The organism is Pseudoxanthomonas sp. 134C1, assembly GCF_057773065.1.
On sequence record NZ_JBYMTH010000001.1, the window covers coordinates 12,501 to 70,171 of the forward strand.

Sequence of the window (57,671 nt, forward strand, 5' to 3'; positions counted from 1 at the left end):
CGGGTGGGGCCGACGTGAACAGGCGCCGACAAAGTTGAACATCTGGTTAAAGCGAAGTTAAGCGTGATGCTATTCAAAAAAGCCAATCGGCTCAATGGTTTGACGCGAACTGTTAGTGTGACTATGTTACGCCGATTGGGGTCCCGTCTTGGGCCCGAGGTTCGGCTAGATGCAGACTCATGGGGACGGCAGCCGCCGTAAGCAACAATTCCAGCAACGCCTGGAACTCCTTCGCGATTCGGCCCTGCATCAGCGGGTGAAGCAGCATCTGCCGACTGGCCGATGGACCCGCCGCCACTGGATCCACGCCAGCCTGTTCACCACGATCGGCATCATGCTCGCCACGATCGTGCCGGGCTTCTCCAATGCGATCCAGCCACCGTCCGCCACCGACGCGCGCGCCACGCTCACCCTCAAGCTTCCCCAGTTGTCGCGCGAGCGCCTGGAAGGTGTTGCCGGCGACAGCTGGCAACTGGTGCGGGTCAAGCCGGGACAGACGTTGGGTTCGATCTTCGAGGAGCTGGACATTCCGGCGGCGACCATGCATTCGCTGCTGGAAAACGCCAACGCCAAGCAGGCGCTCACCCGTCTCAAGCCCGGCACCGAGCTCGCGTTCGACCTGCCGGTCACCGGCGAGCTGCGCACGCTGCGTTACGACCGGGATCCGCAGCACCGCGTGGAGTTGAGCGTCGATGGCGAAAAGGTCACCGAAAGGGTGGTGGCCCGCGAGACGACCACGCGTACCGTGGTGCTCAGCGGCAAGGTTGGCCGTTCACTCAATCGTTCGGCACGCAAGGCCGGCCTGACCGCCGCCAATGTCAACTCGCTGACCGACGACATCTTCAAGTACGACATCGACTTCAACTCCGATCTCGGCCCGGACGATCGCTTCAGCGTGGTGGTCGAGCAGACCTGGCGCGAGGGCGAACTGATCAGCACCGGACCGGTGCAGGCCGCGACGTTCACCGTCGACGGCAAGCTGCACTCGGGCTTCCGCTTCTCCCGTCCGGGTGGCAAGCCGGAGTACTTCACCGCCATCGGCCGACCGCTGAAGAAGAACTTCATCCGCATGCCGATTCCTTATGCGCGCCTGAGCTCGAAGTTCGGTGCGCGCCGTCATCCGGTGCTGGGCACCATGCGCATGCACAAGGGCGTGGACTACGCCGCGGTGACCGGCACGCCGATCATGGCCGCCGGTGACGCGCGCGTGCAGTTCGCCGGCTGGCAGAACGGTTACGGTCGCGTGGTGATCCTGGATCACGGTCGCGGCCACACCACGCTGTACGGGCACATGTCGCGACTGGGCAAGGTCAAGGTCGGCCAGCGTGTCGCCCAGGGCACCGTGATCGGCTACGTCGGGTCCACCGGCCTGGCCACCGGTCCGCACCTGCATTACGAATTCCGCATCAACGGCGTGCACCGCAATCCGCTGTCGGTGACGATGCCGCCGCCGGAACCGCTGGCCGGCGCGCAGCTGGCCTCGTTCCGCACCTACACCGCCAATGCGCTGGCGCGCATCCGCACGGTGGAGAACATCATCTACGCCGACGTTTCCCCGGCCGAACCGGCCAAGGAAACCCAGGTCGCCGAAGCCAAGAAGCCGGCCGGCAAATCCAAGAAGAGCTGAGGCCCGAACCCGGCTCCCGCCTCCTCGCGGGAGCCGATGGCGTACGCTTTGGTACGCCCGGCGCATCGTGCGCATTCTCTACGGAACCCCGCATGTCCCCTGTCGAACCGGCATCTCCGGCGCTTTTCCTGGGTCTGATTTCCGGCACCAGCGCCGACGGCATCGATGCCGCGCTCGTGCGTTTCGAGGGAAGCGGAGCCGCGTTGCAGTGCGAACTGGTGCTGGGACGCACCTATCGTTGGAACGAGGCGACACGCGCCGCGCTGATCGCCCTGGGACAGGGTGGCGAAGCCCCCTCCCTGGATGAAGTGGGTCGTCTGGACGCGCTGACCGGGCACCATTTTGCCGAAGCCGCGCTTCGCCTGCTCGATGAGGCCGGTGTCGGCGCGGCGGAGATCCGCGCGATCGGCTCGCACGGGCAGACCATCCGCCATCGGCCGCATGCCGATCCGCCCTTCACCTGGCAGATCGGCGACGGCAACGCGATCGCCGAACGCAGCGGGATCGACACAGTGGCCGATTTTCGCCGCCGCGACGTCGCCGCTGGCGGCCACGGCGCACCGCTGATGCCGGCCTTCCATGCCGCGCTGCTGGGTTCGCCGGACGAGGACCGGGCGGTGCTGAACCTGGGCGGCATCGGCAACTTCACCCTGCTCCCCCGCGCCGGGGGACCGCCGGTGCGCGGTTTCGACACCGGCCCCGCCAATGCGCTGATGGATGCCTGGTGCGAACGCCATACCGGCGCCGCTTTCGACGCCGGCGGAGCGTTCGCCGCCAACGGACGTCCCGACGAAATCTTGCTGGCGCGGTTGCGGGAGGAACCCTGGTTCGCGCTGCCGCCGCCCAAGAGCACGGGACGCGAACAATTCCATCTGGCCTGGCTGGAAGCACGGTTGGGCGACAGCGCGGCGTCGCCGGCGGACGTCCAGGCGACCCTGCTGGAACTGACCGCCGCGACGGTGGCCGACGCCCTGCGTGCCAGCCAGCCAGATACCCGGCGGGTGCTGGTATGCGGCGGTGGCGTGCACAACGCACAGCTGATGGCCCGGCTGGCGACCTGGATGCCGCAGGTGCAGGTCGAATCCACCGCCCTTCATGGGCTGGATCCGGATTTCGTGGAGGCGATGGGGTTTGCCTGGCTGGCGCGGGAAACCCTGGCGGGTCGCCCCGGCAACCTGCCCGCCGTCACCGGCGCGAGAGGGCCGCGGGTGCTGGGAACTATCTTTCCGGCGTGATGTTCGCGGTCCGGATTCCGCTCAGAATCCCTTGCCGGCGGGGACGTCCCTCAGCGCGTTGATGGCCGCGGTCAGCGCGTCCACTTCACCATCGTCGAAGCCGCTGCGGACTTCCACCTCGCAGTGGAACAGGCCCTGTTCGATCAGGTTGAACAGGGTGTCATGCATGTTCCAGCCACGGGCGACGGCAATCCGCCGGATCCGTTCGGCCAGCAGCGGATCGATGTCCTTCAGCACGATGTCGGTCATCTCGTTCCCCCAGTCCCCTGCCCAGCACCGTTCCCGATCAGCCTTGCGGATGCTCAGGATGAAGTGCTGCCACCTTCATTCTCACGGATATGCTTCCACAACCAGGCCAGCAGCAGCAGTGTCGGGATGACCGTGAGCGCGCTCATCAGGAAAAAGGCGCTGTAGGACGTGGCCTCGACGACGTAGCCGGAAACACCGCCGATGAACTTGCCCGGCAGATTCGCCAGCGAGACCAGCAACGCGTACTGGGTGGCGGTGAAGTTGCGGTTGGTCAGCGATGACATGAACGCCACCAGCACGGTGCCGGCGAATCCCTGCGACAGGTTGTCGGCCGTGATGGCGGCGTAGAACGCCCAGATTTCGGAAGGATGCTGTGCCATCAGCAGGAAGGCGATGTTGGAACAGGCCACCGCGATGGCCGCGATACCCAGCATCCAGCGGAAACCGAACGCGGCGACGCAGACGCCCCCCAGGAAGGCGCCGGCGATGCCGGTCCACACCCCGTACAACTTGGAAACGGTGGCGATGTCGGCCTTGCTGTAGCCGGAGTCCAGATAGAACGGCCCGGCCATCACCCCGATCACCTGATCCGGAAACTTGAACAGGCCCACGAACAGCAGCAGTACCACGCCCAGCTTCAGGCCATTGGTCTGGAAGAAGCTGACGAAGGGTTGCCAGAACGCGCCGATGAAGTCGATGCGCCGGGTTACGGCGGCTTCGGGCGCGGCCGGCTCACGACTGAACAGCGTGGCGAGGATCGGCAGCAGCATCAATGCGGTCATCGCCAGGTAGGCGTCCTTCCAGCCACTGAATTCGGCGATGTAGAGCGCGCCGGCGCCGGCCAGAATCAGGCCGATGCGATAGCCCAGCGTATAGGTCGCGGCGAGCGCGGCCTGTGCCTCGGCCGGAGCGATCTCGATGCGGTAGGCATCGACGACCGAATCCTGGGTCGCGCCGGCGAACGACGCGAACAGCACCCACCCCACCAACGCGCCCACGCCGAGTTCGGGACGGGTAAAGGCCAAAGCGAACAGACCCGCCGCCACGGCCACCTGCGCCACCAGCAGCCAGGAACGCCGACGCCCCAGGAAGGCGGTCAAGGGAAACGCATAGCGATCCACCAGCGGCGCCCACAGAAACTTGAGCAGGTAGAAGAAGCTGGCGAGGCTGATCAGGCCGATGCTTCCCAGATCCAGCCCCACGTCGCGCAGCCGGGTGCTGAGGGTCGCCGAAGCGATCAGCAGGAACGGCAGGCCGCTGCCGAAACCGAGCAACAACATGGTGAAGGCGGCCGGCGTGGCGAACGCTCGCCGGATGCCGCTCCAGCCCTTGTAGGACACGGGTGCCTTGGCCGCCGTAGGCGCGCTCATCAAGCGTAGTCCACCGTGAACGGTGCATGGTCGGAGAACCAGCTGTCGCGATAGATCGCACAGCGTCGCAGGCGATCACGCAGCGACGGGGTGACGAACTGGTAGTCGATGCGCCATCCGACGTTGTTGGCGCGCGCGCCGCCGCGATTGCTCCACCAGGTGTAGTCCTGGCCTTCCGGATGCAGGCTGCGGTAGGCGTCGACCCAGCCGCTGTCGTCCACGCACATGCCATTGAGCCAGTCACGCTCGGCGGGCAGGCAGCCCGAATTCTTCTGGTTGCTGGTCCAGTTCTTGATGTCCAGGCGTGTGCGCACGATGTTCCAGTCGCCGCACAGCACGTAGTCGCGTCCGCTGCGGCGCCATTCGTCCAGGATCGGCGCCAGCCAGTCCATCACCCTGAACTTGAAACCCTGACGCAATTCACCTGAAGAACCTGAGGGAATGTAGAACGACACCACGCTGAGATTGCCGTAGCGCGCCTCCAGGTAGCGGCCCTCTTCGTCGAACTCGTCCCAGCCCAGCGCGGTGCGCACTTCATCCGGCTCGCGCCGGCTGTAGATCGCCACGCCGCTGTAGCCCTTCTTGGTGGTGGCGTCGCGGAACCAGGCCTTGTAACCCTCGGGCAGGAAGGCCGGACCGCCGAGCTGGTGTTCCTGCGCCTTGGTCTCCTGCACGCACAGCACGTCGGCATCCTGCTGGCCGAACCATTCGAAAAAACCCTTGTTGGCCGCCGAACGCAGGCCGTTGGCGTTGAAACTGATGATGCGCATGTGAAAACCGGTTCGCGGAACGGGAAGGGAGTCGCAAGAGCGTACCGCATGCGTGGAGGCCGGTGGCATGGAACGGCTATGCTTTCCCCCTCGCCCGCCGAATGCACCGCCCATGTCCGATCACCGCGCCCGCTTCCTCCAGCTCGCCCTGCACGCGCAGGCCCTGCGCTTCGGCGAGTTCACCCTCAAATCCGGTCGGCTGAGTCCCTACTTCTTCAACGCCGGGCGGTTCGACAGCGGCGCCCGGTTGGCCGAACTGGCGGCCTGCTACGCCGACGCCGTGGAGGCGGCCGGCCTGCGGTTCGATCTGCTGTTCGGCCCGGCCTACAAGGGCATTCCGCTCGCCACCGCGGTGGGCTGCGAATACGCGCGCCGCGGCCGCGACGTGCCGCTGGCCTTCAACCGCAAGGAGGCCAAGGATCATGGCGAGGGTGGCCTGCTGATCGGTGCGCCGCTGGACGGTCGCGATGTCCTCATCGTCGACGACGTCATCACCGCCGGGACCGCCATCCGCGAGGCACTCGGCCTGATCCGGGCCGGTGGCGGCCGGCCGGCCGGCATCGTGGTGGCGCTGGATCGGCAGGAAGTGCTGACCGAACCGGACGCCGGCGAAGGCGGTCCACGCCTGTCGGCCGCCCAGGCGGTGGCCGCCGAGACCGGGGTGCCGGTGGTGGCCGTGGCCAACCTGCATGATCTGCTTGATTTCGCCGGAGAAAGCGCGGAACTTGTCCACCACCGCGAAGACCTGCTCGCCTACCGGGCGCGCTATGGCAGCGGTTCGTCGGATTGACGGCAGCAGGGGGCTGCACATGCGGAGTTCCATCTTCTGGCTGGCATTGCCGGTGGGCCTGATCTCGATGGCGATCGCCAGCGCGCAGGACAAACCGGCCACCAAGAAACTCTACTGCTGGAACGAGAACGGCCAGCGCGTGTGCAGCGATGCACTGCCCGCCGAGGCCGTGACGCGCGCGCGCGAGGAAATCAGCGCCGCCAGCGGCCTGCGCACCGCCGAAGTGGATCGGGCGCTGACCGAGGAGGAACGCGCGCAGGCCGAAGCCGCGAAGATCCAGGCGCAACTGGACGAAGCGGCGCTGGAAACCCGCCGTCGCACCGAACAGGCCATGCTGCTGTCCTACCGCAGCGAGGAAGAACTGCGTCGGGTGTTCAACGAGCGTATCGCCATCGTCGACAACAACATCCGGACCGCGCGCTACAACGTGGTCAGCCTGCGTGATGGCCTGGTGAGTCTGCTGCAGACCGCCGGCGACCGGGAACTGGCCGGGCAGGCGGTGGCGGCCGAAGCCACCGCCAGCATCCGCAGCCGGCATGCGGATCTGATGCGCCAGCGCCAGCTGCAGGCCAGCTTCGAGCGCCAGCGCGCGGAACTGGATGTGGAAATCGCCGACATCCTGCAGCACTACCGCCAGATGAAGGGACCGGCGCCGTCCGAAGGCGCGCCCGCGCCCGGAACCGAACCCGCAGCAACCGCCACGCCGCCCGGCTCCGCCTGAGCATCGGCGAACCCGCGCGCGGCAGACGACTGCCGCGCGCCAGGTGGCAGCCCTTTCCGATCAGAAGGTCGCCGTGAGATCCGGCGCGACCAGCGCCAGATGGGCGCGGAACACATCCTTGATGCGGGCCAGCGCCGCATCGTTGTCGGCCTCGAACCGCAGCACCAGGATCGGCGTGGTATTGGAGGCGCGCAGCAGACCCCAGCCATCGTCCCAATCCGCACGCAGGCCGTCGATGGTCGCCACGCGGGCACCCTCGAAGCGTGCCGTCTCGACAAAGCGCTGGACGATCGCATGCGGCGTTTCCGCCTCCACCGGCACCTTGATCTCCGGCGTGGCGATGCCATCCGGGAGCCCGGACAACACTTCCGAGGGCGTCTCCCCGTGCAGCGCCAGGATTTCCAGCAGGCGCGCCGCCGAGTACAGGCCGTCATCGAAGCCGTACCAGCGCTCCTGGAAGAAGAAATGGCCACTCATCTCGCCCGCGAGTTCGGCGCCGGTTTCGCGCATCTTCGCCTTGATCAGCGAGTGCCCGGTCTTCCACATCAGCGGCGTGCCGCCATTGCGCAGCACCCAGCCCTGCAGCTTTCCGGTGCATTTCACGTCGTAGATGATCATCGCGCCGGGATTGCGCTCCAGCACGTCGGCGGCAAACAGCATCAACAGGCGATCCGGGAAGATGACCTCGCCCTCCCTGGTCACCACGCCGAGGCGATCGCCATCGCCATCGAAGGCCAGGCCAAGATCGGCGTCGAAGCGCTTGACCATCTGGATCAGATCTTCCAGGTTGTGCGGCTCGCTGGGATCGGGATGGTGGTTGGGAAAAGTGCCATCCACTTCGCAGTACAGCGGAATGACATCCGCTCCGATCGCTTCCAGCAGGCGCGGCGCGATGTCGCCGGCCACACCGTTGCCGGCATCCACGACCACCTTCAACGGGCGCTCCAGTTGCACGTCATCGGCGATCCGCTGGATGTAATCGACGGTGACGTCGCGCTCCTGCAGGTCGCCCGGGATTGCCGCTTCATGCAGCCTGCCATCGCGGATGCGCTCATACAGATCGGTGATGGTGTCGCCGGACAGCGTTTCGCCACCCACCACGATCTTGAAACCGTTGTAGTCCGGCGGGTTGTGGCTGCCGGTGACCGCGACGCAACTGCCGGCGCGCAACTGGTAGGCGCCGAAATAGGCCACCGGGGTCGGCACCATGCCGATGTCGATGACGTTGCGGCCGGCGCGGCGCAGGCCGGCGATCAGGCCTGCCACCAGTTCCGGGCCGGAGAGGCGACCATCGCGCCCGATCACGATGTCGGTCAGATCCTGTTCCTGCATCACGCTGCCGATGGCCTGGCCGATGCATTCGGCGACATCCGCGTTGAGGGTCTTGCCGACGATGCCTCGGATGTCGTACGCGCGGAAGATGCCGGGATCGACCTCCACGGGAATTCTTTCTCTGCTCATGCTGCCTGTCTGTGGGGAGGAAGGGGGTGATCTTGCCGCCACCGGCAACGGATCCCGCTCCAGGGCCTGGCCCAGAGTGGGTTCATCGTCTCCGGTGGTGGCCGCCTCGCCTCCCCGCAAGGCCGGAATCTTCAGGCCGCCCCGCGCGGTCAGCCAGGCCAGCACCGCCAGCGCGACCGCCAGCACGGCGCCTATCGAACTGCCCAGCGCCCCCAGCCCGAACGGACCGGGCGCGCTGTCGGGTTCGGCGGCGGCCACGCGCAGGCCGGTCTTGCCCACGGCATGCGCCATGACCTCGGCCCCGTCGGCCAATTGCGTGCTGCCGCGCTGAACCACATTGAAGCTGCCCTGCCGCAACGCCAGATAGGTGCCGGGCGGCAACGGCACGCCCTCGAAGCCCGACGTCAATCGGGCCAACGGCAGGCGCGCATAGACCACGCCCTGCGGCACATCGACCGCCAGGCCAAGCACGGCCTTGCCGCCATCCCGGACCACCCGCGCGACCACCGCCTGTCCCTGTTGCGCGGCTTCCAGCAACGCCAGCCGGCTGTAGCCGAACGCGGCGGGATCGGCATAGGCCTGGCCCAGATCACGCGACATCACTTCCACGTGCTCGACTTCGGCCCATCCATGCCGGATCGCCTCGGCGGCCACCGCTGGATCACCGCTGCCCAGGGCGGTTTTCACCGCGTCGGTGGACATGCGCCGGGTCAGCTGCGCGATCTGATCGCGGTACGCCGATTCCAGCGCGGCCACGCCGGCGTCCCTGGCCTGCTGCAGGGCCTCGGAGCGATCGGCGTCACGCCATTGACGTACGCCGCTCCAGCCCAGCCAGATGGCCAGGAGGAGACACAGCACCACCAACCCGGGCAGGGCCCGCGAAAGATCGCCCAGCGGCAACCGACGTCCACCTTCGCTTGATTTGCTCATCCGTGCCCGTCCCCTGTCAGCGCAAACCGGTATGGCCGAAACCACCGCCCCCCCGGGCGCTGTCGGCGAATGCGTCCACGACCTGGAAGCTTACGCGCACGACGGGCAGCACCACCAACTGGGCGATGCGGTCGCCGGGCTGGATGGTGAAGGCTTCGTGTCCCCGGTTCCAGACGCTGATCAGCAGCGGCCCCTGGTAATCGGCGTCGATGAGGCCGGTACCGTTGCCCAGCACGATGCCGTGCCGGTGCCCCAGTCCCGAACGCGGCAAGACCACCGCGCACAGCCGCGGGTCCGACAGGTGCACGGCGATGCCGCTGGGCACCAGCGCGGTGTCGCCGGGTTGCAGGGTGAGGGTGGCATCCAGCGCGGCGCGCAGGTCCACGCCGGCGCTGGCCGCGGTGGCGTAGGCGGGCAATGGCCACTCGTCGCCGAACCGGGGGTCCAGCAGCTTCAGTTCAACGGATTGCGTGCCAGCCGGGCTCATGCGTTCAGTCGCTCCACGATCAGATCCATCAGGGCATCGGCCAGCCGGGTCTTGGGCGCCGAGGCGAACTCGCGCTGACCGTCTTTCCAGTAGGCGGTCAGCGCGTTCTGGTCACTCTCGAAACCGCCCTCGGCGATGCCGACCCGATTGGCGATGATCATGTCCAGGCGCTTGGCCTGCAGCTTGCCGCGCGCATAGTGTTCAACGTTTTCGGTTTCGGCGGCGAAGCCGACCACCAGCTTCAGCGCCTGGGTCTGCGCCGCCACTTCCGCCAGGATGTCCGGCGTGCGCACCAGATCCACCTCCAGCGTCTCGCCGGTCTTCTTGATCTTGTTGGTGGCCGCCACCCGCGGGGTGTAGTCGGCCACCGCGGCCGCGCCGATGTAAATGTCGGCCGGCAACGCGCCGAGCACGGCTTCGCGCATCTGCGCGGCCGAACGCACGTCCACCCGGGTCACGCCCGCCGGCGTCGGCAGGTGCACCGGTCCGGCCACCAGCACCACCTCGGCGCCGCGACGGGCCGCGCTGGCGGCCACCGCGAACCCCATCTTGCCGCTGCTGCGATTGCCCAGATAGCGCACCGGGTCCAGATCCTCGTAGGTTGGACCGGCGCTGACGACGACCCGCACGCCCTCCAGATCCCGTCCCGTGGCCGGCAACGGCGCCCGGCCGGCGGCCAGCGCGGCCACGATGTCTTCCGGCTCGCTCAGGCGGCCCGGCCCGGATTCACCCTCGGCCAGCGGCCCGTCTTCCGGCCCGATGATCTGCACGCCGCGTTCGCGCAGGATGCGCAGGTTGGCGACGGTCGCGGGGTGCTGCCACATGCGATGGTTCATCGCCGGCGCCGCCGTGATCGGCGCGGTGGTCGCCAGGCACAACGTGGTGACCAGATCGTTGGCGAAGCCATGGGTCAGGCGGGCCAGCAGGTCGGCCGTGGCCGGGGCGATCAGAATGCGATCAGCCCAGCGCGCGAGTTCGATATGGCCCATGGCGGCTTCCGCCGCGCTGTCCCAGAGACTGGTCCGGACCGGATGCCCGGACAGCGCCTGGAAACTGAGCGAAGTGACGAACTGCTGGGCGCCCTCGGTCATGGCGACCTGGACGTCGGCGCCGGCGTCGCGCAGCCGCCGCACCAGTTCCAGCGACTTGTACGCGGCAATGCCGCCGCCCACACACACCAGCAGGCGCTGGCCCTGCAGCGGCCGTGGCTCGAGACTTCCGGTCACGTCGGGTTTCCTACAGTCGAACAGGGGATTAGCTTACCCGATGGCCCCGTCAAGCCTGATGGCCGCACACGGGTGCCCGCGGCATCGTGGTCATATGCACATCCGAGACTGGCCCGTCCACGAGCGTCCCCGTGAAAAGCTGTTCACCCGGGGACCCGCCGCCCTCTCCGACGCCGAACTGCTGGCGTTGTTCCTGGGATCGGGGGTGCGTGGCCAGGATGCGGTCGCGACCGCGCGCGAGCTGCTTTCCGCCCATGGCCCGCTGCGGCGTCTGCTTGATCGTCCGGCGGCGGAACTGGTCGCCTTGCCCGGGCTGGGGCCGGCCCGCGCCAGTCGGATGGCCGGCGCGCTCGAAATCGGCCGCCGCCATCTGGCCGCGGATCTGGAACGTGGCGAGCAGTTGACCGATCCGACGATGGCCGGCCGCTACTTCAGCCAGCGCCTGCGCGGCCATGATCACGAGGTGTTCGCGGCCCTGTTCCTGGATGTCCGTCATCGCGCGCTGGCGTTCGAGGAGCTGTTCCGGGGCACCCTCGACAGCGCCGAGGTGCACCCGCGGGAGGTGGTCCGGCGGGCGCTGGCCCACAATGCCGCCGCGGTGATCATCGGCCACAACCACCCGTCCGGGCACAGCGCGCCCTCCGAGGCCGACCGCCTGATCACCCTGCGGCTTCGGGACGCCTTGTCGCTGATGGACATCCGACTGCTGGATCACTTCGTGGTCGGCGATGGTCCACCGACGTCGCTGGCCGAACGCGGCTGGCTCTGACCGGCTTGCCATCCAGGTCAGCCGGACGTCACGGAACGCGTCATTCAGCCCGCGCCGGACGACCTCGCCGGTTCCGCGTAAAATGCCCGGTCCCGCAACATCCGCAGACCCTCCGTGAAAGCCTCCCTACGCGCCTTGATCGCCCAGGGCATCGATGCCCTGCGCCAGGCCGGCACCCTGCCGGCCAACACCGCCACGCCGGATTTCGTGGTCGAGCGACCCAAGACCCGCGAGCACGGGGATTTCGCCACCAACGCCGCCATGCTGCTGGCCAAGGCCGCGCGCAGCAATCCGCGCGCGATCGCCACCGCCCTGGTGGCCGCATTGCCGACCAGCGACGACGTGGCCAAAGTGGAGATCGCCGGCCCCGGCTTCATCAATTTCCACCTGGCCACCGCCGCCTACCAGCGCGAAGTCGCCACCGCCCTGGCGCAGGGCGCTGCCTATGGCCGCAATCAGAGCGGCGCAGGCCGCGTGGTGGGAGTGGAATACGTCTCGGCCAATCCGACCGGTCCGCTGCATGTCGGCCACGGTCGCGCCGGCGCCATCGGCGACTGCATCGCCCGCGTGCTGGCGGCCAACGGCTGGAATACCCGCCGCGAGTTCTACTACAACGACGCCGGCGTGCAGATCGACAACCTGGCCAAGTCCACCCAGGCACGCGCGAAGGGCCTGACTCCGGACAGCGCCGGTTGGCCGGAGGACGGCTACCGGGGCGACTACATCGGTGACGTCGCGCAGGCCTATCTGGCCGGTGACAGCGTCGAATTCGAAGATCACGTCGTGGACGGCGGCAAGGACCCCGACAACCTGGACGCCATCCGCCAGTTCGCCGTGGCCTACCTGCGCCGCGAGCAGAACCTGGATCTGGCCGCGTTCGGCGTCTCCTTCGACGTGTATTTCCTGGAAAGCTCGCTGTACGCCGACCGCAAGGTCGAGGAGACGGTGGGCAAGCTGATCGCTTCCGGCCACACCTACGAGGAAGGCGGCGCGTTGTGGCTGAAGTCCACCGACTTCGGCGACGACAAGGATCGGGTGATGCGCAAGTCCGACGGCACCTACACCTATTTCGTGCCGGACGTGGCCTACCACCTGAGCAAGTGGCAGCGTGGCTACGGGCGCGCGATCACCGAACTGGGTGCCGACCATCACGGTTCACTGGCGCGCGTGCGCGCGGGCCTGCAGGCGTTGAGCGAAGGCATCCCGGCCGGCTATCCGGAATACGTGCTGCACCAGATGGTCACCGTGATGCGCGGCGGCGAGGAAGTGAAGCTGTCCAAGCGCGCCGGCAGCTACTTCACCCTGCGGGATCTGATCGATGAGGCCGGGCGCGACGCCACGCGCTGGTTCCTGATCGCCCGCAAACCGGATTCGCAGCTGACCTTCGACATCGATCTGGCCCGCCAGCAGAGCAACGACAACCCGGTGTTCTACGTGCAGTATGCGCATGCCCGTGTGTGCAGCCTGCATCGCCAGGCGACGGAAAAAGGTTACGCCTACGACCAGACCAACGGCCTGGCCCACCTGGCGCGACTGGACGACGAACTGTCGCTGGCGCTGATGGTGGAACTGGCGCGTTATCCGGAAGTGGTGGAGAACGCCGGCGAATCGCTGGAACCGCACGTCATTGCGCAATACCTGCGCGAGTTGGCCTATGCTTTCCACACGTGGTACGCCGGCACGCCGGTGCTGATCGAGGATGCCGACGCGCGCGACGCGCGCCTGGCGCTGGCCTCGGCCGTGCGGCTGGCGCTGGCCAACGGCATGGACCTGTTGGGCGTGAAAGCGCCCGAGAAAATGTAACTGGAGATTTGTTGAATGGCGGCACGTCGCGGCAAGAGTCAGGCCACCCGTAATTCCAGCCACGCCACACCGGCCTGGGTGTGGCTGCTGCTGGGCCTGCTGATCGGCCTGACGATTTACTTCATCGCTCCCGGATTGATGAAGAAGGACGGCGACGGTTTCTTCCGGCCGCAGCCGAATCCGGACGCGCAGCCGGCGCCGGTGGCCTCGGCCGATGTCGAGGCGGTGGTGCCCGAGTCGGCGGCCAGCGCGTCCAGCCCGACGCCCGCGACCGGCACGGACGCGCAGGCGCCGGCCAAGGAACCCCAGTACGACTTCTACACGCTGCTGCCCGGCAAGGAAGTGCAGATGTCCGATGCCGAACTGGCCGCCAGCGCGCGCGAGGAAGCCGCCCGCAAGGCGCGCGAAGAAAAGGCGGCCGCGGCCACCGGCGCGGCGACAACGCCTGCCGGCGCCACGACGCCCGCAACCGCCGCCACGCCGTCAACCTTGCCGCGCCCGATCGACGAAGCACCGGCCACGGCCGCTGCGGGCGCCTCCAGTCCGGCCGCGGCTGTGCCCTCGGGCAAGCCGACGCCGCCGCGCACGGTGGCCGACGCGGACACCAGCGCGCGCTACATCCTGCAGGCCGGCGCGTTCGGTGCCTCCGGCGACGCCGAGGCCACCAAGGCCAAGATCGCCCTGCTGGGCCTGAGCGCGAGGGTCGAATCCGCGCAGATTGGCGGCAAGACCGTCTACCGCGTGCGGATGGGGCCCTACGGCACCGCCAGCGAACTGGCCGAGGCCAAACAGAAGCTCGCCAGTGGCGGCCTGCCCGCGATGGCCATCAAGGCCCAGTGATCGCGCCGGACTCCCGCAAGCGCCGAGGAGTCCGCATGCCGTATCCCGTTTCGATACCCGCCCGCCACGCGCAGCCCGCGTGGCGGGCTTTCGTTTGCATCCCCATCCGCGCGCCGCAATCTCCGCCGCGCTGAATTCAGAAGGAGCCTCCATGACCCGAACCGCCCTCATCACCGGAGCGACTTCCGGTTTCGGCGCCGCCGCCGTACGTCGTTTCGCCACCGACGGCTGGCGCGTGATCGCCACCGGCAGGCGCGCGGATCGCCTGCAGGCGCTGGTGGACGAACTGGGCAGCGATCGCGTGCACGCGGCGACCTTCGACATCCGCGACGAGGCGGCGATGGATGCCGCGCTGGCCGCGCTGCCGGAAGCCTTCCGCGATATCGACCTGCTGATCAACAACGCCGGGCTCGCGCTGGGCACGGCGCCCGCGCAGTCCGCCGATCTGAACGACTGGCGCACGATGATCGTCACCAACATCGACAGCCTGGTCACATTGACGCGGCGGCTGCTGCCGGCGCTGATCGCGCGCAAGGGCGCCATCATCAACATCAGTTCCATCGCCGGCAGCTATCCCTATCCCGGCGGCAACGTCTATGGCGGGACCAAGGCGTTCGTCACCCAGTTCTCGCTGGGCCTGCGTTCGGACCTGCACGGGACGGGCGTGCGGGTGACCTCGATCGAGCCGGGCATGGCCGAAACCGAATTCACCCTGGTGCGCACGCATGGCGATCAGGGCGCATCCGACAAACTGTACGCGGGCGCGTCGCCGATGACGGCCGGTGATATCGCCGAGACCCTGTTCTGGGTCGCAACGCTGCCTCCGCATCTGAACATCAATCGTCTGGAGTTGATGCCGGTGACGCAGTCGTTCGCCGGGTTCCAGGTGCATCGGGGCTGAAGTTTGCGGGGGCATCGTTTTCCGGACGGCCCCCGTCCGGCGCTGCGCGCCCCCTTCCCCCGCAGGCGGGGGAAGGGCAGATTCGTGGCTTACGCCAGCGGCTCGTCCGACAGGTAGGTGTAGCCGGTCAGACCCGCTTCCAGCGCCGCCGCCATCGCGGCGGCTTCATCGGTCGGCAACTTCGCGTCGGCGACGCGGTTGCGGTAAGCGGTGCGCAGGTCGTCCAGGCGATAGCCGACATAGTCCAGCATCACGTCGGTGGTGTCGCCGCGGCGCTGCTGGGTGAGCAGGTAGCCGGTGCCGGCATCGGCGCTGACTTCCACCGCGTCGGTGTCGCCGAACAGGTTGTGGATGTCACCGAGGATTTCCTGGTACGCGCCGACCAGGAAGATGCCCAGCCGGTAGCTTTCGCCGGACCTGAGCGAATGCAGCGGCAGCGAGGTATCCAGCCCCTCGTTCTCGACATAGGTTTCGACCATGCCATCCGAATCGCAGGTCATGTCGGCAATCACGCCGCGGCGATCCGGCGCCTCGTCCAGGCGCTCGATCGGCAGGATCGGGAAGACCTGGTCGATCGCCCACACGTCCGGAATCGACTCGAACACGCTGAAGTTGACGAAGTACTTGTCCACCAGCCGCTCATTGAGTTCATCCAGCAGGTCGCGGTGGCTGCGCTCGTCGCTGCTCAGGCGTCCGCGCACGGCGTGCGCGATGGCGTAGAACAGATCGTCGATGCGCGCGCGATGGACCAGATCCAGCTGGCCCAGTGCATAAAGGGACAGGCCCTCGCTGTGGTGGTGCTGTGCTTCATGGAACAGCTCCACCGCCGGCCGTTCGTCCAGCTCGGTGTGGATCTCGCGCAGATGGCGGATCACCGCCGGCTCGTCGTCATGCGCGGGCGGCACGCGGCCTTCCGGCGCCTGTTCCACCTCGGCCACGTTGACCACCAGTACCGCGTGGTGCGCGGTCATCGCGCGGCCGCACTCGGTGACGATGCGCGGCGGCGTCAGCCCATGCTGCTCGCAGGCATCGGCCAACGGCTGCACGATGTTGCTGGCGTACTGGTTCAGGCCGTAGTTGATCGAGCAGTAGCTGCGCGAACGGGTACCTTCGTAGTCGATGCCCAGGCCGCCGCCGACGTCGACGTGGGTGATGCTCGCGCCGAGCTTGGACAGTTCGACGAAGTAGCGGGTCGCCTCGCGCATGCCGTTGGCGATGTCGCGGACGTTGGAGATCTGCGATCCCATGTGGAAATGCAACAGACCCAGGCAGTCCTGCAGCCCCGCGTCGCGCAGGTACTTCCACAGATCCAGCACCTGGCGCGGCGACAGGCCGAACTTGGCCTTGTCGCCGCCGCTGTTCTGCCACTTGCCCGCACCCAGGGTGGCTAGGCGCATGCGCACGCCCAGACCCGGCTTGACGCCCAGCTTGCGCGCTTCCTCGATGACCAGCGGCAGCTCGGAGGGCTTCTCCACCACGATGAAGGTCTGCAGGCCCAGCTTGCGCCCGATCAGGGCCAGGCGGATGTATTCGCGGTCCTTGTAGCCATTGCAGACGATGAGTCCGCCGGGGCGCGACAGCGCCAGCACCGCCATCAGCTCCGGCTTGCTGCCGGCTTCCAGGCCGAAGCCTTCGCCGGCGTGCGAGGCCAGCGTGCCGGCCACGCCACGATGCTGGTTGACCTTGATCGGGTACACCGCCGTGTAGCCGCCGCGGTAGTCCCAATCGGCCTGCGCCTGGGCGAAGGCGGCCTGCAGCTTGCCCAGGCGGTCGCCCAGGATGTCCGGGAAGCGCACCAGCAGCGGCAGCTTGGCGCCGTTGGCGCGGGCGGCGTCGACCACGTCCGGCAGCGGAATGACCGGTCCACCGTCACCCTTGGGCGAGACCACCACGCGTCCGGCGGTATCCACGTCGAAATACCCTTCCGCCCAGTGCGGGATGGAATAGGTCTTGCGGGCCTGGTCGGCGGACCACTCGCTCATCGCGGCAACTCGGGCAATTCAAAAGGGCGTGCATTCTAACGCCCCCGCCGCGTCGGTCCGGTTACCGCCGCCGGTAGATCGGTTCTCCCGCGCGTTGGCGGAGCTGGCGCCCCGGGCTGTCGCGCCCGGTGGTGGAAAGCACGGTGAACGGACCGGGCAACGTCAATTGCGCGGCCAGACGCGGGATCCCGGCGGTTTCGCTGACGACCGAGCCCGCCCAGTCCACCACGACCAGGTAGTGGGTGGCGGTCGACAGCCCCGTCTCGGGGCGGGACGCCAGCCAGGCCATGGTGACCTTGTCATGACCTGCCAACATCCGCCGCAGCGTCTGCACCTGGGTGTCGTCCAGTCCATGCGGGAGTACCGCTTCGGCCATCGCCGTGCTTCCGGCGGCGTCTCCCTGCCGGCCCCACTGCACCCGGAGCCGCGCGGCCACGTCATGCAATGGGGCATCGTCGGGAAGCCGCCGGACGCGTTCGTGAAGCGCACGCAGTGCAGGCTCGCCCAGGTCCGGGCTCAGCGACACGGCCCGCTGCAGGTGTTGCAGACCTTCTTCATCCTCACCCTGCCGCAGCAGCCATGCCCCCAGCCGGTACCGCGCCATGGCGTGCGAAGGCAGGCTTTGCAGGCCTTCGCGGTAGTGCGCGGCGACGTCGTATCCCGGGCGGTGGTCCTCCACCAGCGCTGCGTATTCCAGTCCTTCGGCGGGCGAGCGCCGTGGCATGTCCTCCAGCGCCCGCAGGCGCTGCAGATCGTCCTGGGCCTGACGGTACCGCTGTTCCCAGGCCGGTTTGGCATCGGCCCGCCACTCACGGCTGAATCGCTGCTCGAGCCGATCCAGCAGGAGCGGATCCATCAGTGTCCGGGCCGCGGATTGGTCGCCATCCAGGCGCACGTCGGCGGGCTCCATGCCCAGTGCCGAAAGGCGCTGCGCCAGGCCGGGATGGGTATCGTCCACGGCGGGCTCGTGAACCAGCAGCCAGCGCGGAATCCTTCGCCACTCGCGTGCATGCGCCTCGATCTCCTGCACCAGCCGCGCATGCACCTGCACCGGTGGATAGGCCTGCGCCTGGGCACTGCGCTGGATGTCCGGCCAGAACTCGCTTTCCAGCCAATCGTGGGCCAATCCGATCTTCGCCAGCGAGCGCGCCATGGCCGCCGCGCCCACCGCCGCCATCGCCGCTTCGTCGGCCGCGTGTTCCTGCCGGCGCGCCAGCACGAAGCTGCGGACATCGAAGTAGACCGCATACCAGCGAAAGAACCACCGGAACAGCAGGGTGGAAGCGAATCCGTGGTCGCCCAACCCGGCGAGAACCCGGTACCAGCGCATCCGCAAACCGTAGATCCAGGCAGCGAAACGCCCATGCCGATCCTGGAAATGACCGAATTCATGGGCGATGATCGCGGCCAGTTCCTGCCGGTCCAGCAGGTGCAGCAATGGCAGGCCCAGCACCAGGTAGTGGTGCTGCCGCAGGGACCCGGGGCCGTGGGGCACCTGCGCCGCGGCGGCGTTGAGTTGCGCATCGATGATGATGCCCTTCAATGGCGCGGCGCCCAGCGCGCGGCACACGCGTTCCACTTCCTCGCGCAGCGCCGGCGCCTCGTCGGGCGCCAGCAGATGGCCGGCCGGTGCGTCGAACCGGATCCAGACGGCTTTCAGCAATACTGCGCCCGTCATCGCCAGCACCAGGATCGGAATGACGATGTTCCAGTTCCCGGGGGGTCGGACAAGGCAGTAGGCAATCAACGCGATCGCCAGCAGCAGCGTGAAGACGAGCGCGAAGCCGAGCACCGCATAGCCCAGTCCGGCCAGCAGCCCCAGTCTCCAGCGATAGCGCCCCGGCGCCTTTTCGTAGTCGCGTTCCAGCCGCTCGGCCAACTGGCGACGTGCCTCTTCCTTTCGCATCCACATCCCTCCCCGGAGTCCGGATGCTAAAGGATTCCCGCCAGCCCATCACGCCCGTTCCGGTACAATTCGCCTCCCCTCCGTTCACCCGAACCGCCGCAATGACGAACGACAACTGGTACATCGAACACTTCCAGCCCACCGGCTCGGCCATCGGCTATCGCATCACCGGCAAGCTGGACGAGGTGCAGTCGCCGTTCCAGAAGATCGAGATCTACGACACCACCGACTGGGGCAAGTTGATGATCATCGACGGCGCGGTGATGCTGACCACGCGCGACAATTTCTTCTACCACGAGATGATCAGCCACCCGGCGCTGTTCACCCACGCCGCGCCCAGGCGCGTGGTGATCATCGGCGGCGGCGATTGCGGCACCCTGCGCGAGGTGCTCAAGCACCCGGGTGTTGAAAGCGCCACCCAGTGCGACATCGACGAGCAGGTCACCCGCATGTCGGAGAAGTATTTCCCCGAACTGTGCGAATCCAACGGCGACGCGCGCGCCGAACTGCTGTTCGACGACGGCGTGGCCTACATGGCCAACTGCCCGGCCGGCAGCGTGGACATCGTGATCGTCGACTCCACCGATCCGGTCGGTCCGGCCGAAGGCCTGTTCAACAAGGCCTTCTACGAAAGCTGCTTCCGCGCGCTCAAGGACGACGGCATCCTGGTGCAGCAGTCCGAATCCCCGCTGGCGCTGCTGGACCTGATCAAGGAAATGCGCGGCGAGATGGGCAAGGCCGGCTTCACCACCTTCAGGACCCTGCCGTTCCCGCAGCCGTGCTATCCGACCGGCTGGTGGAGCGTGACCATGGCGCGCAAGTCCGGCGGTTTCGACTTCCGCCAGCAGGAGGCCGCCAACAAGGGCTTCGACACGCTGTACTACAGCGCGCACCTGCATGCCGGCGTGCTGGTCGCGCCACCGTTCGTGGCCAAGGCGCTGGGAGAGTGATTCCCGCATCCCGGTGAAAGAAAAAGCCCCGCTCATGCGGGGCTTTTTCTTTGGTGTCCGACCTGAACGTCGCTGTTCGCCCCTGGACGGGCTGAAGGTGCTTACGCCGCCGCCCGAAGTTCGCGGCGAGCGGTTCGACGACGGATTTGAAACCGGACAGCTTGGTCGTGGACAGGCGCATCCGGCGCAGGTCCTGCGGGCGGCCCGGGCGGGCCGCCATGTTCAGTTGTCCGGAAGTGGATCCCATCGCCAAGCCCTTGATTGGATTGGCGAAGCTGTCTCGTAGGCAAGACGCCGACGCCTGAGCATACGGGGGCCTGCGCGGCGCTTCCGCCCGGACTTGACGCTGTCCGTCCTGCTGGCGGATTCGGCGGCGGAATCCGGGTTTCGGCACCGCGGGCGCCTTTCGTCGGGATGGGGCTTGACGGATGCGGGTTGTTCGTACTGTACTAGTAAACATAGTACAGATAGGACACCCGCATGGCCCGACCCCAAGCCCTGATGATCCAGATCGCCACCGGCGATCCGCGCCCGATCGGCAAGCAGATCGTCGATGCCGTGCGGATGAAGATCGCCACCAGCGAGCTGAAGCCCGGCGACCAGTTGCCCAGCGTGCGCGGCCTGGCCCAGCAACTGACCATCAACCCGAACACGGTCGCCAAGGCCTACGCCGAACTGACCACCGAGGGCTGGCTGGAATCGCGCCAGGGCATGGGCCTGTACGTGGCCGAACCACGCCAGCGCCTGAGCGACGCCGAACGCGAGCGCCGCCTGGACGACGCCGTCGGCCGCTTCATCAACGACGTGATCCCGCTGGGTTTCCCGCCTGACGAGGTGCAGGCGCGGGTCGCCCGCGAGTTTCAGCTGCTTGTTCCGCGCAAACGCGCCTGACCCCGACGACTGAACCCTACTTTCCACGAGACCCAGATGGACGCTTCCTCCGACTACGTCATCGAAACCCGCGCGCTGAGCAAACGCTACGGCCGCAAGCTCGCGCTCGACCAGCTGGACCTGGCCGTGCCGCGCGGGCGCATCCACGCCATCGTCGGCGCCAACGGCGCGGGCAAGTCCACCCTGTTCCGCATCCTGCTCGGCTTCATGCCGCCGACCGCGGGCGAAGCGCGCATCCTCGGCCGCGACAGCCAGCGACTGACCCCGGACGACCGCAGTCGCATCGGTTTCGTCAACGAGGAACACACCCTGGCCGGCTGGATGCGCGTGGCCCAGGTCAGCACGATGCAGCGCAACCTGTATCCGCGCTGGAACCAGTCCGCCTTCGATGGCGTGATCGGTCACTACAACGTGCTGCCCGAGCAGAAGATCAGCCAGTTGTCGCGCGGCGAACGCGCCGGCTTCAACCTGGCGCTGGCGCTGGCCCAGGGGCCGGAACTGCTGGTGCTGGACGAACCCACGCTGGGCCTGGACGTCGTCGCCAAGCGTGCGTTCCTCGAATCGCTGATGTACAGCAACGCCACCGACGAATGCACGGTGATCTACTGCTCGCACCAGATGGAGGAGATCGAGCGCGTCGCCGACAACCTGATCATCCTCGAACGCGGCCAGCTGAAGAACATGTCGGCGCCGGAGGATTTCTGCGCGCGGGTCACCCACTGGGTCGCCGACGTGCCGTTCAAGGGTCCCGAGCCGCGCAGCGTGCCGGGCCTGCTGGAAGTGCAACGACTCGACGGCCTGCATCACTACCTGGTGCTCGACCAGGACGATGGCTTCGAACAATTCCTGCGCGACAGCGGTGCGCGCAATGTGCAGTCGATGCCTGTCAGCCTGGACCGTGCCGTCAACGCCTTCCTTGCCAAGAACCACGCCGCGCCGGCCGCGGCCTGAGCGCGCGAACGAGGACACCAACATGATCGACCTGTTCAAGTGCGAGTTGCTGCGCTTCCGCTGGTGGGCGCTGGCTGCCGGCATCATCAACCTCGCCGTACTGGGTTTCCTGAGCCGCATGGTCGACCTGGCGCAGCAACCGCTGGTGGTCTACCAGGTCTTCGCCGCGGTGTACGCCGTGGCCGGCGCTGCGCTGGGCCTGTACCAGATGGGTGCGTATCGCAAACCAAACCAATGGTTGAACCTGCTGCATCGCCCGTTGCACCCCCTGCGCATCGCCGGCGCATTGACCGGCGCGGGCGCGCTGCTGTTGCTGGTCGCGGTCGCCCTGCCGATCGCGCTGGTCGCGACGTACCAGGAAACGATGACCGCGCGCGTGGTCGACCTGCGCCACTGGATGCTGCCGATCGCCGCATGGCTGATCGCGGTGACGGGCTACCTGGCCGGCGCCTACGCGATGGTCGGCAACCGCCGCTATTCGTTTGCCGCTTTCCTGCTGCCGAACCTGTTCATGTATGCGCAGGCCTCCGGCGTCGCCATGCTCGCCGTGCAATGCGCCGCCATCGCCTTCCTCGCCGTACTGCTGGCAATCGCGTTCAAGCCGGACCCGGCCGTGCAGTCGCGCAATCCCCTGGCGGTGCTGGCGGTCGCATTGCCGGTGCAGGTGGGCGCGTATTTCCTGATGTGGATGCTGGGTTTCGGCATCGAATTGTTCTGGACGGTGAGCGGCACCCATCCGCTCAGTTCGCTGGAGCCGCCGAAGGGCGGACACGTCGAGGCCGACCGCGCCGAAGGCAAGGACATGCTGCTGCTGGGCATCGAGAACAGCCGCGATCCCGAGGCCGCGCTGTGGCGCGAGCAGATCGCCCTGTCCGACGTGTACACGCAGTATCCGATGCGCCACCTGCCGGTCCGCAACAGCCTGACCAACCTGTCGCCGCTGGAACTGGGCGATGGCGAGAACAACTTGTGGATGGTGTTCAGCCATGACCGCGCGCGTTTCGTCACCCGTGGCCTGCGCGACCAGCGTGCGCGCGGCGAACTCGGTGTGGGCGCGGCGCAGGCCGAGTTTCCGGCGCCGACCATGCCGATCGGTGCGGTCTACCTGTTCAACGCGCATGCGGCCTACCAATACGACAGCGAACAGAAGCTGATGTTCGAACGCATCCGCCTGCCGCAGGGCGAGGTGATGACCGTCCCGCCGGAACCGGCAGGCGACAACATCGTGGTGCTGAGCAACCGCGCCGCCTATTTCTATCCCGGCCGCGAGGCGATGAGTGGACTCGACCTGCTGCAGCCGCTGATGCGCGTGCCGATGCCGGGCCCGGTCGGCAACCTCAGCCGGATGGATATGATCGAACTGCTGGATGGCTACCTGGTGTCGTTCACCTACACCTGGGGCGTGTGGAGCGGCGACCTGCAGCACCCGTACCAGATGATGTTGCAGGTGGACGGCAAGGGCCATGCGCGTGAAGTCGCGCGCCGGGCGATCCGCAACGACCTGCCGGTGGCCTACACCGACCGCAATACCTGGCTGTCGCCGGTGCTGCGCGCGATCTGCCTGGGCGCACAGGGCCTGTTCGCGGCGGACGATCCGCTGACGGCGAAGCCGCAGCCGGTGTCGCAACGCATTCTGGTGCTGGCCGCGGTGTGCTGCCTGCTGGCGCTTCTGGGCGCGATCTGGCTGAGCGCGCGCCAGCAGCATTCGCCGCGCGGTCGCTGGGCATGGGTGCTGCTGTGCGGCGTGGTCGGCCTGCCAGCGCTGGCCAGCCTGTGGCTGATGTACCGGCGCCGCGAAACCTTGCCGATGGCTGCGCCGAGTGCGCTGCCGGTCCCGGCCTGAGCGGAACGGAGATCATCGAAATGACCTTCCCGAAACTCCTGGCGGCGCTGGCCTGCACCCTGTCGTTGTGGGCGGCGATGCCCAGCCGCGCCGACGATGCCGGCGGCTTGCGCGCGGCGATTGGCGTCGAGCGCGCACGCGCACCGGCGCCGCACTATCCGCGTGCTGCGTTCGAGCCATCGCGTGTGCTGCAATCGGTGCGGCTGTCGCCCGATGGTCGCCATGTCGCCTACCTGCGCCAGCGGGGCGAACAGCGCAGCGTGTGGCTCCTGCCAACTGCCGGCGGAGTCGCGCGCCAACTGCTGGCGCGCACCGAAGCGGATGAGCTGCTGTGGTCGCGCGATGGTCGCTGGCTGTTCATCAAGGCGCGGCGCTCGTTGCTGAGCCTGTCGATCGAAGGCGGCAGCGGTGTGCGTATCGCGCTCGACAATCCGCGCGCCGTGATCCGGGTCGATCCCTCGCAACCGGCGGCTGTGGTGCTGCGCGAACGCGTGCGCACGCCCACCGGCGAGCGCTGGCCGGTGGTGCGCCGGGACGCGCACGGGCGGCGCACGCTGCTGCGCGACGACGATCGCTTCGTCCACGACGTCGCACTCGATGCGCGCGGGCAGCTGGTCGCGTTGCTGCGCTTCGACGGTGACCACGATGCGCTCTACCGCGTCAACGCCGCCGGGGACCTGCGCGAGCTGGCGCGCTGGAACGTCATCCGTGAGCAGGCCGCTCTGCTGGCCGCGACGCCGCAGGGCGATCTGTTCCTCGACGGCGATACCGGCGGCAACTTCCGGCGCGTGCTGCGGGTGGATCGTGATGGGGTGCTGCATACCGTGCATGCGGATCCGCGTGGCGAGGCCGACCTCGACCAGGTGGTGCTCGACCCGGCCACGCAACTTCCGGCGGTCGTGAGTTACCGCAGCACGGTGGCGGCGACCTACGGACTGGGCGCAGCGCAGGCGCAGGTCGCGGCAATCGGCAAGCGTTTCCCCGGCCGCGATATCGGAATCGGCATCGGCGATGGCCCCGATGCGTATTGGCTGGTGTCCGAGCGCGCCAGCACGCTGCGCGACGCCAGGTGGCATCTGTACGATCCACGCAGCGGACGCATCCGCCGCATCCTCGAACAGGACGCGGAGGCCGCGCTGCCGCTGCCGGAGGCCGCGTTGGCGCGCAAGCTGCCGTTCGCCTATCGCGCTTCCGACGGCATGTTGGTGCGCGGGTTCCTGTTGCTTCCGCCGGGCAAAGATCCTGCGCGCGTGCCGCTGGTTGCCTTCGTACACGGCGGCCCGATCAATCATTTCCATGCCGACGATTACGAAGGCATCGCCCAACTGCTGGCCAATCGCGGCTACGCGGTGTTCGAGTCCAACTTCCGCGGTTCCACCGGACACGGACGCGACTATGCGCTGGCGCCGCATGGCGACTACGGCAATGGGCGCGTGCAGCAGGACATCGTCGAAGGCACGCGCTGGCTGCTGGCGCATGGCGTCGGCGATCCGCAACGGGTCGGCATCACCGGCCATTCGTTCGGCGGTTATTCGACCCTGCTCGGTGTGACCTTCCAGCCCGACCTGTTCAAGGTCGGCGTTGCCGGAGCGCCGCCGGCGGACTTCGGCTGGTCGATGCGCTGGCTGCACGAGTCCGGCAACCAGGGCGCGCGCCCGGACCGTTCGCTGGCGGCATCGATGCGCCTGCTCGGGATCGATGTCGACGACCCGGCGAGTTATGCCCACCTGCGCGAGCAGTCGCCCCTGGCCAACGCCGGCAAGTTGCGCCGCCCCTTGCTGCTGCTGGCCGGTGGCGAAGACCGCACCGTGCCGATCCGCGAAGTGATCAGCTATGCCGCCGTGCTGCGCCGGCTGGACAAGGACGTGAGCCTGTACGTCGAGGCCGATGGCGGGCATTCGCCGAGCGAACCGTTGCCGCGCGAAGCCTACGTCTACCTGATGGAAACCATGTTGCACCGTTATCTCGGCGGCGCCAAGCCGGACGCACCGAGCCCGAAGTTGCGCGACTACCTGAAGCCGTCGCTGCGCGTGGCGGGCAAGGACGTCGAATTCCTGCCGAAGCGCTAGCGCGACGCAGGCGCGGTCCCCCGCAAACAGCAAGGGCGCCGGATCGACCGGCGCCCTTTTCGTTTCCAACACTGGATCGGCAATCTAAAACTGCCGCCGGCAACAACTTCTCCGGTTCCGGCTGCGCGTCGACGACCCGTTCGCCCTCGCGTACGTCGATGCCGCCCTTCGTGTCGAAGGTCCCTGAACGATCAGATCGTCGACGCGAGCCGTCGGGTTTTCCGGCTCAATCCCGCTCGCAGCCCGCGCCGGTACAGGTCAGCGTATTGAAGTCGTAGAGCGTTGAATGACCCAGCGTGCCCTGCGGGCGTGGCACTCCCTTGGGCACGAAGAAGGTCCCGGAATGCGCCCCGTACAGGCCTTCCGGCAGGGTGAATGCCTTCAGGACCACGTAGCCGTTGTGCAGACTGATATGCCCCGCGGGCCGCCCGCCGGCGATCGGCGGGACATCCGCCTTCGGTTGCGCGCTGCGCGCGGCCAACCACGCATTGGCGTCGGCCTGGCTGGCCTTGCGCACCCAGCCCCGCGACTCGGCATAGGCCAATCCCGCCTCGCCGGCCAACTGCGCGTCGGCGATGCGGAAACTTTCATCGGGCCGCGCCCCGGCGTCGGTGATGAGCCCGCCGGCATCCCCCAGCGCGTCACCGACCAGCACGCGCCCCTGTTGCGCCAGATACACCATGTCCACCGGGCGCCCGAAGGCACGGCGCGCGATCGGATTGAGCGTCTGCGCCCGTTCGGCGCTGACATAGAAGTAGCCGCAGGGTCCCTTGTTGTCGTACGTGCTGATCAGCACCGGCACATCCTTGGGCAAGCCGGTCACCACCTGGCGGTGATAGCCGCCGATCAGCACGGCGGCGATGCGGGTGCCGCGTGACCAACCCACGTGCCAGATGGTCGGATCGTAGCTGCCGAGCATCAGGATCACCGGGGCGCCGGGATGGTTCACGGCCACATCGATGCGACCGGCTTCGTTGCCGCTCTGATCGATCTGGAAGCCGAGATCGCGGCCGCCGTAAGCGCCTGCGGCGAACACTTTCGCCGGCTTGCCGGTGGCGAGCATCGGCAGGACGCATTCCGAGGGTGGAGTTTCCGGGGGCTGCGCCGGCGCCTCGAAGGAAAACGGAATCGTGCCGGAGGCATCCGCGACGGGCGCCGGGGTAGCGATGGACCCGGAAGCGGCCGAAGTGCCCGGCGGCGACGCCATCGTCTCCGTCATGTCCACCCCTCGGGTCGTCGGGGCCGTGGCTTCGGGCGCTGCCGCCCGATCCGAAGGAACTGGTGTTTCCTCCGCCTGGGCCAATCCGGCTGAAGACAGGTCGCAGCCGCCCGACAGCATGGCACCCGACAGCAGGGCGAGCGCGAACCCCCATCCGTTTTTCGTCGACATTCCGCTGTCCCCCGACAACGCTTCCCTATCCGGTTCTAGAGCGCATCCGCATCCAGTTCGCCGGTGCGGATCCGCACCACCCGCTCCAGGTCGTAGACGAACACCTTGCCGTCGCCGATCTTGCCGGTGCCTGCGGCCTTGACGATCGCCTCGACCACCGATTCGACCTGTTCGTCGGTCACCGCCACTTCCAGCTTCACCTTGGGCAGGAAGTCGACGACGTACTCGGCGCCGCGATACAGCTCGGTGTGGCCCTTCTGCCGGCCGAAGCCCTTGACCTCGGTGACGGTGATGCCGGCGATGCCGGATTCGGCGAGTGTTTCGCGCACGTCATCCAGCTTGAACGGCTTGATGATGGCCATGATCATCTTCATCGGGAGTGTCTCCGGAAATGCTGGCGGCAGCATATCGCGGTTGCGGGCGACGCGGGGGTCGGGTTCAATGACGGCCTGCGCCGGCGGAATTTTCCGATGGCGCGAAGCGGTGAACCCCGATGGCCGGGATCCCACCCGGATGCCATGCTCGGCTTCACTGCCGGAGACCCCCATGATCGATCTCAACCATCTCGACGACCTCGCCCGCCGCCTCAGCGATCTGGTGCCCCCGGGACTGCGCGAATCCCGCGAGGAACTGCAGCAGGCCTTCAAGGGCGCGCTGCAGAGCGGCCTGTCCCGGCTGGACCTGGTGACCCGCGAGGAATATGAAGTCCAGCGCGCGGTGCTGCTGCGCACGCGCGAGAAGCTCGAAGCCCTGGAACGCACCGTCCAGGCACTGGAAGCGGCGCCGCCCGCCTCCACGCCCGCCGCCCAGTCCTGATCCCGCCGCCATGAGCCTGGCGCTGGTGCACAGCCGTGCACGGGCGGGCGTGGCCGCGCCTCCGGTCCGGGTGGAGGTGCACCTGTCCGGCGGTCTCCCGCAGACCCACATCGTCGGTCTGCCCGAAGCGGCGGTGCGCGAGGCCCGGGATCGCGTGCGCGCGGCCATCCTCTGCTCGCAGTTCGAGTTCCCGGCCCGCCGCATCACCGTCAACCTGGCGCCGGCCGATCTGCCCAAGGACGGTGGCCGTTTCGATCTGCCGATCGCGCTCGGCATCCTGGCCGCGAGCGGACAGATTCCACGCGACGCGCTGGCCGGATACGAGTTCCTCGGCGAGCTCGGGCTGACCGGCGAACTGCGTGGCGTCGATGGCGTGCTGCCGGCCGCGTTGGCCGCGGCGCGGGCAAAGCGGAGCCTGATCGTCGCCCCGGCCAATGGCGCGGAAGCGGCGCTGGCCCGCGAGGGCCACGCGCGCACCGCGCGCACCCTGCTGGAGGTCTGCGCCGCGCTGGGCGGCCAACGCGAATTGCCGATCGCCGAGACGCCGGTTGCCGATGCCGCGTTCATTCCCGATCTGGTCGATGTGCGGGGACAAGTGCAGGCGCGTCGCGCGCTGGAAGTGGCGGCAGCCGGCAACCACCATCTGCTGCTGGTCGGTTCACCCGGCTGCGGCAAGACCCTGCTGGCCTCGCGCCTGCCGGGTCTACTGCCGGAAGCGAGCGAAGCCGAAGCACTGGAAACCGCCGCCATCGCATCGATCAGCGGGCGCGGACTGGATCCCGCGCGCTGGCGGCAGCGCCCGTTCCGCAGCCCGCACCACACCGCCAGCGCGGTGGCGCTGGTGGGCGGCGGAGCGGAACCGCGTCCGGGCGAAATCTCGCTCGCGCACAATGGCGTGCTGTTCCTGGACGAATTGCCCGAGTGGGATCGGCGCGCGCTGGAAGTCCTGCGCGAACCCCTGGAGTCCGGCACCGTGTCCATTTCGCGTGCGGCGCGCAGCGCGGAGTTTCCAGCGCGGTTCCAACTGGTGGCGGCGATGAACCCCTGCCCCTGCGGCTGGGCCGGCGACAGCAGCGGGCGCTGCCGCTGCTCGGGCGATGTCATCCAGCGCTATCGCAGCCGTATTTCCGGTCCGTTGCTGGACCGCATCGATCTACATGTGGAAGTGCCGCGCCTGCCGCCGCGCGAGCTGCGCCCGGACTCGCCCGCGGGCGAGTCCAGTACGGAGGTACGCCAACGGGTCGAGCGAGCGCGCGCGATCCAGTTGGACCGCGCCGGTCGGCTCAACGCGCAGCTGGGCCAGGCGGAAACACTCTCGCTGTGCCGGCTCGGCGATTCCGACCAGGCGCTGCTGGAACACGCCATCGACCGGCTCAGGCTGTCCGCCCGATCCATGCAGCGCATCCTGCGGGTCGCGCGGACGATCGCCGATCTGGCGGGCGCCGGCGGCATCGATACCTCCCATCTGACCGAGGCGTTGGGATATCGGCGGATCGATCGGGGCGGACCGTAGATCCACCGCCTGGCTGGAATGGGCCGTGCCGCGCCCCAGGTATCCGGCTCCCAAGAACGGGAATCGACACCCATCGCACCCAAGCACGCACATTAAATTTTTCTTACCGGTGGCGGAAGCGCACGCTCCGCGCCTCACTAGTTCTTAGTTGCCGTACTCCCGCGCGGCGCATCGAGAACAGAATCCCATGGTCCGCTACAAGAAGTTCCTGCTCACCGGTGCGGTGCTCGCCGCGCTGGCCACCGCTTCGCACGCGCAAGCGCAGATACGCCGATTCGACGTCCCTGCACAGCCGGCGGTAAGTGCCATTCCCGAACTGGCGCGCCAGGCGCAGTTGCAGATCATGGCCCCGGCCGATGCCCTGAAAGACGTCCAGACCCAGGCCATCAGCGGCGACATGGACGTGCGGGAGGCCCTGCGCCGATTGCTGTCGGGTACGAACCTGGAAATCCAGTCGGACGACGGCAACGTCATCATCCTTCGCGCGAAGCCTCCCGTACCTCCCCGGCAAGCGACCGGCAACGGTTCCATCAGCGGTCGCGTGTTCGATCCGGCGACCGGCGAATACCTGCGCAACGCGCGCGTGAAGATCGATGGCCGCCAGGTGGCCACTTCCGGCGACCGGGGCGAGTTCCGGATCGCCGACGTGCCAGCCGGCGTCCAGCGCGTGACCGTGGAATACACGGGTTTCGGCGCGGTGCAGCAGGAAGTGGAAGTGCGCTCTGGCGAGGCCAGCGAGCCGCTCTTCGAGCTGTACAGCACCGCCACCGCCAGCGACGGGGCCGCCACCCTGGACACCGTGCAGGCAGTGGGCGCGCGTGAAGGCGACGCGCGCGCGATCATGGAACAGCGCGCCTCGATGAACATCACCAACACCCTGTCCGCCGACAGTTTTGGTGAAATCGGCGACGGCAATCCGGGCGAGTTCCTGAAGTACATGCCGGGCGTGGACTTCGATGTCGTGGCCGACGACGCACCGCGAAACATCTCCCTGCGCGGCCTGCCGGCCAAGTACACCGGCGTGACGCTCAACGGCATCAGCCTGCCGGGCATCGACGCGAATTCATCCAGCTCGCGCACTTTCAGCTTCGAGCAGTCGGCGCTGGCCGGCGTGGACTCGATCAACATCTACAAGACCACCAGCGCCGACATGGATGCCAATGCGCCGGCGGGAACCATCGACATCCGCACCAAGCGGGCGTTCGACCGCAAGGGCCGCAACATCACCATTTCACTGGGCGGCACCACCCACGCCGGGCTGTGGGACGGCAAGAACACCGGCTGGATGGAAGGCGGATACGACACCAAGTTCCTGCCCGCCAGCACCATCACCTATTCGGACGTGTTCTTCGAAAATCGGCTCGGCATCGCCGCCGGCATCAGCAGCGTGACGAACCTCGTGGAGCAGACCCAGATCACCTCAGGGCGCAACTACGTGTCCACGGCGACCAGTCCGTATCCCTATGCGGTGACCTCCATCGGCGCCTCCGGCTACGACCGCGAATACAACCGCCGCGTGGCCCAACTGGCCGTAGATTTCAGGGCCACGGACCAGTTGATCCTGTCGCTGGCGGCCAACGTCAGCCGCGGCGACATCGACCCGAACAACATCAGCCCGACCTTCAGCAACGCGCGCGCCACGGCCGCCAACCCGCACGAGGGCGATCCGTCGCTGGCCTGGACCACCCGCTATCCGGCCACCACCAACACGCTGGATTTGAACAACACCTATACCTACAAGATCGGCTACTCGCGCAACTTCGTGCCGAGCTTCGTCTGGAGCACCGAAAATTTCAAACTGGACGGCAGCCTGTTCTCGGCCCGGTCGGACAGCCGGTACGCCTCGGGCCGGAAAGGACAGGTGTCCGATGTGCTCAATGCGGTCACCGCGCGCGGAAACTACAGCGCCTCGCGAAGCGATTGGATGCACCAGGACTGGCAGATCCAGCAGATCGACGGTATCGACTGGTCCAGCCCGGACGCCTACAGCCTAGGATCGTACAGCGGCGCGCTCGGCGCCTCGACCCGCCCTTCCATCCGCACCACCAGTGGCAGCACCGCCGAGTTGGACTATCGCGGCGGCACGCTGAACTTCGAGTTCTACCAGGACATCGGCGAGGTGCCCGTCACCTGGAAGACGGGCGCCAAGGCCACCCGCGCCGGCTATGAATTCGGCAACGTGTCCGACGCCAACATCTGGACCTACAACGGTCTGCTGACCAACACCGAATTCCTGCGTGCCGTGCAGAGCGAGAACGACTGGCACAGCGGTGAATCCGGCATGACGGTCCGGACCCTGGGCGGCGGCGATCTGTACGTGTACAGCCTGGCCAAGATCTACCGGATGATGCAGGCCAACCCGGAACAGTGGGTGCACAGCGAAACCGCCGCGCAGTGGTACAACGCCAATATCGCCAACGTCAACCAGATGGATGAGGACATCAATTCGATGTACCTCATGGGCACGGCCGAATTCACCGACAAGCTGAAGGTCCAGGCCGGCGTGCGCTGGGAACAGACCAAGACCACCAGCCACGACTTCGATCCGCTAAGCTCCGAAGAAGTCGCCGCCGCCGGCTACGCGGTATCCGCCAGCACCGGCCGCGCCACCACCGTCGATGGCCTGAAGTACCAGTACCTGACGCGCCCGCGCAAGGAAGTCGAAGGCAGCTACCGCGATTTCTTCCCCAGCGCTTCGATCAAGTACAGCTTCTCCGACAGCTTCGATATCCAGGCAGGCTACAGCAAGACCATCCTCCGTCCCGAGGTCGGCGACCTGGCGGGCGTCTGGTCGGTGACCTACGGCAGCGAGGACGGCAACGTGCTGGTCGCGCCGAACGCCAACCTGGAACCGGAATACTCGGACAACCTGTCCATCCGCGCGGTGAAGTACTTCGAGCCGGTAGGCTTGGTGGCGTTCGGCCTGTTCCACAACCGGATCAAGAACCTGATCAGCGACGTCAGCATGACGCCGGAAGAGTTCGGCTACGACGGCGACGAGCCGGTCGACATGGTCGCCACCCGCGCCAACCTGCAGGACGACATCAGTGTCAACGGCTACGAATTCGAGTTCAACCATGCCATGGACTACCTGCCGGGCGCGCTGAGCGGCCTCACCATCCGCGGTTCCTACACCCACACCAATCCTTCGGTGGTGATGTCGCGCGTGGCACAGCAGGTGGCCGGTCTCGGCCTGGCCTGGAAGTACGGTCCGGTGCGCCTGAACCTCAACACCGTGTGGAGCGACGAAAAGGATCGAGGGCCAACCGGCTCGATCAGCGTCAACAACGGCAACGGCGCCTACTCGCTGACGCAGGAACAGCCGTTCGACGACTACCTCGAAGTCAACATGTCCGGCAGCTACACCTTCGTCAGGAAGACCCCGGACAACTGGTTCGGCGTGGAAGCCTATTTCACCGCGAACAACCTGTTCAACCAGAACCGCGGGACCGTGTACTCCAATGGTCCCGTCGGCTTGGGCGCGGGCGGCCATCACAGCCAGATCTACATCACCAGCGGGCGCCGGGCCTCGCTCGGCATCCGCATCCGCTTCTGACCACGACATCCGCCGGTCGAGCGCCCTCGCCGGCCAGCCCTTTCTTTGCGCTTTCCGAGGAAACTTCCAGATGGGAAAACCCGTGCTGTTCGATCGCCGCAGATTCCTGCTCGGCGCCGGTTCGCTGGCGCTGTTCGCCGGCATTTCCCCGTTCACCCGGGTGCTGGCCGCGCCCAGGCTGGGCGCCTATCCCTTCACCCTCGGCGTGGCCTCCGGTGATCCCCTGCCGGACGGTTTCGTCATCTGGACGCGGCTGGCACCCGAGCCGCTGGCCGAGAACGGCGGAATGCCGATGGCAGCCGTGCCGGTGCGCTGGGAAGTGGCCGAGGACGACAAGTTCACGCGCGCCGTGCGCAGCGGCGAGCAACTGGCCTTTCCTGAGCTCGGCCACAGCGTGCATGTCGAACTGGAGGGGCTGAAGCCCGCGCGCACGTTCTGGTATCGCTTCCACGTCGAAGGCGCGGAAGCCAGTCCGGTCGGCGTGGTACGCACCGCGCCGGCACCCACCAGCATGCCCGACCGCGTGCGCATCGCCGTCGCCGGCTGCCAGGCCTATTACCAGGGATGGTTCGACGCCTACCGTCATCTGAGCCGTGAGCCCGATCTGGATGCCGTATTCCACTACGGCGACTACATCTACGAAGGTCCGGCGGGCCGCAACAAGGACAAGTATCCCACCTACGACGCCACCGGCCGGTTGGTTGCAGAGCGCGATCACTTCGGCGACGAGATCTATTCCCTTGGCGACTATCGCCGCCGCTACGCGCAGTACAAGAGCGATCCGGACCTGCAGGCCGCGCACGCCGCCGCAGCCTTCATCATGTCGTTCGACGATCACGAGACCGACAACGACTGGGGCGGCGAGTGGGATCAGGACTGGAAGCCGCCGGAAGTGTTCGCCCTGCGCAAGTTCGTGGCCATGCAGGCGTGGTACGAGAACCTGCCGGTGCGGCGTGCACAGCTTCCCCGCGTCGACGGCGGCACCCGCTACTTCCGCCGGCTCGATTTCGGCAGGCTGCTGCGCATGCACGTGCTGGATACCCGCAGCCACCGCGCCAACCAGATCTGCCTGGATCCCGAATCACCCAAGTGCAGGCATGAGCCAGGCCGGGACTCGAGCATCCTCGGCACCGCGCAGGAGCTCTGGCTCGACGACGGTCTTCGCAACGACGCACGCTGGAACCTGATCGCGCAGCAGGTGTTCGTGATGCCGCTGGTCTCGCGCGACGCCGCCGGCAAGGAGCAATCGCGCTTCCCCGACAAATGGGATGGCTATCCCGGCTCGCGCCAGCGCCTGGCCGCCGCCATCGCCGGCAGGAAGCTGACCAACGTGGTGATCGCCACCGGCGACGCGCACATGAACGCCATCGGCGAAGTGCCGTTGCGCGACGACGAGCCCGATGGTCCCGCGGTGGCGACCGAGTTCCTGGCCACCTCCATCTCCTCCAATGGCGATGGCGGGGTGGATTCGCCGAACGCGACACGCTTCCTGAACGAGCGCAACCCCTATCTGAAGCTGTGCGACAACCTGCGCGGCTATCACCTGCACGAGATAGGCGCGAAGGAATGGCGCGCCGACGTGAAGGTGATGGACCAGGTGCAGCGCAGGGGCGGCCACCTCGCCACGCGGGCCCGCTTCGTGGTCGCCCCCGACAAGCCCGAACTGCACAGCGCCTGACATGAAGATCACGCCAACACTTGCGTGCCTGGTTCTGCTGGCCGGTGCCCTCGGCGCACTGGCCGCCACGGGTGGGGCCGGCGCGGGCAAGCCGCTGCCGCCCTGGTCGAAGGGCGAACTGGATATCCACCACATCAACACCGGCCGCGGAGATGCCGTGCTGTTCGTGCTACCCGATGGCACCAGCCTGCTTTCCGATGCCAGCGGCAAGACGGTGGAAAAGCCGCCGTTCTCGTTTCCGACCCGACCGGATTCGACGCGTCCCCCCGGCACCTGGGTCGCGCGCTATGTGCAGCGTGTGTTGTCCAGCGCGGCCCTGCCGGAACAGGCACGACGCCGAATCGATTACTTCATTCCGTCTCACTTCCATGGCGACCACATGGGCGCGATCGTGGCCGACTCGTCGCTCGCCCCGCATGGTGCCTACCGGCTGAGCGGAATCACCGAGGTGGCCGAGCACCTGCGCGTGGCGAAGATCATCGATCGCGGCTGGCCCACCTATGACTATCCGGCGCCGGTCACCAACATGACGATGGACAACTACCGCAGGTTCCTGGACTGGCAGATCGCGCACAACGGTCTGGCGGTCGAGCGTTTCCAGCCCGGCCGCAATGACCAGATCACGCTGTTGCACGACGCGCGGCGCTATCCCGGCTTCGAGATCCGCAACGTTTACGCCAACGGCACGGTATGGACGGGCAAGGATCGGCAAACCCGGGGCCTGTTTCCACCGATGGAAGAACTCAAGGTCGCCGACTATCCGGGTGAGAACTCGCTGAGCATCGTGTTCCGGGTACGCTACGGCAGGTTCGACTACTTCAATGGCGGCGATCTGTCGAACCACGACGCCGAGACCACCTTCGATCCACCAGCCTGGCGCAACGTGGAAACACCGGTGGCGCAGGTGACGGGTCCGGTGGATGCCATGAAAGCCAATCACCACGGCAGTTGGGATGCCAACAGCGTGGGACTGCTCGGCAACCTGAGGCCACGCGTCATCGTCGTCACTTCGCGCGCCGACGGCCATCCGGCCATCAACACCTGGAAACGCATGACCTCCACACGGGTCTGGCCAGGCGAGCGCGACATCTTCGTCACCCATGTCTCCCCGGCCACCGCGGCGACCACGTACGACATACAGAAGACCGCGAAGAGCACGCAGGGCCATGTGGTCATCCGGGTGGCACCCGGTGGCGCCAGCTATCGCGTGTTCGTGCTGGATGACCAGGACGAATCCATGGCGGTCAAGGCGGTTTTCGGCCCCTACACGTCGAATTGACCCGTGCGGGCGAATCCCGCGCCGAGGCCTCGTCCGTTTCACCGGCATTTCATCCGCACCGCGCTGTAGTCGTCGGGCCGCCCGCCGTGGATGCGGCGGCGGCGCGCTTTCGCCACAGCCGAGGTCGTCATGAAGCGGGCGGGGCTGGTCGGGTATGTTGCCGTCGTCGTCCTGATCGTGATGGCGGGCGGCACGCGCGCGGTGTGGAACGAATATCTGAGCGCACCGAGGCCACGGGTCCTGGCGCTGCCGGACGATCTGATTCCATTGGATTCGCCATTGGGCCGGCGCCTGCTGGCCGAAAGCGGCCATCGCGCCGACTACGACGAGCTGACCGGCAGTTTCGTCCCGCAGACACGCAAGGCGTATTGCGGCGTGGCCAGTGCCATCACCGTACTCAATGCGGCCGGCGTCGCCGACGCGCCCCGGGATCCGCGCGCGGTGTTCGCACCACCGAACGCGGGATTGAGTCCGTTGAAAGCGAGCTTCCGCGGCATGTCGTTGAACGGACTGACCGGCCTGCTGCGCGCGCATGGCGCGCAGGTGGAGGTGTTTCCCGCGTCGACGACGGATGTGGCCTCGTTCCGGCGGCTGGCACGCGCCAACCTGGGCCAGGAAGGCGACTACCTGCTGGTGAACTACCAGCGCGCGCATCTCGGCCAGGCCCGCATGGGCCACATCTCGCCGCTCGCCGCCTATCACGCGCCCAGCGACCGACTGCTCATTCTCGATGTCGCGGCACACAAGTATCCGCCCGTATGGGCGGATCTGGACCAGGTCTGGCAGGCGATGCGCGCGCCGCTGAACGCGCGGACCGCCACCACGCGCGGGTTCATCGTGGTGCGTGGGGTAGATACCGGAGCCGTCGCTTCGACGGCTCCGCCATGACCCTCGCCCGGCGCGGCGGACCTCCGCGATGCGACGCGTGCCCGCCAGACCACATGACGCGGAGGGTGCGGTGACGTGTACCGGTCAGCCCACGCGTTGTCCCGCCGGCTGGCGGGTCGCGACATTGAGCCGGTTCCACACGTTGATGTTGGCGATGGCGATCAGCAGCGAGGCCAGCGCGGCTTCGTCGTAGTGCGCGCAGGCGCGCGCCCAGACTTCGTCGCTGACCGCATCGCCGCGATCGGCGATGCGGGTCACCGTTTCGGCCAGCTCCAGCGCGGCGCGTTCTGCGTCGGTGAACCAGGGCGCTTCGCGCCAGACGGCCACCGCGAACAGGCGCTCGTCGCTTTCACCGGCCTGCCGGCATTCGCGGGCGTGCATGTCCACGCAGAAGCTGCATCCGTTGATCTGGCTGACCCGCAGATCGATCAGGTGCAGCAGATGGTCGGAAATTCCCTTGCCCTGGGTGGATTTGTGGAGAGCGAACAGGGCCTTCATGGCATCGTTGTGGATGATGGCGGGATTGGGCATACGGGCTTGCATGGGATGGCTCCGGGGTTTGTGGGACGGACATCGGGATGACGGGCTGGCGCCGGCCCGTGTGACGGATGCCGCCGACATCACCGCAGGACGCCGCGATCCATCGCCGCCGTCACATCCGGACGTGCTGGCGCGTCAACAGGCTTTCCCCCAGGATCTTTCCCATGAATGATTCGCATCGACTCGCCGAACAGTTCCAGTCCAACCGGTCCCGGCTGGAAGCCGTCGCGTTCCGCATGCTGGGTTCGCATGCCGAAGCGGAGGACGTGGTGCAGGAGGCGTGGCTGCGCCTGAATCGGACCGACGCGAACGAAGTCGGCAACCTGGCCGGCTGGCTGACCACGGTGGTGACGCGGCTGGCGCTGGATCTGCTGCGCTCGCGCAAGGTGCGCGCCGAGGAATCGATGGAAGGCGTGCCGGAAACGGCATTGCCGATCGCCGATGCCAGCACCGGTCCCGAGCACGACGTGCTGCTGGCCGATTCGGTCGGTCCGGCGCTGCTGGTGGTGCTGGACACGCTGGCGCCGGCGGAACGCGTGGCGTTCGTGCTGCACGACATGTTCGCGGTGCCGTTCGACGAGATCGCCCGCATGCTGGATCGCAGCCCGGACGCGACCCGGCAGCTGGCCAGCCGCGCGCGCCGCCGGGTGCAGGGTGCGGGCGCCGAGGCCCTGGCCGACCGCGAGCGTGCGCGCCAGGTGGTCGATGCCTTCCTGCTCGCCTCGCGCACCGGCAACCTGCAGGGCCTGCTGTCGCTGCTCGCGCCCGAGGTGGTGATGCGCGCCGACGTGGCCGCGATCGAGGGCAGCCGGGACAAGCAGGGCGAAGGCGCACCGGCGCTGGCACGGGAACGGCACGGCATCGATGCGGTGGTCAGCGCCTTCCTGGGCCGCGCCCAGGCGGCGCAGTCGGCGCTGGTCGACGGTCTGCCCGCCGCGATCTGGGCGCCGGATGGCGTTCCGCGCGCGCTGTTCCGGATCGCCGTGCGCGAGGGCCATATCGTCGCCATCGACGTGGTGGCCGAACCGTCGCGAGTCGCGTCGGCCAAAGTGACCGAGATCGGTCCCCTCCCCTGATACCTGGCTGCGACCCTCCGGGCCCGACAAGGCATCCCTTCGGTCGGCAGTACCTACGGCACTGCGCCTCGAGGCGGGCACGTGTGGTCTACTGCGGCGCGACGGCACCTGCCGCATCCGCAAGCTGACCCGGCCCATCCAGGAGGATCGCCATGCTTCGCACCACCCTGATCGCGACGGCGCTGTCCGCCGCGCTCGCCTCGTCCCCCGCGTTCACCCAACAGGCCGCCGGTGCCGCCGCGCCCGCGACCGACATCGAACTCATCCCGCGCGAGATCCTGTTCGGCAATCCTGAGCGCAGCAACGTGCAGATCAGTCCTGATGGCCGCTACCTGAGCTGGGTCGCGCCGGTCGACGGCGTGGCGAACGTATGGGTGGCGCCGGCGGACAATCCGTCACAGGCACGCGCGGTGACCTCCGACAAGGCGCGCGGCATCCGCCAGTATTTCTGGTCGTACCGGACCGACACCCTGCTCTATCTGCGCGACACCGGTGGTGACGAGGATTTCCACCTGTACGCGGTGGATCTGAAGTCCGGCGGGTCCAGGGACCTGTCGCCGTTCCCGAAGACCCGCGCGCAGGTCGCGGGGGTCAGCGATCGCCATCCGGATACGATTCTGGTCGGCATGAATGACCGCGACCCGCAGTGGCACGACCTGTACAAGGTCGACCTGGCCAGCGGCAAGCGCGAACTGGTGCAGAAGAACGACGCACAGATCGCCGGTTACATCGCCGACGCCGACTACACACCGCGCTTCGCCACCCGCGCGCGACCCGATGGCGGCCAGGATGTGCTCGCCGCCGACGGCAAGGGTGGCTGGAGCAAGTTCGACGACGTGCCGTTCGAGGATTCGCTGACCACCGGCCCGGGTGGCCTGACCAGCGACGGCAAGACCCTGTACTTCACCGATTCGCGCAACCGCAACACCGCCGCGCTGTACGCCATCGACGTGGCCAGCGGCAAGCGCGAACTGGTGTTCGAGGACGTGCGCGCGGACGTCGGCGATTCGCTGAGCCATCCGGTCACCGGACGGGTGCAGGCGGTCGCCTCGGACTACCTGCGCGAGGAATGGAAGGTGGTGGATCCGTCCATCGCCAAGGATCTGGAGCGCCTGCGCGGCATCGGTCCCGGCGACACAAGCGTGGCCGCGCGCACCCACGACGACAAGACCTGGATCGTGGTCTACGCCGCTCCGCAGACACCGGCGGTCTTTTACCGCTACGACCGCGACGCAGGCAAGCTGACCAAGCTGTTCTCGGTGCAGCCGAAGCTCGATGGCAAGCCGCTGGTGGCGCAGTGGCCGGTGGAAATCCCATCCCGTGACGGCAAGACCCTGGTCAGCTACCTGACCCTGCCCCGGGGCGCCGACGCCAACAACGATGGCAAGGCCGACACGCCGGTACCGATGGTGCTGCTGGTGCATGGCGGTCCGTGGTCGCGCAACGCCTACGGTTACAGCAACACCAATCAGTGGCTGGCCAACCGTGGCTACGCGGTCCTGTCGGTCAATTTCCGCGGCTCCACCGGCTTCGGCAAGGAATTCACCAACGCCGGCAACGGCGAGTGGGCCGCCAAGATGCACGACGATCTGATCGATGGCGTGCAATGGGCGGTCAAGCAGGGTGTGACCACCGACGACAAGGTGGCGATCATGGGTGGCAGCTATGGCGGCTACGCCACCCTCGCCGGCCTGACCTTCACTCCCGACACGTTCGCCTGCGGCGTCGACATCGTCGGCCCGTCCAACCTCAACACCCTGCTGAGCACGGTGCCGCCCTACTGGGCCAGCTTCTTCGAACAGCTCGCCAGGCGCATGGGCGACCCGCGCACCGAGGAAGGCCGCAAGTGGCTGACCGAACGCTCGCCGCTGACCCGTGCCGACCAGATCAAGAAGCCGCTGCTGATCGGCCAGGGCGCCAACGACCCACGGGTGAAACAGGCCGAAAGCGACCAGATCGTCAAGGCGATGCAGGCCAAGAAAATTCCGGTCACCTACGTGCTGTTCCCGGATGAGGGCCACGGCTTTCACCGTCCCGAGAACAGCAAGGCGTTCAATGCGGTGACCGAAGGCTTCCTGGCCCAGTGCCTGGGCGGACGCGCCGAACCCATCGGCCAGGATTTCACCGGCTCCAGCATCAGCGTGCCCGCCGGCACCGATGGCGTTCCGGGCCTGACCGATGCGCTGAAGTCGCACCAGCAGGCGGTAAAGAAATAAAGCGAAATTCGCGCATGCCCCGCTCCGACCGCTGGTCGGGTGGGGCATGCGTTTCGATGCTTGCGGCCCGGCCATAGCAGCCTGGAAAGGCGTACCTACGGAAGTTCAATCTGGTACAGCCCCGCGTGCGGCGCGGTCTTTCAAGACAATTGAAATGGGCTTTTCAGATGGCGTTGCTAGTCAATTACATCCGTTTCCGCATAGCAGACGTGGGGCATCGATACCTCGCCGTTGTCCAGGTGATACCTGCAAACGACATAGTTGAGAAACGGCTCCGCCGTACCATTTCTTACCATCGCGTCCAGTTCTTCGAACGTTCTTGCGGTTGAAGTCGGCAGATAGACGACATCAATTTCCTTTGACCCGTCATCATTTGTCTGAGTGACTGTCTTCGTGATCACTTCCTGATTGCTGAGTATCACAGTGGCGGATCTCAAATCTTCCCTCACCGGGAACCTGTAACCGTCGCTTCCCACCAAGTAGTCCATGGAAACCTGGTCAAAGATCTTCTCATTCCTTGCCATGCAGGCAATAGCGTCAACGTCCCTCGCACGCAGGTAGGAAAGAAAAGTAGATGGGATCTCAACCTCGTCAACAACCTGACTACCAAAGCAACCGGCGTGCGCGCATCCAGCGATTATGCTTAGTCCAACTAAGAATGGCATGCCGCCAAAATTCATTGCTTTGCTACCTGATTCTTTAGAAAGCCAGGCATCGCCACTTGCCATCCATTGGCGACATATTTTTGCCGTTCACCACGCCATTGGGATCTTGGCATATTTCCTCCTATAGCCCGACCTCCACTTGAAGTTCCAAGCGAAGATCTTCAGAAATCTGTCCTCTGAACAACCTCGACAAGACGCCCTTGACTGTCTCCTACGAGTTCAAGAGTGAACAATCTTCCCGACGAAGATCCGACATCCTCCCTTGACACATAAACAGTCCGATCGCTTGATTTCGAAGAATCAAAATGAACGAGGAAGAATTTTCCAGCCTTATTTGCAGAAACATCGATCTTCTCGCCAAACATCATTCCGGCAGGAAGTCGTAAGCGATGAGATACTTCTTTGCGGTGCGCAGAAACAACAGAGACCGCACCATCGAAAATTGCATAGCGAATCCCATCCTCGTCCCAGGCAGAGCAATCACTAAAATTGTCCTCCGCTTGCAGTCTGTATCGGCAAACTTATCTAGATCGTTCGGATTCGCCCCAATTGGAATGACCCCTAAATCAATCTTGTGGCTACGCCCTCTCTTCCATGCATGGTTGTCCGGCCACAATGCAGACAAAGAAAGAGACAGGATGATGGTGGTCGAGATAGCTTTCATGATTCTGGCTAGCGAGGCTAGCCCAGCTGAAACATACGCGAGATGCACCGGTTGTTTTCGCTTCTTCGGCATTGCCTTTAGTGCATAGCCCGATACGTTGTCACATGGAATTGATGCCCTACTGATTTTCCGTCACATCTTCAAAATGGCACCTCTCCGGAATATTCTTTGAGATCAGCCTGATCTTTTTTATCACTAGAACACCGTCATAGTCCATGGCGAATCCGTCAGTGGATTTTTTTTCTTCGGTTGCCAGCAGTTCGACGAAGATAGGCTTGTCAGAACCGCTTTCTTTTCCTTTACGAACAATATCCCTAAAAGGTTCGAGATCAGATGAACTTCCTTCAAGCCAGAATGCTTCTCCCCCGCACGAAACCAGCACTTCCTCCTCCACTCCCCAGAAGTAAGAACCTTCGAACTTTTTTATTCCACCTATAGAACAAGATTGAAGTAGAAAAACCATTAGGCACACGAATATCCTTGACATAGTCTTCCTGCAATCTATTCAAGCGGCCATGTTATTGAGGCGGGATCTACGTTGTTTCCTTCCGACGAAGTGATCCTTTCATGAACGTGATTTGTCATGTTTCCTCTGTACTTTGTTGACAGATCCTGGGCCGTACCAATTTCCTGCCCGACCGCGACTTCAGACCCTACTATCTGCGCCTTAGGGGTCACATACCATAACTTCACTACTATTCCTTCGTCTGTTCGTAGTTGTAGTCCCGTGTAGCGAGCGTCATCTGCATATGGATTTGATCTGCGCTCTATCAATCCATTTGTTGGCGCACGTACGGTCTGACCTGCATCGGAAACGAAGTCGCTCCCTAGATGTTGCCTGGCTCCTCCAGCTCGACGAGCTCCGTTGTGACCACATCCATATCCATCGCATCCCCGAATTCCTTTTCCTGTAGGGCTTACCCACACTCGAGGACCATCCGAGGTATCTATTCGGTCTGATCCGCGTCCTTTCGATGGATCCCAATCTCTGGTTCTTTTACCGCCTCCTGATGGGCAGGACGAGCTGCCGCAACCAGTCCGATCATTCGGATCAATTGGCTTTGCCTTTCGCCCATCCGGATCGATGAATTTGTACGGATTGTTGTTCGCATACCAATAGCGATTGAAGTTGGCTACCGGGCTGGAGTACGCCGTCACCGGGTCCACCGACAGGAACCGCCCGAGGAGCGGGTCGTAATACCGCTGCTGCATGTACGTCAACCCGGTGGCCGCATCCTGCACGTGCCCGGTGAAGCCCGGCCCATCCGTCAACGGCCGATTGACCAATTGTCCGTAGGGTTCGTACTCGCTCTTCTGAACGATGGCCTTGGCCGCATCCGTCACCGCGACGGGCGTGCCCAAGGCGTCGGTGTGCTGGTACTTCACCGTGGTCGTGCTGCCAGCCGCCTCCCGCACCGCCACCAGGCTGCCACCCAGGTACACGTACTGGCTGGACTTGCCGGCCCGGCCATCGTTGTCGAACACCAGTTGCCCGCTCTGGCTGTACAGGCTGTACTTGCTGGCCGTGGTGTAGTCCCGCACCCGCCGGCCATGACCGTCATAGACATAGCTGGCCACGCCGTTCACGCCGCGCAACCGGTTGCCGAAGTCGAAATTGAACACCTGTCCATTCTTGTTGGCCAGGTTGCCCTGCACGTCGTAGCTCAAGCCCGTTACCGTGGCCCCGCCCACCGTGTTGGTCACGCTGGTCAGCCGGTTGCTGGCGTCGTAGTGGTAGGTGTGGTCGCGGACGTGGCTCCCCCCTGTGACCTTCATCGAAGTCAGGTTGTCCAGCACGTTGTAGCCGTAGTTGGCCACGCCGAAGCTGGCGCCGGTGGTCTGAAGCAACTGGTCCAGCCCGTTGTAAATCATGGCGCGGCTCTGGCGGGCGCCGGTCGTGTAGTCGGTGATGCCGGTGACGTTGGCATGTTTGTCGTAGACATAGCCCAGGTCCAGCACCCCATGGCTGTCGGTGCTGCGCGCCGGCAACTGGCGGGCGTTCTGGGTCATCGTGTGGACGATGCCGTTGCCGTAGGTGAATTGCTTGAGCCCCCCGTTGGGGTAGTACTGCACTCCGGTGGCATACGGCCCGGCCTGGGTCGGCTGGCCCAGGGCATTGGGGGCAAAGGCCACCGTGCCGGTATTGGGGTAGGTCTGGCTGGCCAGGTGGCCCAGCGCGGTGTAGCTGTACCCAATGGACCAATCGATGCTGCCCCATTGCATCCGTTCACTGGTGGGCAGGCGGCGGCGGTTGTAGTCGTAGCTGGTGGTCACCACGTTGGTGCCGTCGTTGTCCACCGCCGTGCTGGCCAGTTGGCCATCCGGCGTGTAGGTATTGGTGGTGTTGCCCCGCCCGTCCGGGAACACCAGCGTCTTGACCCGGTTGCGGGCATCGTAGGTGCGCATGGTCGCTCGAGACTTCACCTGGAGCCACCCTCCCTTGCCACTGCAGGACGCGGTGTCTCCAAACCCCCGCAAACCCATTGCTGAATGGATCAGATTGCCAGCGCCGTCATGGCCATACACTGTCGTGCCTGTCTCTGGCTCGATGACTTTGCATAGTTGCTGGGCGCTGTCGTAGGTAAAGCTGCGGGTCACCGCCAGCGTCCCGGCCGCGTTGCGCTTGCGGATGGACAGCGGCTTGCCGAACACGTCGCGGGTGATGTCGATGCCCACCCGCTCGGTCAGGTTCTGGCCCTGGTCGATGAGTACCGGCGTGTCGTAGCGGGGCTGGTCGAAGGCCTGGTGCCGGGTCACCGTCACTACGCCGCGTGGGCTGACCGTGCGCACATACGCACCGGTGGCATCACCCCGGTACTGGGTGATGGTGGTCAGCGGCCCCTGCTCGCTATCCTGGCTCATCGCCGTCACCCGACCCAGTGCGTCGTACTCGGTCCACGTGCCAGCAGTCAGTCTCTCGGTCGGACCCGGATAGGACGCAAACGTTATTCTTCCCTCGTGGTCATAAGCGAACCGGCTGAAGCGTTGGGTCCCCGCCATATTCACCACGTCATACTCGCGCACCACCGATGGACGCCATAGCGCGTCGTAGTAAGTCACCCTGCGTGCGTTGCCGGTACTGGTCGTCTGCCTCCAGTGACCGGCGGCCAGACCATACTCCGCCTGGGCCACCGGTTCGAAGGTCTGCGTCGTCTCTGCCCAGGTGCCGGCATCGCAAATGCCCGCCCGGGTCTCGGAGGGATGGGTCAGGCGGGATAGCCTTCCCATCGCGTCATGGCTGTAACAGGTCTTGTATCCATTCTCGTCCGTGGTCGAGGTAATCCAACCAGCGTCATTCACAGTCGCCGTTCTGGATGTGCTGTCTGCATGGACGATGAGCTGCGGGATACCACGCTTCCAGCTGCCGTAAGTGGTTACATTTCCGTTTCCATCCCTCGCCGACTTCAAGTTGCCGTCAGCATGGTAGCCGAGGGTCTGTTGCTGTTTGCCGAAGGCATAGGTTCTCGACGGCAGAGCTTTCCAGCCGTACTCGATCTGGCTGGTTTCCATGCCGTTGGTCGTCATCCGCTTGGTCTGTCCCAGCACCCAGAGCGTGGGATCATCGTGATATTCGACAGTCTCGGTCTTGCGATATCCGGTCGAACTCTCCGCCTGCATGCCAACAGGTCGAGCATTCCGGTCGTGGCGTTTAACCGACTGGACGAACCTTGCACCATCCTGATTAATCTTTCGTTCGAGAATCGGCAATTGCAAAGCATCGAAGTCCTTGCACCTATCAAAGTGGATGGTCCCGAACCAGCCAGCATATGCTCCCCATCCAAGCTTGCATCCAACCTCACGCGGAAATGGTTGTGGCCAATTCGAATGCGCGGGCTGGTATTTCGTCTCCTCGCTTCTCAGAATGCTGTCTCGCTCCCCATCCATGGTTCCGTATTCCACTTTCAGCAGTTGCCCTTCGTTGAATCGCCAGCGAGTTCCGAACGTATGCAATGCCACTTGCTTACCCGGTCCGACGACCCGTATCAACTTCTGCTCGCGTCCTGCGTACTGGACGGCTCCTGGCAGCCCGGGATTGAATTCACCCCACGTGCCACCACCCGCGCTGTAGTAGGCGGGATATTCATACTTCCATTCAAGAGCAGGTACACCCGGCCCTGTTACCCTACGTGACTCGATCACATAACCATCAATGTAGTTGGGCTCCACGAGATAGAACAAGCCCGGGGCCCTCTCCTGACACAGCTTAATGACACCATCCCTGCTCTGCCTCCGATAGGACACCCGATACTCGGCGTGTGCACCCGAAGGGTGCGTAATCTTGATGTCTTGTGGGAAGGAAACGATGTCGAGCAGTCCCCAGTCTCGACATTGTCCCGATCGCGGGGGAAGATCGTGTGCGCTCTGAAGCTCAACATCGCGAATTCCGGATACACGCCACGACGGTCTTCCATCCGGCTGTGTCCAGCCCTGAGGCGTCCACGTCCAAGTTCCTACCGAAGAAGTCAGCCGGACCGTTTTTCCGGCCCCGTCCTCCACGCGCTCGATCCACCTCCCATCATTGGATTCAATGCGAGAGAGATTGCCGCGCTGATAGGTATAACTGACCCAGTTCCCGAACCGGTCTTCCACGCGTGTCGCCAGCAGATATATTTGCTCCCGCATCAAACGCCTGGCATTCCCCTCATGATCAAAAGGGTCCCGCCTGATATCTTTGACAACCAAGGTAGGAGCCAGCACTCTGTGTGCATGGGAAAAATAGTATTTGTCACCGCTGGGTGTAACAGCGAAGAACCCCTCTCCTGGCAAGCCGTTCTCTATCTTCTCCAGGCATCCAATCCGATGATTCGCCTTGGTTCTCCATGGATATGACCTGCCGTCCATAGGCCCACCGTCATCTTCATTGGCGATCAGAAGTTCATGCATCCCATCACCCGGAATGTGCATCTGATATCCGCCGGGAGTGACCTCTTCGTCCAGCCAGGATCCCTCGCCGGTCACATAAGGTCGATATGTCAGTGAGCAACGGCGATATCGTCCGTTCCCGTATCCCGGCGCAGCCATGCTCCAATCTCCGTAGTTCGAGTTGTTGCCGCCGTAAGGCACAACCGCCTTGAGGAATGGAACTTCGACGAGGAACGGATATTTTTTCCATATCCCTCCTTTTGATTCGTTGGGATCGAAGGGGCCACTGACATTGATGTTGTACCTCTCTGTCCACGAAACCCTAAGGTTAGAGTTCCCGGGAATGTCTATGACCGGAAGGGAGAACTCCGGCTCACCCGTGAACAAATTGAGTTCCTCGCCGAAGTCGCCGTGACGAACCGGCTGCAGGGTGGTCGCGGCCCTTATGCGTTTCTGATAATCGACGTCAGGAAGCACGCCCGCGATGGCATTCCCGATGATCAATTCCGACATAGCGACGAAGAAGATTGCCAGCACACACCCGCGCTTGCGGCGTGGCATCCTGTTTTCCAAACTTTCTTCCACGAGTTCCTTCTCCCGGTGTACGTGCTCCATCCTAGGCACGACCTTGAGTTGCACTTTCGGAACGTGGACACAGTTCTGAAGTTAGTTAGTCATCTCGCGTTCTATTCTTCCCGACTTTTGATCGAACAAGATCAAAAAAAGCGCCGAACATGCTCGGCGCTTTTTCTTTCAACCTTCTTGTCTCGTGGACTACGCCGCCTTCTCCGCGAACTGCTCCTCCTCGGTCGAACCCTTCAGCGCGGTGGTCGAGGACTGGCCCTGCTGGATGGCCTGGGTGACCGCGTCGAAGTAACCGGTGCCGACTTCGCGCTGGTGCTTCACCGCGGTGAAGCCCTTGTCGGCGGCGGCGAACTCGGCTTCCTGCAGCTCCACGAACGCGCTCATCTGGCGGCGGGCATAGCCGTGGGCCAGGTTGAACATCGAGTAGTTCAAGCTGTGGAAGCCGGCCAGGGTGATGAACTGGAACTTGTAGCCGTAACTGGCGATTTCCTTCTGGAACTTCGCGATGGTGGCGTCGTCCAGATTCTTCTTCCAGTTGAAGGACGGCGAGCAGTTGTAGGCCAACAGCTTGCCGGGGAACTTCGCATGGATCGCCTCGGCGAACCTGCGCGCGAACTCAAGGTCCGGCTTGCCGGTCTCGCACCACACCAGATCCGCGTAGGGCGCGTAGGCCAGGCCACGGCTGATCGCCTGGTCCAGGCCATTGCGGGTCTTGAAGAAGCCCTCGACGGTGCGCTCGCCGGTGGCGAACGGCTGGTCGTTGGCGTCGATGTCGCTGGTCAGCAGGTCGGCGGCCTCGGCGTCGGTGCGCGCGACCAGCAGGGTCGGCACGCCCATCACGTCGGCGGCCAGGCGCGCGGCGTTCAACTTCTCCACCGCCTCGCGGGTCGGCACCAGCACTTTGCCGCCCATGTGACCGCACTTCTTGACGCTGGCCAGCTGATCCTCGAAATGCACGCCGGCCGCGCCGGCCTCGATCATCGCCTTCATCAGCTCGAAGGCGTTCAGCACGCCGCCGAACCCGGCTTCCGCGTCGGCGACGATCGGTTGCAGGAAGTCGGTGCTGTCGTCGCCCTCGGCGTGATGCAGCTGATCCGCGCGCAGCAGGGTGTTGTTGATGCGCTTGACCACCGCCGGCACCGAGTCGGCCGGATACAGCGACTGGTCCGGATACATCTGGCCGGCCAGGTTGGCGTCGGCCGCGACCTGCCAGCCGGACAGATAGATCGCCTTCAGGCCGGCCTTGACCTGCTGCATCGCCTGGTTGCCGGTCAGCGCGCCCAGCGCGTTGATGAAATCCTCGGTCTGCAGGTAGTTCCACAACTTCTCGGCGCCGATTTTCGCGATCGAATGCTCGACCGGGACGGTGCCGCGCAGGCGCACGACGTCCTCGGCGCTGTAGTTGCGGGTGATGCCTTGCCAGCGCGGATTGGTGTCCCAGTCCTTCTGGATGTCCTGGGCGGTGGGCAGCTTGTTCATGGGCGTTCTCCGGAGGGGGTCAGTCGATGCGGGTGTAGGCGGGCAGGGTCAGGAATTCGGCCAGCTCTTCGCTGCGGCTCAGCGCGTCGAGCAGGCCGATGGCCTCGTCGACCTTGTCGCCACCGGGCAGCGCCGCGCGATCGCCCAGGCGGGCCGGCAGGTTGCGCAGGGTGGCGTCGAGCAGCGCGAAATCAATGGCGGTCCCGTCGGCCAGATGCAGACCGGGCGTGTGCAGCCATTGCCAGATCTGGGTGCGCGCGATCTCGGCGGTCGCGGCGTCCTCCATCAGCCAATGGATCGGCACGCAGCCGTTGCCATCCAGCCAGGCGGCCAGGTAGCGCACACAGACCTCGACGTTGCCCTCGAAACCTGCGCGGGTGATGGTGCCGGTGCTGGGGCGGATCAGATCGTCGCGGGTCACCCGCACGTCCTCGCGCAGCACGCCGTGCTGGTTCGGCCCGGGCATGTGCTCGTCGAAGATGGCGCGCGCGATCGGAATCAGCGCCGGATGCGCGACCCAGGTACCGTCATGGCCGGCGGTGACCTCGCGCAGCTTGTCCGCGCGTACCCGCGCCAGCGCCTGTTCGTTGGCCGCCTCGTCGTTGCCGATCGGGATCTGCGCGGCCATGCCGCCCATCGCGTGCGCGCCGCGGCGGTGGCAGGTCTGAATCAGCAGTTCCGAATAGGCCTTGAGGAACGGCTGGGTCATGGTCACCTGGCCGCGCTCGGGCAGGACCCGATCGCGATGGCGGCGGAAGGTCTTGATGTAGGAAAAAATGTAGTCCCAGCGGCCGCAGTTCAGGCCGACGATGCGATCGCGCAGCGCGTGCAGGATCTCGTGCATCTCGAACACCGCCGGCAGCGTCTCGATCAACACGGTGACCTTCATCTGGCCCTGCGGCAGGCCCAGCGCGGCTTCGATATGCGACAGCGCGGTCTCCCACAGCGCCGCCTCCTCCATGCTCTGCAACTTGGGCAGGTAGAAGTACGGGCCGCGATCGGCGGTCGCCAGCGCGCGCGCGTTGTGGAAGGCGAACACCGCCAGATCGAACAGGCCGCCGGCGATCGGCTGGCCGTCGATCCGCACATGCTTCTCGTCCAGGTGCCAGCCGCGCGGACGCACCAGCAGGACGGCCTGCTCCTCGAACGGCTTGAGCGCGTACTGCTTGCCGTTGGGCGCGGTATGGGTCAGATCGCCGCGCACGGCGCCGATCAACGCCTTCTGGCCGGTAAGCAGGTTGTGCCAGGTCGGCGCGGTCGAATCCTCGAAATCCGCCATGTAGACCTTCGCGCCGGAGTTCAGCGCGTTGATCACCATCTTGGGATCCACCGGGCCGGTGATCTCGACCCGGCGATCCAGCAGCGCCGCCGGCAGCGGCGCGACCCGCCAGTCGCCTTCGCGGATGGCGCGGGTGTCGTCGCGGAAGTCCGGCAGGCCGCCGGCGTCGAAGAACACCTGCCGTTCGCGGCGCGCCGCCAGCCGGGCCTGCCGACCGGGTTCGATCGCACGGTGCAGCGAGACCAGAAGCGCCAGGGCGGCGGGCGGCAACAGCGCGGCCTGCTCATGGTGGCGGACGGTCAGGCTGATGCCGGGCGTGGGGCGGGACGCGGGTTCGGCTTGGCTCAGGGCAACGGCGGCGGACATTTCGGGACTCCTGCTGCTTGGAGGCCTACCGTGCGCCGCAGCAAACTATTTGACAAAACAGTTTTGTCAATGCACTTAATAAGTTGTACTTATATTTCAGCCAAAATGCCTGAAAAACGCCCCGCCACGCTGCGATTCGCCTACAAGTCGGACCGGCTGAAGCCCCTGCGGGCGTTCTGCCAGACGGTCCGGCTGGGCTCGGTATCGCGCGCCGCCGAGGCGCTGTTCGTCAGCCAGCCCGCCATCACCCTGCAGTTGCAGGCCCTGGAACGCGATCTGGGGGTGGTGCTGTTCGAGCGCAGCGGCCGACGCCTGAGTCCGAGCCGCGAGGGGCAGTTGCTGTATGAGCTGGCCCAGCCGCTGGTCGAGGGCATCGACGGCCTGGAGGCGATCTTCCACGACAAGGTGGCCGGCCTGGACGCCGGTGAACTGAACATCGCCGCCAACAGCTCCACCATCCTGTACCTGCTGCCGCGCATCGTGGAGCACTTCCGCCAGCAGCATCCGGACGTGCGCCTGACCCTGCACAACGCCATCACCGCCGACGGCACCGATCTGCTGCGCTCCGACGCGGTGGATCTGGCGGTCGGATCGATGATGGACGTACCGGCCGACCTCAGCTACGCGCCGATCTACCGGTTCGAACCACTGCTGATCACCCCGCCGGATCATCCCCTGGCGAACAAGCCGCGACTGGAACTGGCCGACATCTCCCCCTTCGGCCTGATCCTGCCGCCCAAACGCCAGATCACCTATCGCCTGGTGGATCTGGTGTTCCAGCAGCACCGCGTGCCCTACACGGTGGCGCTGGAGGTCGGCGGCTGGGAGGTGATCAAGCAATACGTGGCAATGGGCATGGGCGTGTCGATCGTCAGTTCGATCTGCCTGACCGACACCGATCGCGGGCGCCTGGCGACGCGTTCGCTCAGCGATTGGTTTCCTTCGCGCAGCTACGGCGTGATCGTGCGCAAGGGCAAGTTCCTGTCGCCGCAGGCGCGCGCCTTCATCGAGCTGATCCATCCGGATCTGTTCACCCGTCGCGACTACGACGACAGCGGGCATTCCGAGCGTTGATCCAGCGTCGCGTTTGAAGCGGCCCGCGCCTTCGCCTACCCTACCCGCTCCGGACAGTATCCACCGACAACTTCGGAACGCCGCGCACGATGAGCGTGCGCCGGTTCACTGGACGGCAGGAACGCGTAACCTGTCGCCCGACCATGCCCCGCGATACCACCACCACCCCGCCTTCTTCCGCGCCGGCATACCGGGAGGTCGCGCCGGCCGCGCCGCTGCGCGCGGGATTGACGTGTGCCTGGACCTACCGGGCGTCGTCACGACCGGCGGCGGAGGTGCTGGTCATCCCCGATGGCTGCGTCGATCTGATCTGGACGGGCGACGAGGTGTTCGTGGCCGGGCCGGATCCGGTCGCGCAGCCAGCGTCCATCGCGCCCGGCGCGCTGCTGGCCGCGGTCCGGTTCGCGCCGGGCGCCGCGCAGGCGTTCCTCGGCCTGCCGTTGCGGAACATCACCGGCCAGCGGGTCGCGCTGCGCGATCTCTGGGGTTCGCGGACACGGCGCTTGACGGATGCGCTGGCCCTGGACGCCGCCGATCCAGCGGAGCGCCTGCGATCCCTGCAGCACGCCATCGCCCGCCAGGGTCCGCCGGTTGCGGATGCCGCCATGCGCGCCTTGTTTGCGCGTCTGGATCACCCCGAAGCCATGCCATCGTCCCCGCTTGCGCGCGAATTCGATATCAGCGAACGCAGCCTGCGGCGGCGCTGCCATGACGCGTTCGGTTACGGCCCCAAGACCCTGGCGCGGATCCTGCGCCTGCAACGTTTCCTGCGTGCTCCCTCGGATCTGCCACTGCTGCGGCGGGCGCTGGAGGCCGGCTATGGCGACGCCTCGCACCTGGTCCGCGACACCCGCCTGCTCACCGGCCTGACGCCCACCGACCTGCTGGCGCGGCGGCACGGCTGAGCTGGCCGTTTTTTCCAAGACGCGCTCCGGGCATCGCGCGATACTGCGCGCCCACCTTCTCCACGAGCCCCCGCCATGAGCGAATCCCACCACCACCGCATCGACTACGTCGAGTTCAACGTCGCCTCGATCGCCACAGCCAAGGCCTTCTACGGCAAGGCGTTTAGCTGGACCTTCCAGGACTACGGCCCGGACTACTGCGAGTTTCGCGATGGCCGGCTGACCGGCGGTTTCACGCATGGCGAACCGCGCCCGGGCGGCGCGCTGATCGTGATCCAGTCAGACGATCTGGAAAGCAGCCAGGCCGCCGTCGAAGCCGCCGGCGGGCGCATCAGCCAGCCCATCTTCGCGTTCCCCGGCGGCCGCCGCTTCCATTTCCTGGATCGCGACGGCTACGAACTGGCGGTGTGGTCGCAGGGCTGATTCATCCCTTGCGCCTGCAGGAGCGACCTGAGTCGCGACCCGCGATGTTCAAGGGATAGGGGCGCGACCTACGTCGTCCCCACAAGTGCCCGATCTTCGACATGCCTGCCGCCCCTGTTGAGCTTCCTTGCGGGAGCGGCGTGAGTCGCGAGCTTTTGGCGTCACGCACTCCCCGGGATCAATTCGCGACTCACGTCGCTCCTACAAGTGTCCGATCCACGGCGAGCCTGCCGCCCCCGCGGAGCTCCCTTGTGGGAGCGACGTGAGTCGCGAACTTTTCGGGTCACGCGCTCCCCGGGTCGATTCGCGACTCACGTCGCTCCCACAAGTGCGGGATGGCGATGGCCCGGCTTACTTCTTCGGCATCGGCAGCGGGTCGTCGGCGAAGATCGCCACGTGCGGCACGCCGTCGGCGCCGATCCAGCCGCGATACATGCCTTCGGTGTTGAACGGGAAGGCGATGCTGCCATCGGCGGCCAGCGCGATGGCGCCGCCGTCGCCGCCGGCCTTGGGAATCTCGTCGTTGATCACCGCCTTGGCGGCGCTGGCGATGTCCTGGCCGGCGTAGCGCACCCGCGCGCAGATGTCGTGCGCGGCGACCGCGCGGATGTAGTACTCGCCCCAGCCGGTGCCCGACACCGCGCAGCGCGCGTCGGCGTAGGTGCCGGCGCCGATGATCGGCGAGTCGCCGACCCGGCCGTAGCGCTTGTTGGTCATGCCGCCGGTGGACGTGCCCGCCGCCAGATGGCCCTGCGCGTCCAGCGCCAGCGCGCCGACCGTGCCGAAGTGCTTGGCGGTTTCCAGATCGGCATGGGCCTGTCCGGAAGCCTCTTCCTTCAGCGCCTTCTGCAACTGCTGCCAACGCTTCTCGGTGCGGAAGTAGGACGGATCCACCAGGGTCACGCCCTGCTCGGTCGCGAACGCTTCGGCGCCGTCGCCGACCATCATCACGTGCTTGGACTTGTCCATCACCAGGCGCGCCAGCTGGATCGGGTTCTTGACCCGGTGCACGCCGGCCACGGCGCCGGCCTTGCCGCTGGCGCCATCCATGATCGAGGCATCCAGTTCGTTCTTTCCGTCATGGGTGAACACCGCGCCGCGTCCGGCGTTGAAGCTCGGCGCGTCCTCCATCACGGTGATCGCGGCGGCCACGGCGTCCAGCGCCGGCTTGCCGGCGGCGAGCTGGGCGTGGCCGGCGCGCAGCGCCGCTTCCATCGATTTGCGCGCGGCGGCGATTTCCTCGGGGGCGAGGTCGCCACGCTCCACGCCGGCGCCGCCATGGATGACCAGCACCGGTCGGTCGGCATCCGCGGCGATGGCGGTGCCCGCCATTCCCAACAACGCAAGGCAGCACGCACGCAACAGGTTCGTCATGGCAGTGATTCCGGAAGGGCAGTGGATCAGGGGGTTGATTCTAGCGAGGCGGTGCGCACGGCGTCGCCCAGGACGCCGTTGACCACATCGACCCGGCGTTCGAACGCCGGGTGCTTCACGCTGAAGTCCGGAAACCGCAGCTCGCTGCCGGTATCCAGTCCGGTCACCGGGACGTCCCGGAAGGTCAGCGGCTTGCCGGCGGCGAACACCTCGGCCTGGCGCCGCGGATGCACCAGCCAGACATGGCCGCCGTCGCCGCTGTGGACCCGCGCGACGCCGTGGGCGTCGATGCACAGCGCGGTGTATTCATCGATGCCGATGCCGACCAGATCCGCGCGCTTCTGTTCGGCCGACAGCCGGGCGACGAAGGCGATCAGGCGGCCGAGTCGATCCCGCTCGCCGAAGTGGCTGTCGGTGATCACGTTCTGCAGGTAGGGCATGTGCAGGAAATCATCCACCAGGGTGACTTCCGAACCCGTCGGATCGGTCATCGCGGTGGGAGAGACGATGCTGCCGCCGTCCATCGCGCCGTAGGCGAACGCGCCCAGGATCGCCAGGCCGGCGCTGGTGCCGCCGATCGGCTTGCCGGCGCGCACGTGCGCGTCCAGCGCTTCGTTCAGCGGCGTGCCCTTCCAGAAGCGCACGTAGTTGGATTGATCCCCGCCGGCGAGGAAAATGCCGTCGGCCTCGCGCACGATGCGCAGGACTTCCGGATCGCTGGCGGCGCGGCGGTCGTCGAACACCAGGGTCTGCGCGGCGGTGATGCCGCCGATGTCCTTGAAGAATTCGTCCTGCGCCTCGACGGTGCCCGAGGCGCGCAGGATCACGATGCGGCCGTGCCCGGCCTTCTCGATCATCCAGCGGAAGGCGTCGTACGGCCAATCGCCGCCGCCGACGAGCATCAGTCCGGCTTCGGTCGCGCCGGGCCGCGCCGCTTTCAGGTCGCCGATTTCGAAGTAGCGGTAACCGTCACGGCGCGAGGCATCCGCGGGCGCGGCGCCGGCGGCGGCCATGCCGGTGGCGCCGGCCAGCGCCAGGATCAGCAGTGCGCAGCGTTGCAGGAACAGGCGGCGGGACAGCGGTGACGGCATCGCATAACTCCAGGGTGGCACCTGCATTGAAGACGAACGGATGCGCGCTTCCCCTCCCCCGATCGTCGCTGCTGTGCAGCATCGAAGGTCGTCGTTGGCCCGCGCGGATTCGGGTAATGTCGGGGGATGACCGAATCCATCGACGCCTGGTTCGCCCGCGAAATCCTCGTCCACGAGGAGGCGCTGGTGCATTTCCTGCGCCGCTGCTGGCCGCATCGGGAGGAAATCCACGACCTGCGCCAGGAAGTCTACGTGCGGGTCTACGAGGCGGCCGGCAAGTCGGTGCCGACCGCGCCCAAGTCGTTCCTGTTCGCCACCGCGCGCCACCTGATGACCGACCGCCTGCGCCGCAGCCGGGTGGTCTCGATCGAGACAGTGGGTGATTTCGAGTCGATAAACGTCTTGATAGACGAGGTATCGCCCGAACGGTGGTGTGGCGGCCGGCAGGTGCTCAAGCGCCTGGCCGACGCTTTCGACCGCCTGCCGGACCGGTGCCGGGAGGTCATCTGGCTGCGCCGGGTCGAGGAATTGCCGCAGAAGGAAGTGGCGTCGCGACTGGGCATCAGCGAGAAGACCGTGGAAAAGCATGTCGCCAAGGGAATCCGCCTGATCGCCGAACATTTCTACGGCGGGGGCGGCACGCGCGCCCGCCCGCGGCAGGCCTTGCAGGATGCAGGAAAGGAACCGGGACATGGCCAGCAGCAGACAGATTGAACAGGCCGCGGCGGCCTGGCTTGCGCGACGCGAGAGCGGCGCGTGGGCCGGCACCGACCAGGCCGGCCTGGACGCGTGGCTGGCGGAATCCACCGCGCACCGGGTCGCGTTCCTGCGTCTGGAATCGACCTGGAACGAAAGCGGGCGCCTGACCGCGCTGGGCGCCGGGCAGGCGCGTGACGCCGCGCCGCCACGCGGACAATGGAGCGCTTCGCCGCTGGATCGCCCCGCCCCGGCGCGCGCGCCGGTGGCTTCGGCGCCGTCTCCGACCGGCGGACCGCCGGATCTCGCGCGGCTGGTGTTCGCGCCGCGCGGGGAGGAACGTCCGGCGCGCTGGCCGCGCCTGCTGGCCGCCACCCTCACCGGCGCGCTGGTCCTGGCGGGCGCTGGGCTGGGGGCGCACCACTATTTCTACGGGGTGACCGAACAGGCCTCTTACGCGACCGCACTGGGCGACCTCAACCGGGTGCCGCTGAGCGACGGCTCCGGCGCCACGCTCAGCAGCGACAGCCGCATCGCGGTGAGCCTGTCGCGGCGCGAGCGCCATATCGAGCTGCAGCGCGGCGAAGCGTTCTTCGAGGCGGCCAAGGATCCGCACCGGCCGTTCGTGGTCAGCGCCGGGCCGCGCCAGGTGGTGGCGGTGGGCACGCGCTTCGCGGTGCGCCGCGACGGTCCCGATCTGCGGGTCGTGGTCACCGAAGGCACCGTCCGGCTGGAGGCGTCTCCCGGCGCCCAGGGCCATCCGCAGCCGACCACCCTGCTGCCGGCCGGCAGCCTGGCCATCGCCAGCCGCAACGGCGTGGTGGTGCGCACCGGCTCGGTCGCCGACGCCGAACGGCTGGTCGACTGGCGCAGCGGCTTCGTGACGTTCCGCGACACCTCGCTGGCCGAGGCCGCGTCCGAGTTCAACCGCTACAACGCGCGCAAGCTCGTCATGGGCGATGCCGACGTGGGCGCGCTGCGGGTGGGCGGCAACTTCCGCTGGTCGAACGTGGACGCGTTCGTGCGCCTGCTGGAACAGGGTTTCCCGGTTCGCGCCGAAGCCGGCGCCGACCGCATCGTCCTGCACAGCCTCTGACCCGCCCGGAGGGGCGGGGGATTTCCCCGGCTCGTTCGTCCTGATAGCCAAGGGTGCCTTTCCGTGCGCCCATGGGGAGAGCCATCCAATGCGGTCGTCGTTGCGTGTCCTGTTGTTGAGCCTGGCCTGTTCAGCCGCACTGAGTGCGCAGGCGCAGAATTCCAAACCCGCGCAGGTCAACATCCCCGCCGGGGACCTGGTGGCGGCGCTCGATACGCTGGCGCGCCAGTCCGGCACCCAGTTCGTCTACCGCGCCGACCAGCTCAAGGGCCTGCGCACCCAGGGCGTACAGGGCAGTCTCCCGGCCGACCAGGCGCTGGATCGCGTGCTCAGCGGCAGCGGCCATGTCGCCCGTCGCGATGCCGCCTCCGGCGCGGTGGTGATCGTG

General features: G+C 66.3%; 46 protein-coding genes (1 of these 46 only partly in view). 27 read left to right on the forward strand and 19 right to left on the reverse strand.

What is annotated here, in order from left to right; genetic code table 11:
- The first annotated feature begins 169 nt into the window (after nt 1–169).
- Together AC3DEZ_RS00060 and AC3DEZ_RS00065 are read left to right on the forward strand one after the other, a co-directional pair.
- Entirely contained in the window at nt 170–1,627 is a 1,458-nt protein-coding gene (locus AC3DEZ_RS00060) for a peptidoglycan DD-metalloendopeptidase family protein (RefSeq protein ID WP_488386376.1), read from the forward strand.
- Between the two features lie 92 nt (nt 1,628–1,719).
- Nucleotides 1,720–2,862, forward strand: a complete 1,143-nt coding sequence (locus AC3DEZ_RS00065) for an anhydro-N-acetylmuramic acid kinase (RefSeq protein WP_488386377.1) — start codon at nt 1,720–1,722, stop codon at nt 2,860–2,862.
- A 21-nt stretch (nt 2,863–2,883) separates the two neighbouring features.
- Here AC3DEZ_RS00065 and AC3DEZ_RS00070 read toward each other — a convergent pair whose 3' ends face one another.
- From AC3DEZ_RS00070 to AC3DEZ_RS00080, 3 genes are read right to left on the reverse strand one after another with little or no spacing between them, the layout of a single operon-like run.
- Nucleotides 2,884–3,111, reverse strand: coding sequence for a hypothetical protein (locus AC3DEZ_RS00070; protein ID WP_295375135.1), 228 nt, complete (start codon nt 3,109–3,111; stop codon nt 2,884–2,886).
- A 53-nt stretch (nt 3,112–3,164) separates the two neighbouring features.
- On the reverse strand, nt 3,165–4,481 hold the full coding sequence (locus AC3DEZ_RS00075; RefSeq protein ID WP_488386378.1) for an AmpG family muropeptide MFS transporter: 1,317 nt from the start codon (nt 4,479–4,481) through the stop codon (nt 3,165–3,167).
- Nucleotides 4,481–5,251: an exodeoxyribonuclease III gene (locus tag AC3DEZ_RS00080; protein ID WP_488386379.1), complete on the reverse strand. Its 771-nt coding sequence runs from the start codon at nt 5,249–5,251 to the stop codon at nt 4,481–4,483. The genes AC3DEZ_RS00075 and AC3DEZ_RS00080 overlap by 1 nt, the downstream gene beginning before the upstream one ends.
- A gap of 112 nt (nt 5,252–5,363) precedes the next feature.
- Between AC3DEZ_RS00080 and pyrE the strand changes: the two genes are divergently transcribed.
- On the forward strand, nt 5,364–6,041 hold the full coding sequence (gene pyrE, locus AC3DEZ_RS00085) for an orotate phosphoribosyltransferase (protein ID WP_447103802.1): 678 nt from the start codon (nt 5,364–5,366) through the stop codon (nt 6,039–6,041).
- Between the two features lie 19 nt (nt 6,042–6,060).
- The gene (locus AC3DEZ_RS00090) at nt 6,061–6,762 is read left to right on the forward strand and encodes a hypothetical protein (RefSeq protein ID WP_488386380.1); all 702 of its coding nucleotides are present in this window, start codon (nt 6,061–6,063) and stop codon (nt 6,760–6,762) included.
- Between the two features lie 60 nt (nt 6,763–6,822).
- Here AC3DEZ_RS00090 and AC3DEZ_RS00095 read toward each other — a convergent pair whose 3' ends face one another.
- Genes AC3DEZ_RS00095 through coaBC form a run of 3 tightly spaced genes read right to left on the reverse strand, consistent with a single transcriptional unit; the run spans nt 6,823 to nt 10,866 of the window.
- The gene (locus tag AC3DEZ_RS00095; RefSeq protein WP_488386381.1) at nt 6,823–9,153 is read right to left on the reverse strand and encodes a phosphomannomutase/phosphoglucomutase; all 2,331 of its coding nucleotides are present in this window, start codon (nt 9,151–9,153) and stop codon (nt 6,823–6,825) included.
- Between the two features lie 16 nt (nt 9,154–9,169).
- Nucleotides 9,170–9,640, reverse strand: coding sequence for a dUTP diphosphatase (dut, locus tag AC3DEZ_RS00100; protein WP_488386382.1), 471 nt, complete (start codon nt 9,638–9,640; stop codon nt 9,170–9,172).
- Nucleotides 9,637–10,866, reverse strand: a complete 1,230-nt coding sequence (gene coaBC / locus AC3DEZ_RS00105) for a bifunctional phosphopantothenoylcysteine decarboxylase/phosphopantothenate--cysteine ligase CoaBC (RefSeq protein WP_488386383.1) — start codon at nt 10,864–10,866, stop codon at nt 9,637–9,639. The genes dut and coaBC overlap by 4 nt, the downstream gene beginning before the upstream one ends.
- A gap of 94 nt (nt 10,867–10,960) precedes the next feature.
- Here coaBC and radC point away from each other — a divergent pair, with 94 nt between their 5' ends.
- The 4 genes from radC to AC3DEZ_RS00125 all read left to right on the forward strand — a co-directional run bounded on the left by radC (nt 10,961) and on the right by AC3DEZ_RS00125 (nt 15,179).
- Nucleotides 10,961–11,635 (forward strand): RadC family protein, encoded by a 675-nt coding sequence (gene radC / locus AC3DEZ_RS00110; protein WP_488386384.1) that lies wholly within the window; start codon nt 10,961–10,963, stop codon nt 11,633–11,635.
- 114 nt (nt 11,636–11,749) lie between these two features.
- Nucleotides 11,750–13,438, forward strand: a complete 1,689-nt coding sequence (gene argS, locus AC3DEZ_RS00115) for an arginine--tRNA ligase (protein WP_488386385.1) — start codon at nt 11,750–11,752, stop codon at nt 13,436–13,438.
- Between the two features lie 15 nt (nt 13,439–13,453).
- A complete protein-coding gene (locus AC3DEZ_RS00120) occupies nt 13,454–14,278 on the forward strand; it encodes an SPOR domain-containing protein (RefSeq protein ID WP_488386386.1) in 825 nt (274 codons plus the stop codon).
- Between the two features lie 151 nt (nt 14,279–14,429).
- Nucleotides 14,430–15,179: an SDR family NAD(P)-dependent oxidoreductase gene (locus AC3DEZ_RS00125; RefSeq protein WP_488386387.1), complete on the forward strand. Its 750-nt coding sequence runs from the start codon at nt 14,430–14,432 to the stop codon at nt 15,177–15,179.
- A gap of 89 nt (nt 15,180–15,268) precedes the next feature.
- Here the strand turns inward: AC3DEZ_RS00125 and speA are convergent, their stop codons facing one another.
- Together speA and AC3DEZ_RS00135 are read right to left on the reverse strand one after the other, a co-directional pair.
- Nucleotides 15,269–17,161: an arginine decarboxylase gene (gene speA / locus AC3DEZ_RS00130; protein WP_488386388.1), complete on the reverse strand. Its 1,893-nt coding sequence runs from the start codon at nt 17,159–17,161 to the stop codon at nt 15,269–15,271.
- Between the two features lie 61 nt (nt 17,162–17,222).
- Nucleotides 17,223–19,067, reverse strand: a complete 1,845-nt coding sequence (locus tag AC3DEZ_RS00135; protein ID WP_488386389.1) for a M48 family metallopeptidase — start codon at nt 19,065–19,067, stop codon at nt 17,223–17,225.
- Between the two features lie 101 nt (nt 19,068–19,168).
- Between AC3DEZ_RS00135 and speE the strand changes: the two genes are divergently transcribed.
- From speE to AC3DEZ_RS00160, 5 genes are all read left to right on the forward strand, one after another.
- The gene (gene speE / locus AC3DEZ_RS00140; protein WP_488386390.1) at nt 19,169–20,017 is read left to right on the forward strand and encodes a polyamine aminopropyltransferase; all 849 of its coding nucleotides are present in this window, start codon (nt 19,169–19,171) and stop codon (nt 20,015–20,017) included.
- A 480-nt stretch (nt 20,018–20,497) separates the two neighbouring features.
- Complete coding sequence (locus AC3DEZ_RS00145) at nt 20,498–20,908, forward strand: GntR family transcriptional regulator (RefSeq protein ID WP_488386391.1); 411 nt, start codon at nt 20,498–20,500, stop codon at nt 20,906–20,908.
- Nucleotides 20,909–20,944: 36 nt separating this feature from the next.
- A complete protein-coding gene (locus AC3DEZ_RS00150; protein ID WP_488386392.1) occupies nt 20,945–21,859 on the forward strand; it encodes an ABC transporter ATP-binding protein in 915 nt (304 codons plus the stop codon).
- A gap of 22 nt (nt 21,860–21,881) precedes the next feature.
- Nucleotides 21,882–23,702, forward strand: a complete 1,821-nt coding sequence (locus tag AC3DEZ_RS00155) for a hypothetical protein (RefSeq protein ID WP_488386393.1) — start codon at nt 21,882–21,884, stop codon at nt 23,700–23,702.
- A gap of 20 nt (nt 23,703–23,722) precedes the next feature.
- Entirely contained in the window at nt 23,723–25,771 is a 2,049-nt protein-coding gene (locus AC3DEZ_RS00160) for a S9 family peptidase (protein ID WP_488386394.1), read from the forward strand.
- A 226-nt stretch (nt 25,772–25,997) separates the two neighbouring features.
- On the opposite strand, the gene AC3DEZ_RS00165 is transcribed toward AC3DEZ_RS00160, so the two are convergent.
- Both AC3DEZ_RS00165 and AC3DEZ_RS00170 read right to left on the reverse strand, forming a co-directional pair.
- Nucleotides 25,998–26,990, reverse strand: a complete 993-nt coding sequence (locus tag AC3DEZ_RS00165) for a hypothetical protein (protein ID WP_488386395.1) — start codon at nt 26,988–26,990, stop codon at nt 25,998–26,000.
- A gap of 206 nt (nt 26,991–27,196) precedes the next feature.
- Nucleotides 27,197–27,535, reverse strand: coding sequence for a P-II family nitrogen regulator (locus tag AC3DEZ_RS00170; RefSeq protein ID WP_447103819.1), 339 nt, complete (start codon nt 27,533–27,535; stop codon nt 27,197–27,199).
- Between the two features lie 172 nt (nt 27,536–27,707).
- Between AC3DEZ_RS00170 and ubiK the strand changes: the two genes are divergently transcribed.
- From ubiK to AC3DEZ_RS00200, 6 genes are all read left to right on the forward strand, one after another.
- Nucleotides 27,708–27,977 carry a ubiquinone biosynthesis accessory factor UbiK gene (gene ubiK, locus AC3DEZ_RS00175; protein ID WP_447103820.1) on the forward strand — a complete coding sequence of 90 codons (270 nt, stop codon included), beginning with the start codon at nt 27,708–27,710 and terminating at the stop codon, nt 27,975–27,977.
- Between the two features lie 10 nt (nt 27,978–27,987).
- Entirely contained in the window at nt 27,988–29,490 is a 1,503-nt protein-coding gene (locus AC3DEZ_RS00180) for a YifB family Mg chelatase-like AAA ATPase (protein WP_488386396.1), read from the forward strand.
- Between the two features lie 187 nt (nt 29,491–29,677).
- Nucleotides 29,678–33,046, forward strand: a complete 3,369-nt coding sequence (locus AC3DEZ_RS00185; protein WP_488386397.1) for a TonB-dependent receptor domain-containing protein — start codon at nt 29,678–29,680, stop codon at nt 33,044–33,046.
- 70 nt (nt 33,047–33,116) lie between these two features.
- Nucleotides 33,117–34,724, forward strand: a complete 1,608-nt coding sequence (locus tag AC3DEZ_RS00190; protein WP_488386398.1) for an alkaline phosphatase D family protein — start codon at nt 33,117–33,119, stop codon at nt 34,722–34,724.
- A gap of 1 nt (nt 34,725) precedes the next feature.
- Nucleotides 34,726–36,003 carry a ComEC/Rec2 family competence protein gene (locus AC3DEZ_RS00195; RefSeq protein WP_488386399.1) on the forward strand — a complete coding sequence of 426 codons (1,278 nt, stop codon included), beginning with the start codon at nt 34,726–34,728 and terminating at the stop codon, nt 36,001–36,003.
- Nucleotides 36,004–36,132: 129 nt separating this feature from the next.
- The gene (locus AC3DEZ_RS00200; RefSeq protein WP_488386400.1) at nt 36,133–36,891 is read left to right on the forward strand and encodes a phytochelatin synthase family protein; all 759 of its coding nucleotides are present in this window, start codon (nt 36,133–36,135) and stop codon (nt 36,889–36,891) included.
- A gap of 84 nt (nt 36,892–36,975) precedes the next feature.
- Here AC3DEZ_RS00200 and AC3DEZ_RS00205 read toward each other — a convergent pair whose 3' ends face one another.
- The gene (locus AC3DEZ_RS00205) at nt 36,976–37,434 is read right to left on the reverse strand and encodes a carboxymuconolactone decarboxylase family protein (protein ID WP_488386401.1); all 459 of its coding nucleotides are present in this window, start codon (nt 37,432–37,434) and stop codon (nt 36,976–36,978) included.
- A gap of 161 nt (nt 37,435–37,595) precedes the next feature.
- Between AC3DEZ_RS00205 and AC3DEZ_RS00210 the strand changes: the two genes are divergently transcribed.
- Both AC3DEZ_RS00210 and AC3DEZ_RS00215 read left to right on the forward strand, forming a co-directional pair.
- On the forward strand, nt 37,596–38,507 hold the full coding sequence (locus AC3DEZ_RS00210; RefSeq protein ID WP_488386402.1) for a sigma-70 family RNA polymerase sigma factor: 912 nt from the start codon (nt 37,596–37,598) through the stop codon (nt 38,505–38,507).
- A gap of 152 nt (nt 38,508–38,659) precedes the next feature.
- Nucleotides 38,660–40,723: a S9 family peptidase gene (locus AC3DEZ_RS00215; RefSeq protein WP_488386403.1), complete on the forward strand. Its 2,064-nt coding sequence runs from the start codon at nt 38,660–38,662 to the stop codon at nt 40,721–40,723.
- Nucleotides 40,724–40,899: 176 nt separating this feature from the next.
- Here the strand turns inward: AC3DEZ_RS00215 and AC3DEZ_RS00220 are convergent, their stop codons facing one another.
- From AC3DEZ_RS00220 to aceB, 6 genes are all read right to left on the reverse strand, one after another.
- Nucleotides 40,900–41,388, reverse strand: coding sequence for a hypothetical protein (locus tag AC3DEZ_RS00220; RefSeq protein WP_488386404.1), 489 nt, complete (start codon nt 41,386–41,388; stop codon nt 40,900–40,902).
- A gap of 364 nt (nt 41,389–41,752) precedes the next feature.
- Complete coding sequence (locus AC3DEZ_RS00225; protein ID WP_488386405.1) at nt 41,753–42,124, reverse strand: hypothetical protein; 372 nt, start codon at nt 42,122–42,124, stop codon at nt 41,753–41,755.
- 46 nt (nt 42,125–42,170) lie between these two features.
- Nucleotides 42,171–42,515 carry a hypothetical protein gene (locus AC3DEZ_RS00230; RefSeq protein ID WP_488386406.1) on the reverse strand — a complete coding sequence of 115 codons (345 nt, stop codon included), beginning with the start codon at nt 42,513–42,515 and terminating at the stop codon, nt 42,171–42,173.
- A gap of 38 nt (nt 42,516–42,553) precedes the next feature.
- Nucleotides 42,554–47,476, reverse strand: coding sequence for an RHS repeat domain-containing protein (locus tag AC3DEZ_RS00235; protein ID WP_488386407.1), 4,923 nt, complete (start codon nt 47,474–47,476; stop codon nt 42,554–42,556).
- 213 nt (nt 47,477–47,689) lie between these two features.
- Nucleotides 47,690–48,979 (reverse strand): isocitrate lyase, encoded by a 1,290-nt coding sequence (gene aceA / locus AC3DEZ_RS00240; RefSeq protein WP_488386408.1) that lies wholly within the window; start codon nt 48,977–48,979, stop codon nt 47,690–47,692.
- Nucleotides 48,980–48,998: 19 nt separating this feature from the next.
- Nucleotides 48,999–50,624, reverse strand: a complete 1,626-nt coding sequence (gene aceB / locus AC3DEZ_RS00245) for a malate synthase A (RefSeq protein ID WP_488386409.1) — start codon at nt 50,622–50,624, stop codon at nt 48,999–49,001.
- 105 nt (nt 50,625–50,729) lie between these two features.
- On the opposite strand from aceB, the gene AC3DEZ_RS00250 reads away from it, so the two are divergent.
- The 3 genes from AC3DEZ_RS00250 to AC3DEZ_RS00260 all read left to right on the forward strand — a co-directional run bounded on the left by AC3DEZ_RS00250 (nt 50,730) and on the right by AC3DEZ_RS00260 (nt 53,026).
- Entirely contained in the window at nt 50,730–51,698 is a 969-nt protein-coding gene (locus tag AC3DEZ_RS00250; RefSeq protein WP_488386410.1) for a LysR family transcriptional regulator, read from the forward strand.
- A gap of 143 nt (nt 51,699–51,841) precedes the next feature.
- Nucleotides 51,842–52,603, forward strand: a complete 762-nt coding sequence (locus tag AC3DEZ_RS00255; protein WP_488386411.1) for a helix-turn-helix domain-containing protein — start codon at nt 51,842–51,844, stop codon at nt 52,601–52,603.
- 75 nt (nt 52,604–52,678) lie between these two features.
- A complete protein-coding gene (locus tag AC3DEZ_RS00260) occupies nt 52,679–53,026 on the forward strand; it encodes a VOC family protein (protein ID WP_488386412.1) in 348 nt (115 codons plus the stop codon).
- A gap of 351 nt (nt 53,027–53,377) precedes the next feature.
- On the opposite strand, the gene AC3DEZ_RS00265 is transcribed toward AC3DEZ_RS00260, so the two are convergent.
- Entirely contained in the window at nt 53,378–54,400 is a 1,023-nt protein-coding gene (locus AC3DEZ_RS00265; protein WP_488386413.1) for an isoaspartyl peptidase/L-asparaginase family protein, read from the reverse strand.
- Nucleotides 54,401–54,426: 26 nt separating this feature from the next.
- Nucleotides 54,427–55,491 carry a cyanophycinase gene (locus tag AC3DEZ_RS00270; protein ID WP_488386414.1) on the reverse strand — a complete coding sequence of 355 codons (1,065 nt, stop codon included), beginning with the start codon at nt 55,489–55,491 and terminating at the stop codon, nt 54,427–54,429.
- Nucleotides 55,492–55,617: 126 nt separating this feature from the next.
- Between AC3DEZ_RS00270 and AC3DEZ_RS00275 the strand changes: the two genes are divergently transcribed.
- The 3 genes from AC3DEZ_RS00275 to AC3DEZ_RS00285 all read left to right on the forward strand — a co-directional run.
- Entirely contained in the window at nt 55,618–56,205 is a 588-nt protein-coding gene (locus AC3DEZ_RS00275) for an RNA polymerase sigma factor (RefSeq protein WP_447103834.1), read from the forward strand.
- On the forward strand, nt 56,183–57,283 hold the full coding sequence (locus AC3DEZ_RS00280) for a FecR family protein (protein WP_488386415.1): 1,101 nt from the start codon (nt 56,183–56,185) through the stop codon (nt 57,281–57,283). Before AC3DEZ_RS00275 ends, AC3DEZ_RS00280 begins: the two co-directional genes overlap by 23 nt.
- An 88-nt stretch (nt 57,284–57,371) precedes the next feature.
- Nucleotides 57,372–57,671: the 5' end (the start) of a TonB-dependent receptor domain-containing protein gene (locus AC3DEZ_RS00285; protein WP_488386416.1), read on the forward strand. 2,784 nt of this gene lie beyond the right edge of the window; only the first 300 of its 3,084 coding nucleotides appear in the window; it begins with the start codon at nt 57,372–57,374; its stop codon lies beyond the right edge, outside the window.

Coding starts and splice junctions, on each gene's coding strand:
- AC3DEZ_RS00060 (WP_488386376.1), top strand. CDS start 170: ATGCAGACTCATGGGGACGGCAGCCGCCGTAAGCAACAATTCCAGCAA.
- AC3DEZ_RS00065 (WP_488386377.1), top strand. CDS start 1,720: ATGTCCCCTGTCGAACCGGCATCTCCGGCGCTTTTCCTGGGTCTGATT.
- AC3DEZ_RS00070 (WP_295375135.1), bottom strand. CDS start 3,111: ATGACCGACATCGTGCTGAAGGACATCGATCCGCTGCTGGCCGAACGG.
- AC3DEZ_RS00075 (WP_488386378.1), bottom strand. CDS start 4,481: ATGAGCGCGCCTACGGCGGCCAAGGCACCCGTGTCCTACAAGGGCTGG.
- AC3DEZ_RS00080 (WP_488386379.1), bottom strand. CDS start 5,251: ATGCGCATCATCAGTTTCAACGCCAACGGCCTGCGTTCGGCGGCCAAC.
- pyrE (WP_447103802.1), top strand. CDS start 5,364: ATGTCCGATCACCGCGCCCGCTTCCTCCAGCTCGCCCTGCACGCGCAG.
- AC3DEZ_RS00090 (WP_488386380.1), top strand. CDS start 6,061: ATGCGGAGTTCCATCTTCTGGCTGGCATTGCCGGTGGGCCTGATCTCG.
- AC3DEZ_RS00095 (WP_488386381.1), bottom strand. CDS start 9,153: ATGAGCAAATCAAGCGAAGGTGGACGTCGGTTGCCGCTGGGCGATCTT.
- dut (WP_488386382.1), bottom strand. CDS start 9,640: ATGAGCCCGGCTGGCACGCAATCCGTTGAACTGAAGCTGCTGGACCCC.
- radC (WP_488386384.1), top strand. CDS start 10,961: ATGCACATCCGAGACTGGCCCGTCCACGAGCGTCCCCGTGAAAAGCTG.
- AC3DEZ_RS00120 (WP_488386386.1), top strand. CDS start 13,454: ATGGCGGCACGTCGCGGCAAGAGTCAGGCCACCCGTAATTCCAGCCAC.
- AC3DEZ_RS00125 (WP_488386387.1), top strand. CDS start 14,430: ATGACCCGAACCGCCCTCATCACCGGAGCGACTTCCGGTTTCGGCGCC.
- speA (WP_488386388.1), bottom strand. CDS start 17,161: ATGAGCGAGTGGTCCGCCGACCAGGCCCGCAAGACCTATTCCATCCCG.
- AC3DEZ_RS00135 (WP_488386389.1), bottom strand. CDS start 19,067: ATGCGAAAGGAAGAGGCACGTCGCCAGTTGGCCGAGCGGCTGGAACGC.
- speE (WP_488386390.1), top strand. CDS start 19,169: ATGACGAACGACAACTGGTACATCGAACACTTCCAGCCCACCGGCTCG.
- AC3DEZ_RS00145 (WP_488386391.1), top strand. CDS start 20,498: ATGGCCCGACCCCAAGCCCTGATGATCCAGATCGCCACCGGCGATCCG.
- AC3DEZ_RS00150 (WP_488386392.1), top strand. CDS start 20,945: ATGGACGCTTCCTCCGACTACGTCATCGAAACCCGCGCGCTGAGCAAA.
- AC3DEZ_RS00155 (WP_488386393.1), top strand. CDS start 21,882: ATGATCGACCTGTTCAAGTGCGAGTTGCTGCGCTTCCGCTGGTGGGCG.
- AC3DEZ_RS00160 (WP_488386394.1), top strand. CDS start 23,723: ATGACCTTCCCGAAACTCCTGGCGGCGCTGGCCTGCACCCTGTCGTTG.
- AC3DEZ_RS00165 (WP_488386395.1), bottom strand. CDS start 26,990: ATGACGGAGACGATGGCGTCGCCGCCGGGCACTTCGGCCGCTTCCGGG.
- AC3DEZ_RS00170 (WP_447103819.1), bottom strand. CDS start 27,535: ATGAAGATGATCATGGCCATCATCAAGCCGTTCAAGCTGGATGACGTG.
- ubiK (WP_447103820.1), top strand. CDS start 27,708: ATGATCGATCTCAACCATCTCGACGACCTCGCCCGCCGCCTCAGCGAT.
- AC3DEZ_RS00180 (WP_488386396.1), top strand. CDS start 27,988: ATGAGCCTGGCGCTGGTGCACAGCCGTGCACGGGCGGGCGTGGCCGCG.
- AC3DEZ_RS00185 (WP_488386397.1), top strand. CDS start 29,678: ATGGTCCGCTACAAGAAGTTCCTGCTCACCGGTGCGGTGCTCGCCGCG.
- AC3DEZ_RS00190 (WP_488386398.1), top strand. CDS start 33,117: ATGGGAAAACCCGTGCTGTTCGATCGCCGCAGATTCCTGCTCGGCGCC.
- AC3DEZ_RS00195 (WP_488386399.1), top strand. CDS start 34,726: ATGAAGATCACGCCAACACTTGCGTGCCTGGTTCTGCTGGCCGGTGCC.
- AC3DEZ_RS00200 (WP_488386400.1), top strand. CDS start 36,133: ATGAAGCGGGCGGGGCTGGTCGGGTATGTTGCCGTCGTCGTCCTGATC.
- AC3DEZ_RS00205 (WP_488386401.1), bottom strand. CDS start 37,434: ATGCAAGCCCGTATGCCCAATCCCGCCATCATCCACAACGATGCCATG.
- AC3DEZ_RS00210 (WP_488386402.1), top strand. CDS start 37,596: ATGAATGATTCGCATCGACTCGCCGAACAGTTCCAGTCCAACCGGTCC.
- AC3DEZ_RS00215 (WP_488386403.1), top strand. CDS start 38,660: ATGCTTCGCACCACCCTGATCGCGACGGCGCTGTCCGCCGCGCTCGCC.
- AC3DEZ_RS00220 (WP_488386404.1), bottom strand. CDS start 41,388: ATGCCATTCTTAGTTGGACTAAGCATAATCGCTGGATGCGCGCACGCC.
- AC3DEZ_RS00225 (WP_488386405.1), bottom strand. CDS start 42,124: ATGCCGAAGAAGCGAAAACAACCGGTGCATCTCGCGTATGTTTCAGCT.
- AC3DEZ_RS00230 (WP_488386406.1), bottom strand. CDS start 42,515: ATGGTTTTTCTACTTCAATCTTGTTCTATAGGTGGAATAAAAAAGTTC.
- AC3DEZ_RS00235 (WP_488386407.1), bottom strand. CDS start 47,476: ATGCCACGCCGCAAGCGCGGGTGTGTGCTGGCAATCTTCTTCGTCGCT.
- aceA (WP_488386408.1), bottom strand. CDS start 48,979: ATGAACAAGCTGCCCACCGCCCAGGACATCCAGAAGGACTGGGACACC.
- aceB (WP_488386409.1), bottom strand. CDS start 50,624: ATGTCCGCCGCCGTTGCCCTGAGCCAAGCCGAACCCGCGTCCCGCCCC.
- AC3DEZ_RS00250 (WP_488386410.1), top strand. CDS start 50,730: ATGCCTGAAAAACGCCCCGCCACGCTGCGATTCGCCTACAAGTCGGAC.
- AC3DEZ_RS00255 (WP_488386411.1), top strand. CDS start 51,842: ATGCCCCGCGATACCACCACCACCCCGCCTTCTTCCGCGCCGGCATAC.
- AC3DEZ_RS00260 (WP_488386412.1), top strand. CDS start 52,679: ATGAGCGAATCCCACCACCACCGCATCGACTACGTCGAGTTCAACGTC.
- AC3DEZ_RS00265 (WP_488386413.1), bottom strand. CDS start 54,400: ATGACGAACCTGTTGCGTGCGTGCTGCCTTGCGTTGTTGGGAATGGCG.
- AC3DEZ_RS00270 (WP_488386414.1), bottom strand. CDS start 55,491: ATGCCGTCACCGCTGTCCCGCCGCCTGTTCCTGCAACGCTGCGCACTG.
- AC3DEZ_RS00275 (WP_447103834.1), top strand. CDS start 55,618: ATGACCGAATCCATCGACGCCTGGTTCGCCCGCGAAATCCTCGTCCAC.
- AC3DEZ_RS00280 (WP_488386415.1), top strand. CDS start 56,183: ATGGCCAGCAGCAGACAGATTGAACAGGCCGCGGCGGCCTGGCTTGCG.